At 60.7% G+C, this 48,793-nt stretch carries 42 protein-coding genes and 1 pseudogene; 22 read left to right on the top strand and 21 right to left on the bottom strand.

Going from position 1 to position 48,793, the window contains the following annotated elements; all coding sequences use genetic code 11:
• Together PAN31108_RS26550 and PAN31108_RS24410 are read right to left on the bottom strand one after the other, a co-directional pair.
• A partial coding sequence (locus tag PAN31108_RS26550) for a hypothetical protein (RefSeq protein ID WP_217426358.1) occupies positions 1-296 on the bottom strand: 296 nt, incomplete at its 3' end.
• Positions 297-708: 412 nt separating this feature from the next.
• A complete protein-coding gene (locus PAN31108_RS24410) occupies positions 709-1,656 on the bottom strand; it encodes a GlxA family transcriptional regulator (RefSeq protein WP_150671349.1) in 948 nt (315 codons plus the stop codon).
• Between the two features lie 333 nt (positions 1,657-1,989).
• On the opposite strand from PAN31108_RS24410, the gene PAN31108_RS24415 reads away from it, so the two are divergent.
• The 4 genes from PAN31108_RS24415 to PAN31108_RS24430 all read left to right on the top strand — a co-directional run bounded on the left by PAN31108_RS24415 (position 1,990) and on the right by PAN31108_RS24430 (position 5,586).
• The gene (locus tag PAN31108_RS24415; RefSeq protein ID WP_150671350.1) at positions 1,990-2,814 is read left to right on the top strand and encodes an SDR family NAD(P)-dependent oxidoreductase; all 825 of its coding nucleotides are present in this window, start codon (positions 1,990-1,992) and stop codon (positions 2,812-2,814) included.
• 163 nt (positions 2,815-2,977) lie between these two features.
• Positions 2,978-4,381, top strand: coding sequence for a DEAD/DEAH box helicase (locus tag PAN31108_RS24420; protein ID WP_150671351.1), 1,404 nt, complete (start codon positions 2,978-2,980; stop codon positions 4,379-4,381).
• Positions 4,356-4,556 (top strand): dihydroxy-acid dehydratase domain-containing protein, encoded by a 201-nt coding sequence (locus tag PAN31108_RS24425; protein WP_150671352.1) that lies wholly within the window; start codon positions 4,356-4,358, stop codon positions 4,554-4,556. Before PAN31108_RS24420 ends, PAN31108_RS24425 begins: the two co-directional genes overlap by 26 nt.
• A 139-nt stretch (positions 4,557-4,695) precedes the next feature.
• Positions 4,696-5,586, top strand: coding sequence for an NAD(P)-dependent oxidoreductase (locus PAN31108_RS24430; protein WP_150671353.1), 891 nt, complete (start codon positions 4,696-4,698; stop codon positions 5,584-5,586).
• A 109-nt stretch (positions 5,587-5,695) separates the two neighbouring features.
• Here the strand turns inward: PAN31108_RS24430 and PAN31108_RS24435 are convergent, their stop codons facing one another.
• The 3 genes from PAN31108_RS24435 to PAN31108_RS24445 all read right to left on the bottom strand — a co-directional run bounded on the left by PAN31108_RS24435 (position 5,696) and on the right by PAN31108_RS24445 (position 9,586).
• Complete coding sequence (locus PAN31108_RS24435) at positions 5,696-7,309, bottom strand: ABC transporter substrate-binding protein (protein WP_150671354.1); 1,614 nt, start codon at positions 7,307-7,309, stop codon at positions 5,696-5,698.
• A 140-nt stretch (positions 7,310-7,449) separates the two neighbouring features.
• Positions 7,450-8,295, bottom strand: a complete 846-nt coding sequence (locus tag PAN31108_RS24440; RefSeq protein WP_150671355.1) for a 4'-phosphopantetheinyl transferase family protein — start codon at positions 8,293-8,295, stop codon at positions 7,450-7,452.
• A gap of 376 nt (positions 8,296-8,671) precedes the next feature.
• Positions 8,672-9,586 carry an IclR family transcriptional regulator gene (locus PAN31108_RS24445; RefSeq protein ID WP_150671356.1) on the bottom strand — a complete coding sequence of 305 codons (915 nt, stop codon included), beginning with the start codon at positions 9,584-9,586 and terminating at the stop codon, positions 8,672-8,674.
• A 442-nt stretch (positions 9,587-10,028) separates the two neighbouring features.
• On the opposite strand from PAN31108_RS24445, the gene PAN31108_RS24450 reads away from it, so the two are divergent.
• A complete protein-coding gene (locus tag PAN31108_RS24450; RefSeq protein ID WP_246184130.1) occupies positions 10,029-12,398 on the top strand; it encodes a cytochrome P450/oxidoreductase in 2,370 nt (789 codons plus the stop codon).
• A 55-nt stretch (positions 12,399-12,453) separates the two neighbouring features.
• Here the strand turns inward: PAN31108_RS24450 and PAN31108_RS24455 are convergent, their stop codons facing one another.
• Positions 12,454-13,668: a multidrug effflux MFS transporter gene (locus PAN31108_RS24455; RefSeq protein WP_150671357.1), complete on the bottom strand. Its 1,215-nt coding sequence runs from the start codon at positions 13,666-13,668 to the stop codon at positions 12,454-12,456.
• A gap of 206 nt (positions 13,669-13,874) precedes the next feature.
• Positions 13,875-15,230, bottom strand: a complete 1,356-nt coding sequence (locus tag PAN31108_RS24460; RefSeq protein ID WP_150671358.1) for an MFS transporter — start codon at positions 15,228-15,230, stop codon at positions 13,875-13,877.
• A gap of 742 nt (positions 15,231-15,972) precedes the next feature.
• On the opposite strand from PAN31108_RS24460, the gene PAN31108_RS24465 reads away from it, so the two are divergent.
• Complete coding sequence (locus PAN31108_RS24465; protein ID WP_150671359.1) at positions 15,973-16,392, top strand: hypothetical protein; 420 nt, start codon at positions 15,973-15,975, stop codon at positions 16,390-16,392.
• A gap of 254 nt (positions 16,393-16,646) precedes the next feature.
• Here the strand turns inward: PAN31108_RS24465 and PAN31108_RS24470 are convergent, their stop codons facing one another.
• Positions 16,647-16,913: a hypothetical protein gene (locus PAN31108_RS24470; RefSeq protein WP_150671360.1), complete on the bottom strand. Its 267-nt coding sequence runs from the start codon at positions 16,911-16,913 to the stop codon at positions 16,647-16,649.
• A gap of 195 nt (positions 16,914-17,108) precedes the next feature.
• Positions 17,109-18,692 (bottom strand): EAL domain-containing protein, encoded by a 1,584-nt coding sequence (locus PAN31108_RS24475; protein WP_174995134.1) that lies wholly within the window; start codon positions 18,690-18,692, stop codon positions 17,109-17,111.
• Positions 18,693-18,937: 245 nt separating this feature from the next.
• Between PAN31108_RS24475 and PAN31108_RS24480 the strand changes: the two genes are divergently transcribed.
• The gene (locus tag PAN31108_RS24480; protein ID WP_150671362.1) at positions 18,938-19,255 is read left to right on the top strand and encodes a hypothetical protein; all 318 of its coding nucleotides are present in this window, start codon (positions 18,938-18,940) and stop codon (positions 19,253-19,255) included.
• Here PAN31108_RS24480 and PAN31108_RS24485 read toward each other — a convergent pair.
• Positions 19,249-20,187 (bottom strand): LysR family transcriptional regulator, encoded by a 939-nt coding sequence (locus PAN31108_RS24485; RefSeq protein WP_150671363.1) that lies wholly within the window; start codon positions 20,185-20,187, stop codon positions 19,249-19,251. The genes PAN31108_RS24480 and PAN31108_RS24485 overlap by 7 nt on opposite strands.
• Before the next feature lie 208 nt (positions 20,188-20,395).
• Here PAN31108_RS24485 and scpC point away from each other — a divergent pair, with 208 nt between their 5' ends.
• Positions 20,396-21,892: a succinyl-CoA:acetate CoA-transferase ScpC gene (gene scpC / locus PAN31108_RS24490; protein WP_150671364.1), complete on the top strand. Its 1,497-nt coding sequence runs from the start codon at positions 20,396-20,398 to the stop codon at positions 21,890-21,892.
• A gap of 328 nt (positions 21,893-22,220) precedes the next feature.
• On the opposite strand, the gene PAN31108_RS24495 is transcribed toward scpC, so the two are convergent.
• The 5 genes from PAN31108_RS24495 to PAN31108_RS24515 form a co-directional block, all read right to left on the bottom strand.
• Entirely contained in the window at positions 22,221-23,798 is a 1,578-nt protein-coding gene (locus PAN31108_RS24495; RefSeq protein WP_150671365.1) for a methyl-accepting chemotaxis protein, read from the bottom strand.
• 285 nt (positions 23,799-24,083) lie between these two features.
• A complete protein-coding gene (locus PAN31108_RS24500) occupies positions 24,084-24,440 on the bottom strand; it encodes a GFA family protein (protein WP_150671366.1) in 357 nt (118 codons plus the stop codon).
• Positions 24,441-24,716: 276 nt separating this feature from the next.
• Positions 24,717-26,600, bottom strand: a complete 1,884-nt coding sequence (locus tag PAN31108_RS24505) for a methyl-accepting chemotaxis protein (protein ID WP_150671367.1) — start codon at positions 26,598-26,600, stop codon at positions 24,717-24,719.
• A gap of 253 nt (positions 26,601-26,853) precedes the next feature.
• Positions 26,854-27,582 carry a GntR family transcriptional regulator gene (locus PAN31108_RS24510; protein WP_150671368.1) on the bottom strand — a complete coding sequence of 243 codons (729 nt, stop codon included), beginning with the start codon at positions 27,580-27,582 and terminating at the stop codon, positions 26,854-26,856.
• 19 nt (positions 27,583-27,601) lie between these two features.
• A complete protein-coding gene (locus tag PAN31108_RS24515; RefSeq protein ID WP_150671369.1) occupies positions 27,602-28,630 on the bottom strand; it encodes an asparaginase in 1,029 nt (342 codons plus the stop codon).
• Positions 28,631-28,772: 142 nt separating this feature from the next.
• On the opposite strand from PAN31108_RS24515, the gene PAN31108_RS24520 reads away from it, so the two are divergent.
• Positions 28,773-30,128 carry an MFS transporter gene (locus PAN31108_RS24520; protein WP_150671370.1) on the top strand — a complete coding sequence of 452 codons (1,356 nt, stop codon included), beginning with the start codon at positions 28,773-28,775 and terminating at the stop codon, positions 30,126-30,128.
• Between the two features lies 1 nt (position 30,129).
• On the opposite strand, the gene PAN31108_RS24525 is transcribed toward PAN31108_RS24520, so the two are convergent.
• Positions 30,130-31,020 carry a LysR family transcriptional regulator gene (locus tag PAN31108_RS24525; protein WP_150671371.1) on the bottom strand — a complete coding sequence of 297 codons (891 nt, stop codon included), beginning with the start codon at positions 31,018-31,020 and terminating at the stop codon, positions 30,130-30,132.
• Between the two features lie 162 nt (positions 31,021-31,182).
• On the opposite strand from PAN31108_RS24525, the gene PAN31108_RS24530 reads away from it, so the two are divergent.
• Positions 31,183-32,289 carry an agmatine deiminase family protein gene (locus PAN31108_RS24530; RefSeq protein WP_150671372.1) on the top strand — a complete coding sequence of 369 codons (1,107 nt, stop codon included), beginning with the start codon at positions 31,183-31,185 and terminating at the stop codon, positions 32,287-32,289.
• An 11-nt stretch (positions 32,290-32,300) separates the two neighbouring features.
• On the opposite strand, the gene PAN31108_RS24535 is transcribed toward PAN31108_RS24530, so the two are convergent.
• Positions 32,301-32,579 (bottom strand): hypothetical protein, encoded by a 279-nt coding sequence (locus tag PAN31108_RS24535; RefSeq protein WP_150671373.1) that lies wholly within the window; start codon positions 32,577-32,579, stop codon positions 32,301-32,303.
• Between the two features lie 963 nt (positions 32,580-33,542).
• Here PAN31108_RS24535 and PAN31108_RS24540 point away from each other — a divergent pair.
• From PAN31108_RS24540 to PAN31108_RS24565, 6 genes are all read left to right on the top strand, one after another.
• Entirely contained in the window at positions 33,543-35,417 is a 1,875-nt protein-coding gene (locus PAN31108_RS24540) for a hypothetical protein (protein ID WP_150671374.1), read from the top strand.
• Between the two features lie 310 nt (positions 35,418-35,727).
• The gene (locus tag PAN31108_RS24545; RefSeq protein ID WP_150671375.1) at positions 35,728-36,540 is read left to right on the top strand and encodes a hypothetical protein; all 813 of its coding nucleotides are present in this window, start codon (positions 35,728-35,730) and stop codon (positions 36,538-36,540) included.
• Positions 36,541-36,754: 214 nt separating this feature from the next.
• Entirely contained in the window at positions 36,755-37,504 is a 750-nt protein-coding gene (locus PAN31108_RS24550; RefSeq protein WP_150671376.1) for a DUF6602 domain-containing protein, read from the top strand.
• A gap of 89 nt (positions 37,505-37,593) precedes the next feature.
• The gene (locus PAN31108_RS24555) at positions 37,594-38,571 is read left to right on the top strand and encodes a DUF2971 domain-containing protein (RefSeq protein WP_150671377.1); all 978 of its coding nucleotides are present in this window, start codon (positions 37,594-37,596) and stop codon (positions 38,569-38,571) included.
• Between the two features lie 28 nt (positions 38,572-38,599).
• Entirely contained in the window at positions 38,600-38,917 is a 318-nt protein-coding gene (locus PAN31108_RS24560; protein ID WP_150671378.1) for a hypothetical protein, read from the top strand.
• A 1,386-nt stretch (positions 38,918-40,303) separates the two neighbouring features.
• On the top strand, positions 40,304-40,855 hold the full coding sequence (locus PAN31108_RS24565) for a 3'-5' exonuclease family protein (protein WP_150671379.1): 552 nt from the start codon (positions 40,304-40,306) through the stop codon (positions 40,853-40,855).
• 187 nt (positions 40,856-41,042) lie between these two features.
• On the opposite strand, the gene PAN31108_RS24570 is transcribed toward PAN31108_RS24565, so the two are convergent.
• On the bottom strand, positions 41,043-41,375 hold the full coding sequence (locus tag PAN31108_RS24570) for a plasmid mobilization protein (protein WP_246184132.1): 333 nt from the start codon (positions 41,373-41,375) through the stop codon (positions 41,043-41,045).
• A 548-nt stretch (positions 41,376-41,923) separates the two neighbouring features.
• Here PAN31108_RS24570 and PAN31108_RS24575 point away from each other — a divergent pair.
• From PAN31108_RS24575 to PAN31108_RS24600, 5 genes are all read left to right on the top strand, one after another.
• Positions 41,924-42,232, top strand: coding sequence for a hypothetical protein (locus tag PAN31108_RS24575; protein WP_150671380.1), 309 nt, complete (start codon positions 41,924-41,926; stop codon positions 42,230-42,232).
• Between the two features lie 19 nt (positions 42,233-42,251).
• Positions 42,252-42,464: a hypothetical protein gene (locus PAN31108_RS24580; RefSeq protein ID WP_150671381.1), complete on the top strand. Its 213-nt coding sequence runs from the start codon at positions 42,252-42,254 to the stop codon at positions 42,462-42,464.
• 76 nt (positions 42,465-42,540) lie between these two features.
• The gene (locus PAN31108_RS24585; protein ID WP_150671382.1) at positions 42,541-42,744 is read left to right on the top strand and encodes a hypothetical protein; all 204 of its coding nucleotides are present in this window, start codon (positions 42,541-42,543) and stop codon (positions 42,742-42,744) included.
• Positions 42,745-43,006: 262 nt separating this feature from the next.
• The gene (locus tag PAN31108_RS24595) at positions 43,007-43,294 is read left to right on the top strand and encodes a hypothetical protein (RefSeq protein WP_150671384.1); all 288 of its coding nucleotides are present in this window, start codon (positions 43,007-43,009) and stop codon (positions 43,292-43,294) included.
• Between the two features lie 2 nt (positions 43,295-43,296).
• Positions 43,297-44,769: a TrbL/VirB6 family protein gene (locus PAN31108_RS24600; RefSeq protein WP_150671385.1), complete on the top strand. Its 1,473-nt coding sequence runs from the start codon at positions 43,297-43,299 to the stop codon at positions 44,767-44,769.
• Positions 44,770-45,566: 797 nt separating this feature from the next.
• Here the strand turns inward: PAN31108_RS24600 and trfA are convergent.
• Both trfA and PAN31108_RS24615 read right to left on the bottom strand, forming a co-directional pair.
• Positions 45,567-46,421 (bottom strand): plasmid replication initiator TrfA, encoded by an 855-nt coding sequence (trfA, locus tag PAN31108_RS24610; RefSeq protein WP_174995135.1) that lies wholly within the window; start codon positions 46,419-46,421, stop codon positions 45,567-45,569.
• An 11-nt stretch (positions 46,422-46,432) separates the two neighbouring features.
• The gene (locus PAN31108_RS24615) at positions 46,433-46,648 is read right to left on the bottom strand and encodes a DNA-binding protein (RefSeq protein ID WP_306440170.1); all 216 of its coding nucleotides are present in this window, start codon (positions 46,646-46,648) and stop codon (positions 46,433-46,435) included.
• 92 nt (positions 46,649-46,740) lie between these two features.
• On the opposite strand from PAN31108_RS24615, the gene PAN31108_RS24620 reads away from it, so the two are divergent.
• The gene (locus tag PAN31108_RS24620) at positions 46,741-47,778 is read left to right on the top strand and encodes a hypothetical protein (protein ID WP_150671387.1); all 1,038 of its coding nucleotides are present in this window, start codon (positions 46,741-46,743) and stop codon (positions 47,776-47,778) included.
• 30 nt (positions 47,779-47,808) lie between these two features.
• On the opposite strand, the pseudogene PAN31108_RS24625 reads toward PAN31108_RS24620, so the two are convergent.
• Positions 47,809-48,717 (bottom strand): annotated as a pseudogene (locus tag PAN31108_RS24625) (site-specific integrase); the annotation flags it as partial.
• Positions 48,718-48,793 lie beyond the last annotated feature (76 nt).

The raw sequence follows: 48,793 nt of genomic DNA on the forward strand, positions 1-48,793 counted from the left end.
CCACCGCCACCACCGCCGCCACCACCGCCACCACCGCCGCCACCACCGTGGCCGCCGCCGCTGTGGCCACCGCAGCCGCAACCGCCAGCACCACCGATACCGATGCCGCCGCCCGGACCGCTGGGGCCGCCGAACGCGCCCAGACCATTACCGCTGCCGCCGGCACCGCCAAAACCGATACCGCCGCCACCCCCGCGCCCACCCCCACCACCGGCCGCGTACGATGCGTTAATCGAAATGCCGCACAGCATCGCCGCTGCGGCAGCCCCTACCAAAGTCGCCTTGAACCCGTTCATGGTCCCCTCCCCGCGCACACACTCACTTCGGAACACGCCGCACTCCGCCAGAAAGTGCAGCGTTACGACGAGCGCGCATCAGCGGAAAACGCGGGCAATAGGAGACCCGCCCGTGCATCGAGGCACAGGCATCCTTTGCCAACTGCCTGCGGAGAATCCGGGTTGGCGCTTCGCCATACACGATTCACATACGCGAATTCCGTGCCAGACGACCTAAATCATTGATTTAGAAAGAATTAATAGCTCAATTTGCGAGACATCGGGAGGCGCACCGCCGAAAACGTATCGTTCATGAAACGCTTACAAAGGCGATGGCCGACGAACGGCGACTCAGCGTTACGAGCGAGATCCTCGTGAGCCGCGTCCGAAAGACGCATGACATGGGGATGCGGCGTGTCCCGCCGGCAGAGGGTCAGGCACGCATGCGCTCGCGCGCCTCGCGCAGCAATGCCTGCGGCGGCTTGCCGAGTGTGCGCACGAACGCGCGGCGCATGCGTTCGTCGTCACCGAACCCTGTCACGTTCGCGACGCGTGAGATCGACGACTCTCCGGCTTCGAGCAACGCCTGCGCGGCCTCAAGGCGCAATTTCTCGATGGCCTTCGCCGGCGTGAGTCCCGTCTGGGAGGTGAACTCCCGGCTGAAGTGGCGCGCGCTCCAATGCACCTGCGCGGCGAGTTGCTCGACCGACAGCGGTTCGCGCAAGTGCTCGCGGGCGTAAGCCAGCGCCGCGCGCACCCGATCCGACGTGGGTTCCAGCGTCGAGAGCGTGGAGAACTGCGACTGCCCGCCCGTACGCCGGTAGTGCACCACGAGCATACGCGACGTTTCACGGGCGATTTCGCTGCCGTAATCGGCCTCCACCAACGCGAGCGCCAGATCGATGCCCGCCGTCATGCCGGCCGACGTCCATACCCCTGCGTCGTTGACGTAAATACGGTCGTCCTCGACAACCACGTCCGGATGCTGCTGCTGCAACGCTGCGGCCTGCCCCCAGTGCGTGGTCGCGCGCCGGCCATCGAGCAAACCGGCGTCGGCGAGCACGAAGGCGCCCGAGCAGATGCTGCCGATGCGTCGCACCGTGGGTGCGAGGCGTTTTAGCGCGTCGACGAGTTCCGGCTCCGTCGGCACGACATACGTCGCGCCCGCCACCAGCACCGTGTCGTAGTGATGTCGCCCGATGACTTCCGTCGCGACCGAAATACCGGCCGAGTCCTTTACCAGACCGCCGTCGACGGAGACGATCTGCACTTCGTAAAGCGGCTCGTCGCGCCCGAAATTCGAGATCTCGAACACCGATATGGCCGCCAGCGAAATCATCTGGAACCCGGGATACACCACCAACGCGATACGTTTTGTCATGACTGAAAAGGTGGATGCCTGGCGCGGAAAGATCGCCGTTCGATGCCGAGTGGCTGGCACGCGCGTCGGCATACGAGCCATCGCCCACGCACGACCAGAACGCCACGCGACGGACGACCGATGCGTCGATTGTAGTCGGCGCTCCGCACAGGTGTCGGACAAATTTGTCTTAAAAAGAGGTTTTCCAGTCATTTGAGACAGTTCACGCGCGTACCAAACTGAAGGGCATCGACGAGGCGACATGGCATCGCCGTCGTCTCACCGTCTGACGACGCCACCGGCGTCCAAAGACCCAACGCCCCGAAGACCTCTCGAACAGGAACTGGAATTACCATGAGCCATACCACTCAAGCGACCCCGGGCACCGCCCTGATCACCGGCGCGTCGTCGGGCATCGGCGCCATTTACGCCGACCGTCTCGCCCGCCGTGGACACGATTTGATCCTCGTCGCTCGCAACACGGCGCGTCTGAAAGATGTCGCCCAGCGCATCCACGCCGAGACCGGTCGTCACGTCGACATTCTGAGCGCCGACCTCTCGACCCGCGAAGGCCAGGCCATCGTCGAAGCGCGGTTGCGTGAGGACGCCACCATCGACACGCTCGTCAACAATGCCGGCTTCGGCGCCGTCGCCCCGTTGCTGCACGCGAACGTCGAGCAAATGACCGACATGATCGAAGTCAACATCACCGCGCTCGCCCGCCTGACATACGCTGCCGTACCGGGCTTCGTGTCGCGCGCACGCGGCACCGTGATCAACATCGCCTCCATCGTCGCCATCGCCCCCGAGTTGCTCAACGACGTGTACGGCGGCTCGAAGGCCTTCGTGCTCGCGTTCTCGCAATCGTTGCAGCACCAACTCGCCGACACGGGCGTGCGCGTGCAGGCCGTGCTCCCGGGCGCGACCGTCACCGAGTTCTGGGATGTGGCAGGCAAGTCGCACAGCGAGTTGCCGCAGGAATGGCTGATGACGTCGGCCGATCTGGTCGACGCGGCGCTGTCCGGACTCGATCAGGGGGAAGCCGTCACCATCCCGCCGCTGCAAGACGGCGACGAGTGGACCGCGTACGACGCCGCGCGTCGACGGATGTCGGGCGGTCTGAGCCACAGCGCGCCGGGCAAGCGTTACACCGGACAATCCGCGGCGAACGCTGCCTGACGGAGTGGCGATTCGCCGGGGCCTGGCAGGTCGAGACATTCATGCGTGAGGCGATCGGCACACTAACCGCTGGAACTCAACCGCTGGATAACGGTTAGCTAACCGTTAGCTAACTGTTAGTTAGCCGCTAGAATTGCGGTTTTCGCCCGAAAGCTACCCGTCCATGTCTTTTGCCTCGCTCGGCCTGATCGATCCGTTACTGCGGAACTTGCAGGATCTCAATTACCAGACGCCCACCCCCGTGCAGGCCAAGGCAATTCCTGCGGTACTCAGCGGCAAGGACGTCATGGCCGAAGCGCAAACCGGCACCGGCAAAACGGCGGGATTCGCCCTCCCGCTGTTGCAGCGGCTGGTGCAGCACGGCCCGGCCGTGTCCAGCAATCGTGCGCGCGTGCTGGTGCTCGTGCCCACGCGTGAGTTGGCCGAGCAGGTACTGCAAAGTTTTATCGCGTACGGCAAAGGCCTCGACCTGCGATTTCTCGCGGCCTACGGCGGCGTGAGTCTCAATCCGCAGATGATGAAGTTGCGCAAGGGGGTGGATGTTCTCGTTGCCACGCCGGGCCGGCTGCTGGACCTCAACCGCCAGAATGCCGTGCAGTTCGATCAGGTGCAGACGCTGGTGCTGGACGAAGCCGACCGCATGCTGGACCTCGGCTTCGCGCGCGAACTCAATGCCGTCTTCGCTGCCCTGCCGGCCAAACGTCAGACCCTGTTGTTCTCCGCCACATTCACCGACGACATTCGCGCCATGACGCAAAGCGTTCTGCGCAGTCCGGTCAATGTCAGCGTCAGCGCGCCCAATGCCACTGCCAGCCGGATCAAGCAATGGGTGGTGCCCGTGGACAAGCGCAACAAGCCCGACCTGTTCATGCACCTCGTGGCCGAGAACCAATGGACACATGCGCTGGTTTTCGCCAAAACGCGCAACGGCGTCGATTACCTTGCGGCGGTACTGGAAGCGGCGGGTTATTCGGTGGACACCATCCATGGCGACAAACCGCAACCGGCGCGCCTGCGCGCGCTGGAGCGCTTCAAGACGGGCGAGGTCCACATGCTCGTGGCGACCGACGTGGCCGCTCGGGGCCTGGATATCGACGATCTGCCGCTCGTGATCAACGTCGATCTGCCGATCGTGGCGCAAGACTACGTGCACCGTATCGGCCGCACCGGGCGCGCAGGCGCGAGCGGTGTGGCGGTGTCCCTCGTATGTGCCGACGAAGCGCCGCAACTCGCCGCGATCGAAGCGCTGATCCGGCAAACGTTGCCCCGCGAGGAAACGCCGGGCTTCGAGGCCGAGCATCGTGTGCCGGAAACCAGCGCGACCGGTCAGGTGATCAAGAAGCCCAAAAAACCCAAGAAGCCTAAATTCCCGCAGGCGACGCAGGGGCAGAAAACGCAGACGCCGCAGAGTGTGCAGAGCGTGCAGAAGGCGCGCAACCCGCCGGCAGGCAAACCGGCGCCGGGCTCGCGCAAGTCCACCGGCAAGTCCGCCGGCAAATCCACCGTCAGATCCACCGGCAAGCCCGCCGGCGGTCGCGTCAGTGCTGGCAGCAAGCGCAAACCCTGATCCGCCGCAGACGCGCCGCGTCGGCATCGACATCGGTCGGCGAGGTCGGACCGAGGCCGCTGCCGGCGGGCCGATTCGCAGGCTTCGGGACGGGGATACCCTCCACATCGACGCAATCAAGGGTAAGCTCGACGTCGAACTCTCCGACCGAGCCCTCGCCGCGCGAGCCGTGTGAGCCGCCGACGCCACACCATGCTCGCGTGGCCGCCTGGGCGGGGCACTGAAAAAGAACGAAGCGCTCGCGCATTCGGGGCCGTGCCATGGCGCTGCGAGGCGTCGATCGGGGAGACGCCAACCCACGAGGACTCGATTTGATGACTACCCCACGCGTAGGCTTTTGCGGCATCGGCCGCATGGGCGAACCGATGACGCGGCGACTGCTGGCCGCCGGTCACGACGTCGCCGTCTGGAACCGTTCCACCGCCAAACTCGCCGCCCTGCTCGATGCCGGCGCCATCGCCTGCGTGACGCCGCAGGCGCTGGGCGAATGCGTCGATATCGCGTTGCTGTGTCTGGGCGACGGCAAAGCTGTCGAGGACGTCGTGTTCGGTGAGCACGGACTCGTGCATGCCGCCACACCGCCGCGATTCATCGTCGACCATTCCACGCTCTCCCCCGCCCTGACACGCCATCTGGCCGGGCGCTGGACGCAAGCCACCGGCAGCGTCTGGATCGACGCCCCCGTATCCGGCGGCACGGGCGGCGCCGAAGCGGGCACGCTGGCGATCATGGCCGGCGGCCCGGCAAACGCCATCGAGACCGTCACCCCGGTGCTGCGCGCCTTCTCGTCGCGCGTCACGCGCATGGGCGACATCGGCGCGGGCCAGACCACGAAACTCGCCAATCAGGCCATCGTCGCGACGACGCTCGCCGGTCTGGCCGAGGCCTTCGTGCTGGCCAAGCGCAGCGGCATCGACACGGCGGCCGTGCCCTCGGCGCTGCAAGGCGGCTGGGCCGATTCCGTGCTGATGCAAACGCTGTGGCCGCGCATGGTCGCGCCGCCCGACTTCGCCACCGGCACCGTGCGCGTGATCCTCAAGGATCTCGACGCCATCGCCGAACTGGCGCACACCAGCGCGACGGTGCAGCGCGTGCTGCCCGAGGTACGCCGTCTGCTCAAGGATGCCGTCGACCGTGGCATGGCGGATCTGGATCTGTCGCAGGTGTTCCGGATCGGGGAAGCCGAGAGCGCGCCGCACGCCTGACGTCACCCAAGCCCGCCAGGCGGCCCGCACAACAAAAAAGCCATGCCCATCCGGGCATGGCTTTCTTTCGGTCGGTCGCCGTCAACGTCAACGGCGCGTCGGCGCCTACTTACTTGACCTTCACGGCCGAGTAGTCCTGACGGCCGAACGGACTCACGCGGTAGCCCGACACGTCCGCCCGCGTGATCACCGAGACGACCGGGTGCGCGAGCGGAATCCACAGCGCGTCGTCCTTGATCGTCTTTTGCGCCGCCTGATACTTGGCGGTGCGCGTGGCGATGTCGGGGGTACGCTTGCCTTCGCTGATCAGCTTGTCGAGATTGGCGTCGCAGAAGCGGGCGAAGTTCGTGCCCGAGTTGACGGCCGCGCAGCTGAACTGCGGCGTGAGGAAGTTGTCGGGATCGCCGTTGTCGCCCGACCAGCCCATGAACAGCAGGTCGTGCTCGCCCGCCTTGCCGCGACGGATCAGCTCGCCCCACTCCACCGTCTTGATCTGCGCCTTCACGCCGATCTTTGCCAGATCGCTTTGCAGCATCTCGGCACCCACGCGCGGATTCGGGTTGAGCAGACTGCCGGACGGACGCGTCCAGATCGTCGTCTCGAAGCCTTGCGGGAATCCGGCGTCGGCGAGCAGCTTCTTCGCCTTCTCGATGTCGTGCGGATAGTCCGCCACGGTCTTCGCATAGCTCCACGTGTTCGGCGGGTAGACGTTGACGGCCGGCGTGGCCGTGCCTTCGAACACTTGCTTGACGTAGCTCGGCCTGTCGAACGCAAGGTTCAGCGCCTGACGCACACGCACGTCGTTAAACGGCTTGTGCTGCGTGTTGATGGCGACGAACGCCGTCATGAACGCCGGTGTGTCGACCACTTTGAGCGCCTTGTCGCTGCGCGCGGCCTGCACGTCGAGCGGCTTGGGCGACAGTGCGATCTGGCATTCGCCGACCTTGACCTTCTGCGCACGCACGGCGGCATCCGGCACGATGGTGAAGATGAGACGCTCGGACGCCGGCGCGCCACCGAAGTACGCTTTGTTGGCCTCGAAGCGCACTACGCTGTCCTTCTGATAGCTGCGGAAGACGAACGGACCGGTGCCGATCGGACGCGCGTTGAGTTCGTCGGTCTTGTTCGCGGCAACGAGCTTGTCGGCATACTCGGCAGAGTAGATCGACGCGAAGCCCATCGACAGCATCGACAGGAAGACGGCGTCCGGCTCGGCGAGCGTGAAGCGCACGGTGTTGTCGTCGACCTTCTGTACCGACTTGATCAGCTTGCCCAGCGAGAGCGATTGCGCATGCGGGAAACCCGACGGCGTGAGCTTGTGCCACGGCGCGTTGTCGTTGAGCATGCGATCGAACGTGAAGACCACGTCGTCCGCATTGAATGCGCGCGTGGGCTTGAAAAGCTCGTTGCTGTGGAAGCTGACGTTCTGGCGCAGTGTGAATGTGTAGGTCAGACCGTCGGGACTGACTTCCCACTTCGTTGCCAGACTCGGCACGACCTTGGCTTGCGCGGCATCGAAGTCGACCAGACGGTTGAACACCGGGTCGGCTGACGCGTTGGTCGTGGTCAGCGAGTTATAACGCACGACATCGAACCCCTCGGGGCTGGCTTCCGTGCAGACAGTGAGCGGTTTGGCATGTGCTGCGAGCGGGACCAGCGGCAGGGCGAGCGCAGTGAGAACAATGGCGAGTGTAGGGCGCGATGCGAGCGATCGACGGCGCATAAGCGTCTTCTCCAGGAAGTCGATGACGGGTGACGAAATGACAAATCATGCAGCCGGCCAGAATAGCGCAAATTCAGGCCCCCTGCCCTTGCGCCGCAGCATATGCATATATGCGCCGTTACAAATACAAAAAGCGAACGTCAGTTCTGCCAACCGAATGCCCGCATCCGATGCACGATGCTGTCGCGTGCGGCCACCACCGTCAGACGGGAACTGACGGACATGTCGTAGAGATAGCGCGTGCGTCCGGCGTAAGGCACGCTCACGTAAGGATGTGCAAGCAACGGAATATCCGCCCCACGGGCCAACGCCTCGCCCTCGCCGGCCAGACGGGCAAGACATGCGCGATGCGCGGCGTCGCGCGCCACGGCAAACGGGTCGAGCGCAACCGGAGACGCCCCCGGGGCGCCGGCGGGCGAGATCCCCGAGACGCCTTCGTCGGTCCCCGGGAGGGACGGCGCATGCGCGGCCAACGCCACCGGGCACTGCCCCATCGCCACGAACAACCACAGCCCCGCGTGCGCCATGTCGATCCAGACCTTGCCGTGCGGGCCGTCGCACTCCAGCGACGACACGCCCGGTGTCGCCGGCGGCACCGGCGCCTGCGCGGGCGTGCAACGGAACCAGCGGCCGAAGATCCAGCGAAGGGCGATGCGCTCCGAGAGGAAGCGATGACGCATCTGCGTGCGCGGCAGACGTCGCGCGAGCGCGTGCTCGGTGCCTGACAGCCATGTCGCGCCATCGTCCGGCCCGCCCGCTGCCGAGCCCGTCGCCCCGAACGGACGACCGGCGAGCAAAAACCGCCACAGCCACAGCTCGTCGGCACCGCATTGCGGCGACGAGGCTCCGCGAGTCCGCGCCGTGTCGGCGGTTCGCCCTTCGCCCCCTAGCGCCTCGATATCGCTGCTCGCCAGCGCACGCTTTTGCGCGCCACCCGTGAGCTTCCGGTCGCCCTGTCCGAATTGCCCGAGCGGCACGTAAGTCATGGAAGGTGTCGGAATCGATGCGACGCGCGGTGTCGAATCGACCGTTCGTTTCAACATCAACAATTACGACCTCCACAGACAGGATCGGCGATGACGCGGCGCCCATACCTCAAGACGATGGGCCATCGACCATCCTTCATTTGTTAATGAGAATCATTATCAAATGATAGCACAAGCGTCTACGCTAAAGGAGTGACAAATGCGTGGGAATCCGCTCGTTTTGGTGGGTTTCGAGGGGGGAACCTGCCCAAGAACGTTGGCCACGCACGTGACTAACGCCCTTGGGTGAGCCGAACGAACGGCGAGGGAGTGTTGCAGACCGGGAAATATCGACGGATATTGCCCGGCATTGCCAGCGTCGCCGGGTATCGACGCGTCAGGCGCTCGCAGGGAGTGGCGGACGGTAGCCCAGCGCGTGACTTGCTGCCAGCGCCTCCCGACGCACGGCCTGACCGATGGGGCTGTCCATGCGGGCATCGAAACCGCCCGTCGCCCCGAGCGCCGTAATCACGCCGACGAGACGGCCGTCGTAATTGAAGACCGGGGCCGCAATTGCACTGATGCCGGTCAGATTGGTGTCGCGCACGCTCGCCCCCTGGGCGTCGCGCACCGACGCCCGCAGCGTGCCGATGGGGTCGTGCGCATCGAGTTGCGCACGATGCTCGGGCGTGGCCTGCGCCCACTCGCTCTCGGCCATCGCCAGCACTTGCGGGTCGTCGAGCAGGCCGAGGAAAACTCGGCCGGCGGCGGACCAAAGCACCGACATCACCGAGCCGATCCGCACGTTGATCGTGACCGGCAGCCCCGGCTCTTCGAATCGCACGATGGTCGGGCCCTTGTTCCCCATCACGGCGATGAAACAGGTGACGTCGAACGCCTCGCGCAAACGAACGAGCGCAGGCTCGGCCGCACGCACCGGGTCGGCCTGCCGCATGGCGGCCACGCCGATGAGCATCGCTTCGAGCCCGAGGAAATATTGCTGCGAGTCGGCGTCCTGCGCGACGAGTCCCTCTTCGACGAGGCTCATCAGATAGCGGTGGACTTTGGCGGGACTCTGCTGCACGTGCAGGGCGAGCGCCGTCAGACTCGCGCGACCGCCCAGACGGGCCAGCCCCTTAAGCACGACCATGCCGGTCTCGGCCGATTGCACGCGCTGTCGGCGGCCCCGCTCACGAGGCGCGTCGGTAGCGTTCTGGACGGCGGCGGGAGAGTCCTCCGTGCCGCTCGTCGTACGGGAAAGCGCAGCCGCGCTTCGCGGGAGGCCTGCTGTAAGTCGTTTGCTTGTCGTCATCGGCGAGATTTTAAGATGCAAATCCGCGTTGCCTCGTGTCAACCAGTCTAGAGGTTAACCCCAGTCTACGCATTTACGCTATGCGTATTATATTTACGCCCAATGAACACAGAGACGATGAAAGCGTGACGGGGATGCCCCCGGCGCGCGGCGGATCACGTCGGAATGAGGCGACGTCCCGGCCGGCTTTGGGCGCAAGCGCCAGCGATCGTCTGACGCACGCTGCCCTGATGGCGACGCTCCTCTACACTGGATCCATGGTGAGCGTCGCGCATGTCCGGCACGACACGGGCGACGCATGAAAATGCCTGAACGCGCCAACACGAGCCGGGAAGCACCTGAGCGGTCCGGCACGGGCAGGAACGCGCAGGAACGCGCAGGAACGGCCTGGAACAGCCTGGAACAGGCTGGAATGATATAGAGAGTCTCAGAGAGCGAGCGGATGAGCCAGACGATTTCCCCCACCCCGAATGCCACCCCCGGCGTGCCTGCCGGCGCGGGCGGATGCCCCTTTCATCAGACGTCGGCACACACGGCGCCGAACGGTTGCCCGGTGAGCGCGCGCGCCGCCGAGTTCGATCCGTTCGAGGACGGCTATCAGCAAGACCCGCCGGAGTATGTGCGCTGGGCGCGCGAGCAGGAGCCGGTGTTTTACAGCCCGAAGCTCGGCTACTGGGTGGTGACGCGCTACGACGACATCAAGGCGATCTTCCGCGACAACATCACCTTCAGCCCGTCGATTGCGCTCGAGAAGATCACGCCGACCGGCCCCGAGGCCAACGCCGTACTCGCGTCCTACGGCTTCGCGCTCAATCGCACGCTCGTCAACGAAGACGAGCCGGCCCACATGCCGCGCCGCCGCGTGCTGATGGAGCCGTTCACGCCGGAGCATCTCCGGCATCACGAACCGCTGGTGCGCAAGCTCGCGCGTGAGTACGTCGACCGCTTCATCGACGACGGCCGCGCCGATCTCGTCGACCAGATGCTGTGGGAAGTCCCGCTCACGGTGGCGCTGCACTTCCTCGGCGTGCCCGAAGAGGACATGGACAAGCTGCGCGAGTATTCGATTGCGCATACCGTCAATACCTGGGGACGTCCGAAACCCGAAGAGCAGGTTGCGGTGGCGCACGCCGTGGGCAACTTCTGGCAGCTCGCGGGCAAGATTCTCGATAAAATGCGCCAGAACCCGGACGGCCCGGGCTGGATGCAATACGGCATTCGCAAGCAGAAGACGCACCCGGAAGTCGTCACGGATTCGTATCTGCATTCGATGATGATGGCGGGCATCGTGGCCGCGCACGAGACCACGGCCAACGCCACGGTAAACGCCATGAAACTGCTGCTCTCGCATCCGGATGTGTGGCGCGAGATTTGCGAAGACCCCTCATTGATTCCGAACGCGGTGGAAGAATGCCTGCGTCACAACGGCTCGGTCGCGGCGTGGCGACGTCTCGCGACGAAGGACGTCAACATCGGCGGCATCGAAATCGCCGCCGGGTCGAAGCTGCTGATCGTCACGTCGTCAGCAAACCACGATGAAGCGCACTTCGCCGACGCCGATCTGTTCGACATTCGCCGTGAAAACGCCAGCGACCAGTTGACGTTCGGCTACGGTTCGCATCAGTGCATGGGCAAGAATCTCGCCCGCATGGAGATGCAGATCTTCCTTGAAGAATTTACGCGCCGCCTGCCGCAGATGAAGCTCGCGCAGCAGACGTTCACTTATGTGCCGAATACGTCGTTCCGTGGCCCCGAGCACGTCTTCGTCGAATGGGATCCGGCGCACAACCCCGAGCGACGTGATCCGACGGTGCTGACGCGCCGGTCGCCGGTGCGTATCGGCGAGCCGTCCGGACACAGCGTAACGCGTCCGGTCGTGGTCGAGGCCGTCACGCCCGTGGCCGAGGGCATCGTCAAACTGCGCCTCGTCGCCCCCGACGGCCGCGCCATGCCGCGCTGGGCGCCGGGCTCGCACATCGACATCGAGTGCGGCCAGACTGGGCTGTCGCGCCAATATTCGCTGTGCGGCGATCCCGCGGACGCCGGCGCGCTGGAGATCGCGGTGCTGCACGAGCCGGCAGGCCGTGGCGGTTCGAATTGGGTGCACACGCAGGTGAGCGTTGGCGACCGGTTGCGCATTCGGGGCCCGCGCAATCACTTCCGTCTCGATGAGTCGACGCCACGCGCGATTTTCGTCGCGGGCGGCATCGGCGTGACGCCGATCGCTGCGATGGCGCGCCGCGCCAAGGCGCTGGGCATCGATTACGCGATCCATTACAGCGGCCGCAGCCGTCGCACGATGGCGCTGATCGACGAACTTCAGGCCTTGCACGGCGAGCGCCTGCATCTGTGGGTCAAGGACGAGGGGCAGCGCGCCGACTACGCGAGCCTGCTCTCGACACCGCAAGCGGGCACGCAAGTCTATGCCTGTGGTCCGGTGCGCATGCTCGACGCACTGGCGCAGTGCAGCGCGCACTGGCCGGAGGACACGCTGCGTGTCGAACACTTCCAGTCGCAACTCGGCACGCTCGATCCGCAGAAGGAGCATGCGTTCGACGTCGTGCTGAAGGACTCCGGCATGACGGTCACGGTGCCGGCGGATCAGACGCTGCTCACCGCGCTGCGCGCCGCGAATATCGACGTGCAGAGCGATTGCGAGGAAGGACTTTGCGGCTCGTGCGAAGTGCAGGTGCTGGAGGGTGAGGTGGATCACCGCGACGTGGTGCTCACACGCACCGAGCGCGATGCCAACACAAAGATGATGTCCTGCTGCTCGCGCGCCTGTGGCAAGAAGTTGGTGCTGGCGCTGTAAGGCCAGGACCCGTTGCACGGCAAGACGAAGGGGCGCTGCGGCGCCCCTTTCGTTTTCAGTGAGCGCCTTGCGGCTTGCGCAACATCGTCGTCATGGCGATCAGCGCCAGCACGGCGAAACCCCACATGACGGTGACAAGCGGTCGTGGCGAGCCGTCGTTGAGCAGGCCGAGCAGACCGCCTGCGGCAAATCCCGCGCCGTACTGCACGCTGCCGACGAGCGCCGCCGCCGCGCCCGCTCGTGTCGGGTGATTCGCCAGCGCGCCCGCCACTGAGTTTGCCGTGATGATGCCGCGCAACGACATGAACAAGAACAGCATCACGACCATCAACGGCAGCAGCACGAGGCCGGACCAGACCGTCGCGCACAGCAGCGTCGTGACGATCGCGCATCCGATGATGCCGATCCGCATCAACCGATAGGGACCGAGTTGCCCCACGCGGCGCGAATTGAGCACCGTCATCGCCGCCATACCCACGATATTGATGCCGAACAGCACGCCGAAGACCTGCGGCGAGACGTGGAAAAACTCCATGTACACGAGCGGCGTGCCGGTAATGTAAGTGAACGACGCACCGAAGACCGCGCCGCCCGCCACCATGTAGCCGATGAAATGCGGGTCGCGCAGCAAATACCAGTACGACATCAGCACGGCGCGCGGCCCACCGGCCTGGCGGCCGTTCACAGCCCCGGTCTCCGGCAACCGCCACAGCGCCAGCAACGCCCCGACACCAAAGACCGCGAGAATGCCGAAGATCGCACGCCATGTGGTGAAGCGCAGTATCTGAGCGCCCACCAGCGGTGCGACGATGGGCGCTACGCTCATCACGAGCAGCATGATCGAAAACGCGCGCGCGCTGTTGCGCGGCCCATAGACGTCGCGCACGATGGCCTGGGCGATCACCGGCATCGCGCATCCGCCCAGCGCCTGCACGAAACGCCACATCATCATGTGATCGATGCTGTCCGCAAACGCGCAGCCGATGCTGCCGAAGATGTACAGCGCGATGCCGGCGGCCATTGGCTTGCGGCGTCCGAAGCGGTCGGCAAGCGGCCCCCAGAAGAGTTGGCCGAAGGCGAAGCCGAGAAAGAAGTAGGAGAGCGTGAGTTGCGTGGCCGCCGCGCCGGCGCCCAGTTCGTGACGTATCGTCGGCAACCCGGGCAGATACATATCCGTGGAAGCGGGCGCGATCATCATGAACAGACCGAGAATGCCCAGCAGGACGTGTTCGGAGGGCAGCACGGGAGAGCGTTCGGACGTCGAGGTCATTTATTGTTCTGATGATTGATGCGAATCCTGTCGCGCCGCGAGAGACTCCGCGAAAACGACGACGCCCGCCATGATAACGCCGGCGGGCGCCGCACTTTCATACTCGATGGTTATCGGACACCTAACCGCTGCTTATGGCGCGCGATGTGGCGCCGCGCGCGAACGACTTCCCGCCGGTCACACCATCCCGCACCACCATGGCCGGCTCAACCGGCCGTCGCTGCACGGAGATGGCCACCGTCGCCGCGCTGCGTGCGGGCGATGGCGAGCACGCCGATCAGCGAAACACACGCCGGGACGGCTGCCGCGAGGAACAGCGACGACGACGACCATTGCAGATGCATCAGCGCCCCGCCGAGCACCGGCCCCAGCACCGAACCGATACGGCCGATGCCGAGACTCCAGCCGATGCCTGTCGAGCGCAAGGACGTCGGGTAGTACGTTGCCGCCAGCGCGTTGAGCGCCGGCTGACCGCCGATGATCGAGAAGCCCGCGAAGAAGATCGCGATGAACACCGCGACCATCGACACCATCACCACCGGATTGCCGATGGCCGCGGTTGCGGCAATGGCGATCAGGAACGTGACGGCCAGCACACTCGTGAAGCCCACGCGGTCGATCACGCGCCCCAGCAGCAATGTGCCGATCACGCCGCCCGCCCACAGCGCGGTGCCGGCCATCACCGCCACTTGCGTGGAATAGCCGGCATCGCGGATCACCGTCGGCAGCCAGTTCGACAGGAAGTACATGTCGAGCAGGTTGGCGAAGTTGACGACCCAGAGCAGCATCGTCACGCGCGCGCGGCCGTCCTTGAAAAGTTCGATGAACGGCACGCCCCCGGCTTTTTGCTCGTCGAGCACGAAGCGGGCGTCAGCGGGCACGTTCGCGCCGGGCGCGACGCGCAACAGTTGCTTGCGAATGCGCGCGCTGTCGCGCTTCCCGAACATCAGGAACTGAATCGATTCGGGCAGCGAGATCCACATCAACACGCCGAGCACCAGCGGAATTGCACCACCGATGTAGAACACCGCGCGCCAACCGAGGCTCGGAATGATCGCGGCCGTAATGAGCCCGCCGACCACGCCGCCCAGCGTGAAGCCGCACGACACGATCATCATGAGCGAGACGCGAATGCGGCGCGGGCTGTACTCCCCCGCAAGCGCCATCGCGTTGGGCATGATGCAGCCGAGTCCCAGACCGGCGGCAAAACGCCAGACGACCAGTTCGGTAATGGTGTTGGCGAATCCGGTGACGATCATGCACACCGAGAAAAACAAGGTCGCGCCGATCAGCACCGGACGACGCCCCAATTTGTCGGCGAGCGCCGAGAACGTGAGCGAGCCGACGAGCATGCCGAACAACCCCGCGCCGAACACCGGCGAAAGCGTCTCCTTGGCAATGCCCCACTCACGAATGACCACCGGGGCCACATAGCCCATGGCCTGCACGTCGAAACCGTCAACCACCAGACACATCGCGCACAACACGATCACCCACCACTGGTAGGCGCCCAGACGACTCTCGTCGATCAATGCGCCGACATTCACTTCTGCTGCTTTCATGCTGTCTCCAAACGTTCTCGCAACTTCGTGGTATTGCGTCCCGGTCGAGGCGCCGGTTTGTCGACCTGACTGACGCTCGCCTCGCGGGCTCCGCGCCGCCCCGTTCAGGCAGCGGGGCATCTCATGCGCAGAATCCACGGGCACACCGCATCGCCCGCCCGCACGAGAAATTACGCTTTGCGGAATTTTATATCTCCCAACGTAAATCAATGCCTAGCGTTAACACTGAGTCGAGCGGCGAATTCCCGTGGGGCGCCAATGGCAGACATCCGGGAAAATGCCCGATCGCGAGGCAAGTCCGCACGCCTTGGTAAACGGCATCGATAACGGCATCGGTAACGGCATCGGTAACGGCATCGATAACGGCATAGATGTTTGTGGTTTTTCTCCATACTGACGATGGGAAAATGCCTACCCAACATGCCGAAAGCCTATGTTGGGCGGGGAAATGGGCGAATCGCCTCAGAAAAAGCGGCGAATTGTCGCAGATGTTGTTTTTCTACAGGTTTTTTTGCCAGAGGTTTACCCGTCTAGGGATTTCCCTGATATAGTTGCACCTGTCTCCTCCACCTCCTCCTGGTGGATTTCACGGCCAGCAACGCGCTGGCCGTTTTTTTTGCCCGTCGATAACGGGATGGCCGCGATCCATCGGGGGTGCCGGGATGGGTAGGTTAACGGAACGTAATGCAATGGCGCGTGAGGCCATGCAGCGCACGCGGATTCCTGCGCTACACTCGTCGCCATGAAAATCGCGCCGCTTGCCATTCTTGTTTGCGTTTTGCCGCTTGCCGGCTGCTATGTCGTGCAATACCCCGGAGGCGCGCTAACGCTCTCTCCCACCCCGACGGCACCGCAAGCCCTGCGCGCTGCGCCGGGGTCCATCGGCAGCGCCGACGTCACGACGGCGCCGGTCCCTACGCCGAGCATCGTGACCGCACCGGTAGAGCCGACGCCGCCGCCGTCTTATCCGGACGGCTCTCCGGTGCCGCCGGATTTTCAACCCGGCGATGGCTCACCGGTTCCGCCGGACTACCGGCCGCCGGCGCAACCGGCACGCGCGCAGCCCTACCCGCTCTACCCGACTTACCCCACCTATCCGAACGGATCCCCCGTGCCGCCCGATTACGTCCCCCCGCCGTCGTCGCGACGGGTCGCCGGGTGACAGGCTTGATGAGCGCGCGCGCACACGCGCACGTACACGCGCGATTGGCATTGAACTCGGGGGGTGGCGGGGGAACCGGTGCGACGCGCGCCTTAAAGAATGCCTTAAACGCCTTAAGGAACGCCTTAAAGAACGCATTGACGAACGCCTTGGCGACCAAGACGTGTCAGCATGTCACCGTGTCAGCAACGCGCCGATCGGTGTGAGACGCGAGAACGGCGGCGAATGACCCCGCACGCGGTGCGGGCGTGATCTCAGTGGGAGGTCTTGCGTTCGTTCGCCACGCGATCTTCGATGCGGCACTCGATCCGCTTGCGAATCTGCGCGGCCGCATCGGACGCACAATCCGCGTCGATGCTGGAAAACTCGCAGCGTCCGATATAGCTGCCTTCGCAATAGGCGTCGACGGCACCGTCGAAGCGTTTGTCGGCACGCGGCGTAATGGCGCCCGCCAGTTCGAATGGACGCCCCGGCGGCGTACGACTGACATATTGCCAGTTGAATTTGAACGAATCTGTCATGAGTCCCCTTCTTTCAAACGGCAGCTACGGACTGGTTCATCGATGCTGCTTTTTGTGGAAATCGTAACATGTTCAGGAATATCGACTCCCGGTCGAAAAAAAAGCGGCTCGCCAAAGTAGCGAGCCGGACAGTCCGTGGAGGTCGGGGGCACATCAGGACCACGGTGATTTCACTGTAGTCCCGAATCGGTGTCGTTATTCTCGGTAATTTGCCTGATACGTGTGCACCGCGACGCCGGGCTCCGGCATCAGATCATCGGCGGCGACCGCTTTGCCGAACAGCCAGCCCTGCCCGATCACATCGGGGTGAATCGACAGCATGTAATCGGCTTGCTCCTGCGTCTCCAGGCCTTCCACGATGACGTCCAAGCCCAGCAGTGTCGCCATCTTGCAGATCTGATCGACGATCGCGCTGCCCACGGTGTCTTTGCCGATCGCCTGCGTAAACATGCGGTCGATCTTCAGCGCGTCGACGTTCAGCGTCGACAGATAGGCCAGATTGGAAAAGCCGGTGCCGAAATCGTCGATGTGAATCTGGTAGCCGTCGACACGCAACCGATCCAGCGCCTCGCGCAGCTTCGCCATGCTATCGGTAGAGCGCTCGGTCACTTCAAGCGCGATTTGCGCGCGCGGCACCCGCAGCGACGCCGCCAAATGATTCAAGTACGCATGGAACGTCAGGTCGACGACATCCGTCGCCGCGAGATTGATGCTGATGTGGAATTCGGGGTCGGCAAGCGCACGTCCATGCATTTCGATCAGCGCCCGGCGCGCCACCTGACGCGTAATCAGGCCGATCACCCCCTGCCGCTCGGCAATCGGAATGAACATGTCCGGCGAAATCGGATGGCCATCGCTGTCGTTCAGGCGCGCGAGCGCCTCCACGCCGACCATCTTGCCGTCGCGCAGCCGCACCAGCGGCTGATAAACAAGGTGGATGCCCCCGGATTCGGCGGCTTTTTGCGCCAGCCAGTCGATGGACATGCGATAGCGACGTCGCGAGCGCCACGACACCCCGAGTGCAGCGCCCGCCACCGCGCCGACGGCAAGCGCCAGCCACAATCCCCATGGATTGGCCATCAGTCGCGACGACGTATAGACCGCCGACACGCACACATCCACACTGCTCGAACACAACGAAAATTGACGGATTGTCCCGATATCTAGCCAGCGAGAGGTCTTGCCCAGCTTGATTCGCTGCTGGTCCTCGAACTTCCCTGCGCGCCAGAACTGAAACCGCATGTCGCCCGTCGACGCCACCGAGGCGAATCCCGGCGCCGGGCTGCCGAGCCGCACCGGTAACACCGACGGACTGAACACCACCACATCGCCCATGCCGATGGCGTTGACCTGCACGCCCGGCGTCACGATGCCCGTGAGCGTGTGCCAGAGTTTCATGCCCGTTCGCGTCTCGTGGTCGGGCGGCGGCAACTCCGGCGTCGGGGCGAATCGACCGGCCACGGCGGAACACAGCAGCCGCGAGCTGTGAACGCGGGCGATATCGTGAAAATACGGGCTGCGCATGGCGACGCGACGCAGCGCGAGTATGTCGGCGTCGGTACAGGGCAGCGCGCCGCTGTACATGGCGTCCTGCAACGCGTTGCGGCTCGAGAGCGAGGCATCGCCCATGAAGCCCATGATGTCCTGTACATAAGCGCGCAGACGAAAATCGTCGGCGCGAGTCTGCAAGACCTGACCAATCAACAGCATGACCAGCATACCCGCCACGGCACCGATAAGCACCGGCAACCAGCGGGTCAGCCTTCTGAGCGTTTGCATGGAAAGTGGCGTCCACGGTAGTGCCCCGTGGCGGGGCTTGCTCGCAGTGTAGCGCACCGCCCGCCCGATACATCGGATTCCCAGACAATTGCCTGCCACGACCACGCCGTTACGACCCGTATTTTCCCCTTGGGGGACGGTAGGACACCGTTGAGACATCCGTGGCACATCAGTAGGACGAAAGGGGGTCGGGACTCGGTTACTTTGCCGACTTCCGCACTCCCGATACGACACCGCCCCCCGCCATGACACTCAAATTTCGCAATCCGGCGAGCGGTGACGTCATCGAGATCTCGCATTTGTCCTGCATCGCGGCCTTCTTTCTCGGCCCGCTCTACCTGCTGGCGAACGGGTTCCCCCGGCATGCGCTGCTATGGACGCTGCTCGCCATCGGCCCCGCGCTGCTCTGGAAGGAGTCGTTTCTGGCGCTCTCGCTGCCAGCGACATGTCTGCTCTACGCGGTGATGATCCATCCGTTGCTCACGGGCAGATTACGCGCGAACGGCTGGGAGCCGACCGACGACGACGCCTTGCCCAGCCCGCGCCAGCGCGGTTATCACTGAGTCGCATCGACGGGATTGTCCGCAGAGCGCGGTGAATCCAGCGCATTCCCCGGCATCATCGCAATGAAACGATCGAGCGCCGCCGACCCATGGTCGGCGCGATAGGCGAGACTGATGGGTGCGAGCGGCACGTCCCCCCCGGCGGCGTCGATCGGCCAGAAGCCCATGCCCGGCGTGCGGATCTGACTCACCGACGCCGGCACCAGCGACACGCCGAAACCCGCAGCCACCATCGGCACGATAGACGTGATCTGGGGCGCCTCCTGCCCCAACGTCGGACGGAAACCCGCCGCCTCGCAGGCCGCGATCGTCCGGTCGTACAGCGCGGGGCTGATGTCGCGCGGCAGCAAAATAAACGCGTCCTGCGCGAGCGCGGCGAGCGGCACGCGCTCGCGCGCGCACATCGGATGTCCGAGCGGCAGCACCACGACCATCGGCTCGTCGGCCACCAGCGCACTCACGATTCCGTCCGGAACCTCGAACGGCGTGCGGATGAACGCGGCGTCGACAGCGTCTTGCGTCAAAGCGCTCAGCAGACTCGCGGTATTGCTCTGCTGCGGATGCAGTTGCACGTCGGGATAGCGCGCCCGGAAATCACGAATCCAGGCCGGAATGCGGGGTTCGAAGTAGGTCGCCCCGGCGAAGCCGATGCGGATGTGCCCCGCCTCACCGCGTGAAATCTGCTGCATGCGGCGCTTGGTCCGGGCCACACGCTCCAGAATCTGCTGCGCCTCCGGCAAGAACGCCTCCCCCAGTTCCGTCAGCACGACATCGCGAGGCAGGCGCACGAACAACGGCCCGCCCAACTCCGCTTCCAACTGACGGATCTGCAGGCTGAGCGGGGGTTGCTGAATCCCGACACGCGCCGCCGCCCGCGTGAAATGACGCTCCTGCGCGACAGCAATGAAATATTGCAGATGCCGCAATTCCATAACCGCTCCCCGGTCAGCCCGGCGCCACCGGACTTTGCCAAATCAATACATAAAAAGTATGGAAACAACGCGTTCAATATATTGGAAATGTGACCGAGGGGTCAATACACTTCGGATCAAGCGCAGACCGGCTCACCCATCGCGGCCGCGCCGGGAATCCCAGCGATTCAAAAAATAGATCGAGAGAAGAGACACGAGGAGCCTCACGATGTTTGAAGACCGCATTCGCCTGGCGTCGCTACGCGACCGGGTGATGAGCGCCGACGACGCAGCCAAGCTCGTCGGCGACGGCATGGTGGTCGGCATGAGCGGATTTACCCGCGCCGGCGACGCCAAGGACATGCCGATCGCCCTGGCCAGACGGGCAAAAAACCATCCCATGAAGATCACGCTGATCACGGGCGCATCGCTGGGGCACGACTCCGACAAGACGCTCACGGAAGCGGGGCTGCTCGCCAAGCGTCTGCCGTTTCAGGTCGACACCACACTGCGCAGCGCGATCAATCGCGGCGACGTGATGTTCGTCGATCAGCATCTCTCCGAGGCCGTCGAATTCCTGCGCGCCGGGCAGTTCGGCGCGCTCGACGTCGCCGTGATCGAAGCCGTCGCCATCACGGAAGACGGCGGGCTCGTGCCGAGCTCGTCGGTCGGCAACTCGGCAAGCTTCGCGATCCTCGCGCAAAAGGTCATCGTCGAGATCAACCTCGCGCAGCCGCTCGCGTTCGAGGGCATGCACGACATCTGGATTCCGGGTCAGCGACCGCACCGCACGCCACTGCCTATCGTCGACGTACGCGATCGCGTCGGCACGAACGTGGTGAAGATCGCGCCCGAGAAAATCGCGGCCATCGTCATCACCGACACGCCGGACAGCGCCTCCAACGCCTTGCCGCCCGACGCCGACACGCAGCGCATTGCCGGCCATCTGATCGAATTCTTCCAGCACGAAGTCTCGCGCGGCCGCCTGCCGCGCACGCTGCCCGCGATCCAGTCGGGCATCGGCACCATTGCCAACGCGGTGCTCACCGGCTTCATCGACTCGCCCTTCGTAGACCTGACGATGTACTCGGAAGTGCTTCAGGACTCGACCTTCGATCTGATGGACGCCGGCAAGATGGTGTTCGCTTCGGGTTCCTCGATCACGGTGTCGCAAGCCGTGCAGGACCGCGTGTTCAAGCATCTGGAGCGCTATCGCGACAAGCTCGTGCTGCGTCCGCAGGAAGTCAGCAACCATCCGGAAGTCATCCGGCGCCTGGGGTTGATCGCGCTGAACACCGCGCTCGAAGTGGACATCTACGGCAACGTGAATTCGACGCACGTCGGCGGCACGCACATGATGAACGGCATCGGCGGCTCCGGCGACTTCGCCCGCAACGCGCGCATGGCCATTTTCGCGACGAAATCCATCGCCAAGGACGGCAAGATTTCGAGCATCGTGCCGATGGTGCCGCATGTCGATCACAACGAGCACGACGTCGACATCATCGTGACGGAACAGGGCCTGGCCGATCTGCGCACGCTCGCGCCACGCGAACGTGTGAATCTGGTGATCGACAACTGCGCACATCCGAGCTATCGCGATGTGCTGCGCGAGTACTATCGCGACGCCCTGCGTTACGGGGGGCAAACGCCGCACGCGCTGGAGCGCGCTTTCGATCTGCACGTCAATCTGCGCGAGCGCGGCGCGATGCTGGCAGGCAATTAGGTCGGGCGACAGCGAGCGGTCACGGTCGGTTGCGGCAGCCGGCCGGCGCCGCTAAATCCGCTGAAGCCGCCAGAGCCGCCACCGACATCGGCGCCGGCCGCCATTGCCGGGGGGCAGGCGACCGGACGCCGCTTGGCCGGCATCGGTGGAGTTCACAAGACTCGCCGATGCCGAGAAGAACGTGAGACGCATGCGGTCTCATGGGCCGGACGCTGGTGAGAGCGTTCCGGCATTCACGGCTCGCCGGCATACGCGGGCGAGCCGTTTTTTACATCAGGCACACATCAGGCACACCACGGCCCGATCACGTCGTCAGACCATCAGGCCATCAACCGTTGCCCCTGATGGGCCCCCCTTCGATCCTGAAGATCGACACCAATTCGCGCAGGCCGCTCGATTGCGCCGCCATCGACTGTGCCGCCGCCGACGCCTCCTCCACCAACGCCGCGTTCTGCTGCGTGACGGTATCCATCTGCATCACCGCCTGATTGACCTGTTCGATGCCCGTGCGTTGCTCGGTCGACGCCGCAGCGATTTCCGCCATCAGATCGGTCACACGTTTGATGGCATGCACCACTTCGTCCATGGTGCCGCCGGCCTCCGCCACGAGCTTGGCGCCATCGCTCACCTGCCGCGTCGAGGCGTCGATCAACTCCTTGATCTCCTTCGCCGCGTTGGCGCTGCGCTGCGCGAGCGTTCGCACTTCACCGGCAACAACGGCGAAGCCGCGCCCCTGCTCGCCTGCGCGCGCCGCTTCGACAGCGGCGTTGAGCGCCAGAATGTTGGTCTGGAAAGCAATGCCCTCGATCACGCTCGTGATATCGGCCACCCGCGCAGAGCCGTCCGAGATCTCGCGCATCGTCTCGACCACCTGGCGCACCACTTCACCGCCACGCAGGGCGATTTGCGACGCGTTCGACGCCAGCACGTTGCCCTGCTCCGCGTTATCCGCGTTTTGCTTGACGGTGGTCGTGAGCTCTTCCATGCTCGCCGCCGTCTCCTCGAGCGACGCCGCCTGCTGCTCCGTGCGCGACGACAGATCGGTGTTGCCCGCCGCGATCTGCGCCGAGCCCGTCGCAATACTTTCGCTGGTGTTGCGCACCTGTCCCACGACCTGCGCGAGCTTGGTGTTCATGTCGCGAAGCGAGCCGAGCAATTGGGCGAGTTCGTCCTGCCCATGCACCTCGATACGCGAGCTGAGATCGCCGCGCGCCACCGTCCGCGCAATGTCCACGCACCAGCCGATGGGCACGGTGATCGAGCGCGTGATGAGCCATGCGATGACGCTCGCCACGACCAGCGCCACCAAAATCAGCACGAGCGTCGCGACGAATGCGGTGTGATAGTTGCTGGTGGCCGCCTCCGACGCACGCGTCGCCCCGGCACGGTTGACTTCCACGTGCGCCCGGAGCTTCGCGGAGAGCGCAGAGAACGGTTTGGTCCCCTCGGCCATGGCAACGGAACGTGCCAGCACCTTCGCGTCGCTATCGCCCTTCTCCAGATCGGCGACGCGGTTGTCGATGGCGAGGTAGCGGGTCCAGGCTTCGCGCACCGCCTCGTAGGCGACACGGTCTTCGTCTGACGCGATCATGTCCTTATAAGCGTCGAGCGTCGTGTTCATGGTGTCGATCGCCGCCTGACGCTTGGCCGTTTCGTCCGCACGCGTCGTCTCGTCGGTCGAGAGCAACAGCGCGAGCGTGGCGCGCCGCGTGGCGTTCGCGGCCGCCTGTGCCGTGCCCAGCATCTGCACGCTGGGCAGCCAGTTATCGGCGAGATCGCGCGTACCGCCATAGATGCGCGAGGCCTGCAAAACAGCCATGCCACCCACGATGCACAACAGAATCAACGTGATGGCGAACCCGACACTCAGCCGTGTGCCGATTTTGAGACTACTCAAGACCTTCATGCCCGCTCCATATGCGATAAAACGATAACAATCGCATGCCATAACGGGCGACCATTCAAAAAACTTGAGCCAATAATACCCTGATTCTCACAGAATGACTTTCACGTTATTTCAATAAGCCGAAATTTAATCGCAAACCGATTATTCTCGGATGCCGGTTTTATTTGTTAAACCCCCTCAATAATATCCATTAAAATATATTAAATTATCTATAAATTAAAATACAAAGCGGGTCACGGACGCACCGTGATGCGCTGTCCGCACGCCGAAAGCCTTCCCCTTAGGCTACCGGCTGGCGCCGTCGAACGCCGCCGGATGGACCGCCTCGAGATCGATGTCGTCGATACAGCGAACATTGACTGCCGCCATCGTCGAGCCGTCGGGCATCTGCCCGAACGCAAACGCTTCAACCCCACAATTCGGGCAGAACTGGTGCCGAATTTTGTGTTTATTAAAAAGATATTCCCGCGCGCTTCCCTCACCCGCCGTTTGCGAGAAATTCGCGATGGGTGTAAATGCAAGAATCAATCCACGCTTCTTGCAAATAGAACAATTGCACGTAATTGTTTTGGACAAATCAATATCTGCGGTAAAGCGTAAATCACCGCAATGACATCCACCGGAGTATTGCCGATTCGCCATGACGTTTCTCCTACGAGTGAGGGAAGGTCCGGCGGCGAGAATTCGTATCGTGCGCGATCTCGACCACGCGCCGCGATTTCCGCATTCAGAGGGGACGGGAAACCGGGAAAGCGCCGCCGGCGTGCGGTCTATTGTGCGCCAGAATCCTGCTCATACTGCGAATCCGGAGAGCACGAGGCACATAGAGAACACGGAGAATCCGGCACGGGGGCAGCGACCAGCAGGAATGCCGGTCGCTTCGGGGGAGGGAGAGAAGGATGCGGCGCGAGAAGACGCTCAGGCGGCGAGCGCCGGTTCGTTGCGTTGTGGCGGGCGGCCACCGCGCTGCGAATGCACGACCGTCACGCCATGCCGGCCAGGTTCGCGCAGTTGGAACAGCGCCACCGTGTCGGCCAGATTGCGTGCCTGCTCGCTGAGCATGGCGGAAGCAGCGGCCGACTCTTCCACCAACGCCGCATTCTGCTGCGTGGACTGGTCCATCTCGGCCACACTGCGATCGATCTGGCTGATGCCGGTGCTCTGCTCCGTCATGGCCGTGTGAATCTCACCGATCAGGCGGCGCACGCGCGCAATGCCGTCGACGATTTCCCCCATCGTGTCGCCCGCGGCCTGCACACGCTGCGTGCCGCTATTGACGTTTTGCACCGACGCTTCGATAAGCGTCTTGATTTCCTGCGCGGCCGCAGCGCTGCGCTGCGCCAGCGTGCGCACTTCTCCGGCGACTACGGCAAAGCCGCGGCCCTGCTCGCCGGCGCGTGCCGCTTCGACGGCGGCGTTGAGTGCAAGAATGTTGGTCTGGAACGCGATGCCGTCGATCACGCCGATGATTTCGGTAATGCGCTCCGAGGACTGCGCAATCTCGCTCATCGTGGTGACGGCGCCGGTCACGACATCGCCACCACGCGCAGCGGCTTCGCTCGCGTCGTTGGCCAGACGCGTGGCCTGCTCGGCGGCCTCGGCCGTCTGCCTCACGCTCGCCGTCAGTTCCGTGAGCGCCGCCGAGGTTTCCTGCAACGTGCCGGCAGACGCTTCGGTGCGTTGAGACAGATCGCGGTTGCCCATCTCGATTTCGCTCGTGGCGGACGTCATGCCGTGCACCCCCGAGCGCACGTCGAGCATCACGGTGCTGATCTTGTCGACGAATGCATTGAACGACTTCGAGATCTGCGCGACTTCGTCATGACCGACGACATCGAGGCGACGCGTCAGGTCGCCGCCGCCCGAGCCGATGGTGTCCATGGCGTCGCGCACTTGCGACAGGCGGCGGAATGCCTTCGACGCGAAGAAGCTCGCGATACCGATGGCGCACAACGTCAGCACGATCAGCGAGATGACCGTGCCGCTCAGCACGCGCGAGAGCCCCGCCGTGGCTTCCGCTTTGTCGAGTGCGACGACGAACAGCCAGTCGGTGCCCGGCACCGGCTGCGCCTTGATCAGTTTGGCGGCGCCGCCGAGTTCGACTTCCGTCGGCTCGCTCGCGTGCACCATCTGGCCCAGCGCGTCGGGTGTGAGCGCGGTGGCGAGATCGCTCGACTGCTTGAGCATGAGCTTCTCGTCCGGGTGCGCGATCACGAGACCGTCGCGCGAGACCACGAACGCGAGGCTCGACGGCGTGGGGTGCACCGCCTTGACGACATCCTGCACGGCGTCGAGCGGCACGGCACCGCTCACGGCGCCCAGCGTCTGACCGTCACGCAGAATCGGCGCGGCGAACGACACGTACAGCTTGCCCGACGCGATATCGGCATACGGTTTGACGACGGTCAATTTGCCGGCGGCCGTCGCCCCCTTGTACCAGGGGCGTGCGGTCGGGTCGTAGTCGGGCGGCGTGGGGCCGCTGGAGAAGTAAGACTTGTCGCTCCAGCCAATGCTGGAGATCGGGAAACCGTTGGTCGCGCCGAGCAACTTCGTGAGGGCGACGCCTTGCTCGCCCTTTTCGACGGCGGCGGCAGTGCCTACGACCGACTGCCCCTTGGCAGCGGCCCAGCGCTCCACGGCCAGCGTGTTGCCGCGCGCCACGGCGTCGAGCGTGTCGGAAATGGTGGACATCATGCTGTTGCGCACGATGACGTAAGTGGTAATGCCGGAGAGGATCAGTGCGCCAATGACGGTGGCACACGCGATCAGAATGATGCGTGTTCTAAGGGAAGAGACTGTCATGCTGTCGAGGCAGGCCTGCGGCTAGGGGGATCGAAAGACAGGAGACCGGCACCCAGGCTACCGGCTCCACGAGGTGGGAGATTCCACCTAAGACGTTACGGCAGGCGTTGAGAAAACTTTAGGTGTTAACCCGAAAATCAGGCCGACAGTTACCCCGAAAAAGCATCGCAAGCGGGCAAAAAACACACCCGACGCTATCGTTACGGATAGCGAAGCATTGGGGATACGAAGAGAAAACGGCACATCGCGAACGTCAGTCGTTTGCCGCCGCTTCGGCTTCGCTTTGCTCGATGGCCTGAACGATGATGCGCAGCGTCGCGTCGAGATGCGACTGCGTATGCTTGCGTGCGGCGGCAACATCACGGGCGCGGTACTCGTCGAGCATCGTCTGGTGCTCCTGATTGCTCACGTCGACATGCACGGGCCGCATATAGAGCGACAACGCAATGTAGGGACCGGACGCGTCGCGCAAGGTCTTGATCAGATGCGCGAGACGGGAGTCGTCCTGCGACGCCCACAACGCCGCGTGAAACGCCTGATTCAGTTCGGTCCATTTGACGACGTCCGTCGTCGCGAGCATCTCGTCGTGCAACGCCTGCGCGTGGGCAATGTCCGCTTCGCGCATCGTCGCCATCGCCTGCTCGGCCATCATCGGCTCCAGCGTCATGCGCAGGCGATAGATCTCATTGACGTCGTCGATCGTGAGACCGCGCACGACCGCGCCGCGATGCACGTCGAAAAACACCAGCCCTTCGGAGACCAGCGTGCGCAAGGCTTCGCGCACAGGCGTCGTCGACATCTCGAGACGGCGCGCAAGATCGTCCTGACGCAGCCGGTCCCCCGCCTTCAGGCGGCCTTGCAGAATCTCCGTGCGCAGGGTCTCGATGGCGTATTGATACGCGGTGAGCCGGCGGCGGCCCGACGTGGCGGACGAGCCCGGGGCGCTCGATAGCGTGCCAGATGCGGAGGACGTGCTTTTCAAAGGCGTGTCGTGTGAAGATTTATTGACGCGTGAGTTTACTCCAATTCGCCAACGCGTCTGCGATGTCTGCGGCGACGGTGCCCGAGGCCAGAAGCGCGCTCACGAGCAGTCGCGACTTGAGCGCAGACAACCAGCCGGACAAGTGAGCGCCCCGTCGCGCGAGATCGATTTCCGAGCCCACGTAACCGTACGTCTGCGACGCCGTCGAGCCGCTTCCTGCACGGCTCGCGATCACGACCGGCACCTGCGACGCCAGCGAACCGATCCGCTCCGCGAAGCCGAACGACACGTGTCCCGCGCCCTGCGCCGCGATCACGAGCGCCTCGTAACCGCCCTTCACCGCCATCTCCGCGAGTTCCCCGTCGTCCCCGAGGACCGCCGTCACCAATGCGACCTTCGGCCACGCGCGCACCGGCCGGGGTAACGGCTGCGCACGCGTCGTTCGTCCGTGGAAATACGTGGGACGCCCTTCGACGAGGCGCGCCGCGACACCGCCGTCGAGCGATTCGAACGCCTGCACGGCCAACGCGTCGCGCTTGCTGACCCAGCGCGCGTAATGCACCGTGTCGTTCATCACGACCAGCACGCCGCGCCCGGCGCTGTCCGGATGGCACGCCGTGCGCACGGCGGCGAGCAGATTGGCCGGACCGTCGGCACCTGCCGCCTGCGGCGCGCGCATCGCCCCGGTCACGATGAGCGGCGCCGGCGACTTCCAGAACAGATCCAGCAGGAACGCCGTTTCTTCCAGCGTATCGGTGCCCTGCGTCAGCACGACCCCGCTCGCCCCGTCGTCGATCTGCTGCTCCGCCCACGTCAGCGCGGCCATCAGGTCGTCATAACCCAGCGACGCGCTCGGCAACTGACGCAACGATGCCGTACGGATCGTCGCAACGTCGGAGAGTCCCGGCACGGCGCGGGCGAGTTGCGTGGCGTCGAGGGTCGGAACGACGCCGCCCGCCGCGTCGGAGGGCGTCATGCTGATCGTGCCGCCGAGCGAAGCGACGGCAACCGTAGGACGCGTGGTAGGCGAGTGATGAGAATTTGTCATGACGGAAGGATTCGGGGAAGTGGAGGCGTATTTAATTTCGGTTGATATGCATTGTGCATTATATATAATCGACAACCGTTTGCGAAGGGCACCGCGCGCTTCGCGACACTCCCCCAGAGAGAAACCCTTGTCAGGAGACGTCATGCAACCAACCACTGTGGGCCATCCGGCCACCGGGGCGACCCGATACCGATTCGCCATGTTCGCGCTGATCGTGGTGATCGCCCTCGTGAACTACATCGACCGGGGCGCGATTTCGTACTCTGCCGCGCAGATTACATCGGAATACGGCTTCGACCGGGCGGGATGGGGCGCCGTCCTGGGCTATTTCGGCTATGGCTACATGTTCGGCGCGCTCTTCGGCGGCGCGCTGGCTGACCGCCTCGGTGCGAAGAAGGTGTGGGTGATCGCCGGCGTTGCCTGGTCCGCATTCGCCATCGCCATGATCTGGGCGGGCGATCTCGGGGTGGCGGTCTTCGGTGGCTCGGCGCTCACGGGTTTCGCCACGATTCGCGTGCTGTTCGGCTTCGCCGAGGGACCGGCCTACTCCATCATCAACAAGACGATGTCGGCATGGGCCTCGCCGTCGGAGCGCGGTTTCGCGGTCTCGATCGGGCTGCTGAGCACGCCGCTGGGCGCGCTGCTCACGGCGCCGGTAGCGGTGGGTTTGCTGATGCTCACCGATAGCTGGCGCACGATGTATGTCGTGCTCGGCGTGGCCGGTTTCGTGCTGATTGCCCTGTTCGCGCGCGTCTACACGAATCGCCCGGAGGACAACCCGCGCGTGAATGCGGCGGAGGTCGCGCAGATTCAGGCGGGACGCGCGCCGCAGCACGCGTCGTCGGCCGCTGCCGCCCGCGAAATGCCGTGGTGGAGCTTCTTCAGGAGCAAGACGCTGGTATTCAACTCGATCGGATATTTCGCCTTCGTCTACGTCAACTTCATGCTGCTGACGTGGACCCCGAAGTATCTTGCCGACGAGTTCCATTTCACGCTGTCGTCGATGTGGTACATCGGCATGATTCCGTGGACGGGGGCATGCGTGACGGTGCTGCTCGGCGGACGCATCTCCGACTGGCTGTACCGCAAGACCGGCAAGCTCGTGATCGCGCGCAGCTGGTTTGCCGCAGCGTCGCTCACTTGCACGACGCTGTGCTTCCTGTTGGTATCGCAAGCGCAGAGCGTGTGGGCCGTGATTGCGCTGATGACGCTGGGCAACGCGCTCAATGCGCTGCCAAACTCGGTGTACTGGGCAGTTGTGATCGACACGGCGCCGACACGTGTGGGCACGTTCAGCGGCTTGATGCACTTCATCGCAAACATCGCTTCGGTGCTTGCCCCGACGCTGGCAGGCATTCTGTCGGCGAAGTATGGCTACTCGTCGATGTTCGTCGCCACAGCGGTCGCCACGGCGATCGGGGTATTTGCGATGTTGCAGGTGAAACCCGGCGTGGGACCGAAACCCGGACGCTCGACAGGCGCCACCGTCTCGGCTTGATTCAATCGCGACCGGCCGTCTCGATCAACCAGTCGAAGACCGCTGTCACCACCGGCGAGCGCGGCTCGCCGGCCACGCGCGAGACCCACCACGTGCGGCCTTCGATGCGGGGATAGCCGCTCAGTATGCTCAGGCGCGCCTGCCGCAGACACTCGTCGGCAACCAGGCGTGAGACACAGGCGATCCCCCGGCCTCGCAGCGCAGCGTCGAGCAACAGCCGCGCGTCATCGTAGATCGCCTGTTTGCGAAACGGCGCGAGTTGATGACGAAAGAGCGCCGCCGTGTCGTCGAGGGTGAAACTCTCTTCCAGGCAGAGGAGCGCCGCCATTTCCGGGTGCTTCACCAGCGGAACATCGGCCAGTCGCCTCGCGAGCCCCGCCTCCGCCACGATCACCCATTCGTCCTTCAGCCACGGCACCTCGTTCAATGCCGTCTGCCGAAGCGGCCGATCGCTGATCGCGATATCGATGTCCATCTCGTCGATGAAGCGCGCCGATTCGTCCGTCGACAACATTGGGCAAAGCGCCGGCACGCGCGCCAGCAGATCGTCGAGACGCGGACTCAACCAGCCGTGCAACACTTGCGCCGGCCCGGCGACGACCACCAGCCCGGGATCCAGATACGTCGCGATGCGGCCCAACCCGCTGCGTAACGTATCGACCGAGCGTTGCACGCTACGCTGCAACACCTCGCCCGCCACCGTCAGTTCGACACCCCGGCCCACACGCCGGAACAACGGCTGACCGACTTCCGCCTCCAACTGCTGCACCTGATGGCTGATGGCCGACTGGCTGACATGCAATTCGTCGGCCGCTCTCGAGAAATTCCCGTGCCGTGCGGCAGCCTCGAACCCCATGAGCAATTTGAGCGACGGTATTCGCTGCCGAGTCATTGCGCCTCCGAAGATATGAGAAAATTTGATCAATAGTAACAAAACATCTCGTTTTTCTTTATCGATGCCGTACCTCAAACTGCGTGAACTGCCAGACTCGCAGACGCACACGCGGTCACTCGACGGCGTCACCGTGCGCAACATCATCAAGAGAATTGGGAAATGCCGACAAGGCGAGGCTTTATGAAGACGGGACTGACCGTATCCGGGGCAACGATGCTCGCGGGCGCGTGGGGCGGTGGGTTGATGCGCGCGGCGTTCGCCGGCGGCGTGTCCGAATGGCGCATGCCGGACGAGAGCGATCGTCATGCCGCGACGTGGATGGCGTTCGGGCCGAGCGAAGCCGTGTGGGGACGTCGTCTCCAGCGCGCGGCGCAGGAAGGACTCGCCCGCATCGCGCAGGCGATCGGCAGCTTCGAACCCGTCAACATGCTGGTTCGCGAGGACGATTACGAGGTGGCGCACCGCATGTGCGGCAACAAGGTCAATCTGATCGTCCGCCCCATCGACGATCTATGGATGCGCGACACAGGCCCTGTCTTCGTTCGCGGCTCCCGGGGCGAGATGGCCGGCATCGATTTCAACTTCAACGGTTGGGGTGGCAAGCAGACTTGCGACGACGATGCCGAAGTCGCCGCGTTCGTCACCGCGAAAGCCGACGTTCGCCGATTGACGACGCGTCTGGTACTCGAAGGCGGCGGCATTGAAGTCGACGGCGACGGCACCGCCATCATCACGCAGAGTTGCGTGCTGAACCGCAATCGCAATCCGGGCTGGAGCAAAACGGCTTGCGAAACCGAGTTGATGCGCTTGCTTGGGCTGCGCAAAATTCTTTGGTTGCCCGGGATCGCCGGCAAGGATATTACCGACGGGCACACCGATTTTTATGCACGCTTCGCGCGTCCCGGCGTGGTGATCGCGCATCTGGATAACGACACATCGTCTTACGATCATGCCGTGACGAAACGCCATCTCGATGTTCTGCGTCAGTCCACTGACGCCGCCGGCCGCAAGCTGCAAGTGGTCGTCCTGCCCGGCCCGGACAGCGTACGGAACACTTATGCGTCGGACGGATTCGCTGCCGGATACGTCAACTTCTACGTGTGCAATGGCGCCGTCATCGCACCGCAGTTCGGCGATAGCGCGACGGACAGGCGCTCGCGGGACACATTGCGCGACCTGTTTCCGAAACGCGAGATCGTCCAACTCGATATCGACGGCATTGCCGGCGGCGGGATTCATTGCACGACGCAGCAGCAACCGGCCTGATACGCAAAGCGTTATTCCGCCATCGCTCGAAGGCATTCGTTCCGGCTTTGCGGACCGCTCAAGCCGTTCACGAGCAGCGGGACTTTACGCGACATGTTCAGCACGACGATCTTTCCAGTGCTGGCCGCCGCCGCGCGAACCGTCTCTCCGACGGCAATTCGCGCAGCGCCTTTTTCCTGCCCCGGCTGCCGGAACATCTCGAACACCGCATAACTTCCCGATGCAAAGTGCACAACGAACCGCCCGCGCGATTCGTCGACAGCATCGATCACCCCCTCTTCCACTTCCATTGCCGTGTGCTCCGTTCGTGCGGGTCTTCGTGTTGGTATTCGTATTCGTTCGGACAACAAAAAAGGGCCAGCAGACCGTGATCTGCTGGCCCTATTCCTGGTAGGCCGTGCTGGGTTCGAACCAGCGACCAAGGGATTATGAGTTTGCGATTAACACTGTCTGCGTGGAGACAGTTGGGGCATATCAGCGAAGGAGAAAAATGAAAAATCAAATGTTTTCAACAACTTACATGAACACAAAAAAATTTAGAGGTGTCTAGCGAAACTTACAGCTGTACCGCACGTGTACCGCCCCCTCCTGAGCCAACACCGACTTCGGGAACGAGCAGACAAAACTGGGCTGACGACTATCGCGAACTTATGGTGCTCTGTCAGTTGTCACTTCGTGCATCCGACCACATAACGGAAGAGCTGCTGATCCAAATTCGCATGGCTGCACTAATACTAGCTCTGGCTGGATTCGTTCTTGGCGTTTTCGCGGCGGGCATCTGGCTTCAGGCAAGTCGCGTCCACGTTAGCCCCCCTCTGGGAAGATCAAGAACCGCGATACCCGGTGATACCGCAGGCCGAATGGATCGTCAGATTATTGCAGGCATCGACGGAACCAGCACTTTTGAACAGGTGAGCAGCAATGTTGCCCCCAATCGCAGTGCCGCTGACCACAGGCTCTTGCGTTGCAGGCCCACTCACATAGGAAAAGGTGTCGGCAATCGCCCCTCAAATAGCCGGGGAAGCATACAGAGACCACCGACGGCGAGTTTGCGCCGACTTTCCCTAGTTCTAATTAGCCAGCACCGCACAAAAAAACAGCCCGCACAAGGCGGGCTGTCGAATAGACGGGGCGGCGGATACTGCGGAACGACGTCCAGGCCAGCAAACCCTAACCCCTTTTTTCTATCGATGGAGCATCACTCATCCATCTGAGTAGTTAGAATACCCGTTTCCCCATACTTTTGCAACCCGATGCGCATTGACTCGAAGATTACGCCCGAACATGGGCTTGAGGTCCGGCAGCAGTTCTTTTGCGAGTGCTGGTTCAATCTGGTGCATGCGACATCCATAGACGCGTTTCGTGTCCGAGCGATGAATCCCGAGAATGTCGTGCGCGAATTGCTGAAGATGATCAACTTCGAGCATGCCACCGAAACCGATCTCGGTAGAGTTGCGGCTGAAGCGGCTGACATCTTGTCAGAGTCCGTCGTGCTACGTGGCCCCGAGTTTTCCCCCAGCTACCCACATCTGCTAGCGCTGTTGGTAAACGCGAAGCCTAAGGAAGTCGACAAGATGGGAGAGGGCGAGCTAAGTAAAGCTTGGGGACAAGCGCTTTCGAAGCATAAATCTCTCGTCGACGCATTCGCGCGTGAACTTGAATCAGCCATGCGTACGAATTTCGTGCCAGCAAGTACCGCGTGGCTGATGCGCGAAATCACTTTGGCGGATCCTCCCGGGCCCCTGACGCCACTCGCATCTACATTCACACAAATCGCAAGCGTGCTCGATACGCTGCTGAGTACCCTCATCAATCGCGGATGGAGTATCGAGTCTCTCTTTAGCTTCTATCGCATGGTCCTTCTCCCTCCGCTAAGGGACGGGGATGACAAGCCGATGTATCGCTTCGATGACGCTTTTGGTGCAGTTTGTGAACGCCTTGCCGCAGAGCCGAAGCCCTACCGGGTCACCTTCGCGATCTTCAATGTGACCAAACCTGATCAATTCCCTGAGCTCGTAGGAGACATCGAATTCAAATCGCTCCCACCAGTAGTCGGGGAGAAATCTAGCAACTATGTCAAACGGTACGCGCAACCCGGCGGCGGCCGCCTATTTGCCACCATGACCGTTTCCGCCGAAGACGGGCGCATCGCGGGTTCGATCGCCAGCGATCGCATCGGGCAGGTTCTCGACGTGGTCCGATATGACTACGAGCGAAAGAACATCCAACTGGCACAGAGTTTCCTCCTAGAAAAGGGGGATAAGCACATGAATCTCGCGTTACCAGGAACGGTGCCTAACCCAGACTCGTCCTTGAGTGCAGATCAGTTGGACCATTTTATGAAGCGCCTTCAGGATCTCGTAAACAGTGGAACACTCTCGAGCGACGCAAAGGACCGAATCTATTCAGCATTTCGTCTGTATCGAATTGGTGCCGACACACTGAATTTCGAGAACAAACTCGTGAACTGGTGGACGGCGGTAGAATTTCTTGTCAAAGGCGCGAGCAACGGTAGTGCGGGAATTGGGGCCGGCGTTGAGCATTCACTGGCGCCCACGGTGACGCTCTCCTATCTCCCGAAACATCTCGCGGCTCTGCGCGGAGTCCTCGTAGACCTGAAGATTGAACTACGTGACGATGCTGATGAGCCGATCGAGCTGAAGAGTCTTGGTCTGGCCAAGTTCCACGAGTTGCTGCAGGAGCAACGTCACCGCGACAGCATCAAAGACCACTGTGCGTCTCGTCCATTCATCTGGCATTGTGTCGAGCGATTCTTCGCCAACTCGGCTGATCAGAAACAATTTGGCAAAGTACTCAAGAACCACGAGAGACGCGTTCGCTGGCACGTGCAACGCATCTATAGGGCGCGATGCGACATCGTTCACAGCGCCCAACGAATGGTGGACGCCACCTTACTCTGTGCAAATCTCGAGTTTTACCTGAAGACTGTCCTATCGACCTTCCTTGAGGCCCTACATCGACACCCGACGCTGAGAAGTCCTCGAGAGTTCTTCGACCGCCAACAGCATGCCTACCATAGCGTCTCAACCGAATTGGCCCAAGGCAAAGCTACGGCACTCCTCACGCTGCTCGCAAATAAGGATGAGGTTGGCGCGACAACCGCCTAGCCAGAAGATACGTGACTCGTACGACAACCATTTCCGTAGAAATCTACCAGCAGGTGGCTAGCGATTTCTTCAAGTCCCTCCTACGCTAAAGGGTCGAATTGACGACGTAAGGCCATTCCTGACAACAAGTCCCGTATATGTCGCCATTGGGGCCGCACTTCTGGCCAATATCGTTGCGAGAGAGAAGCTGTGCGCAGCACAAGGCATAGATTCGCAAAGAGTTCTGTCCTGCATCGAGTCGAGACTTGCCCGTGTCAGACTAGGTGACTTGCGTTAGAAAAAACACCGGTGACGCCAGCAGAAGGAAAACATGTCCACAGAGAAAATCGAGCGTAACGGGAGGGACCTCGTAAAGACTGTGGTGCCAGCCTATGACGAGGTTGTCGAACGAAACGAAATCACACTGCTTATGACTCCTGGAGACCTCGCAGTTGTGAACGGCGACCTCGCGTTGACAAGGCGCGGCGATCTTATGATGACCAGCCCCGACTACCACGCCTTTTTCAGGTTAGTTAACTGGTGGCGCTTCAACGTCCCGGTCCTTTCAGCCATGTTCGACTTCGTGTTTCCCGTGGTCGATGGCGCTTTGCGACTTGACCACGAGCTCGAAGCGCAATTCAAGGTGACCGGGGCGAAGTCCCCACATCCGGTCACGAGTTTCGACTATGAGGCTCATCACCGCATAAGTGATGAGAGAGGTGCGGTTGAGGTGGCCCGAGGCGTGTATGCCGGAGCGATAGTCGTTGCGGTGTCCAATACGCTCCAGTCTTTCCGAACGGATATCGGAGGCAATCAGTGCGAATGGGACGCAGCTTCGCCACGCTTTGAAGGGTGCTCCTTCGGACAGGTAATTGTCGCCTCGGCTAACAACGTGCGACACGCTGACGAATGGCAGATCACTAGGCCCCCTACAGCAAGACAGTTGCAATCCATGCACGTGCTCGCCGCCGTATTGAACGAACCGCTTAATCCCATTGATGGGTCGCGGCATAGATTCGGAAGGGAGGTTAGCCCGGAAACGTTACAAGCAATCTGTGGCAGCAAGATCGAGCGCCTTGAAGAGAGCTTCTTCGCCTTTGCAAAGGATCTTTTAGCCCGTCGGGAACTGCGCGGCGCGACCTAAGAAAAAATCGACGCACGAGCGTCCTTCGTCGTTCCCGGCAAGCGGAACCGTTGCGCCTAGCGCCATGCTCCAATATACGGACGCGGAGGAAGCGCCATGCGGGCCCGGTCGCCAAGGTCGGAACAGATCGAGGTGAACACCACATTCGTGAGGCTACCCCAACTGCCACCGGACGCCCCATTTCGGGTGAGCAGATTCTATTCCTGTAGGAAAAGTGGATTTTTTTATTGTGGCTGCGATGAATAGCAAAGAACTTTTCAGGAAAAAACTCGAAGACATCCACACAAACCTTATGATTCGCTACAACGAAACAGCGGGGTTTTCGGCGCCTATCATCGGCATCGAGCGTGAGGTGGTTACTAAGGAATTACTCCAGCGAGTGATTCCCGGTAGTTACAGAGTCGGATCAGGCACTATCCTCGACGCGGCGGGGAATGAAACCGGTCAGGTTGATGCGGTGATTGAAAGATCGTTCTCACTGAGCTTCCCCATTGGCTCCGAGACCAACCGCCTTTACGTAGCCGATTCAGTATGTGCCGCATTCGAGATCAAGTCGGACCTTTACCGTCAGGGCAAGGATGCGAAGAAAAAGATCGAACAGATCCGCAGGTTGCATCGATTCGATCTGGAAACCAGCGACAGGATCGTTCGGGGTGATGCTTTGCTTATCCCTGGGTTCATTATTGGATTCAAGGGGCACTCGACGGCGAAGGCAATCGAAGACAACTACATCGACCCACGCAATCGTTACGCTCCAAGCGGAGTGCTGTCTATCGAGGGAGAGTTGTTCTACGGCTATGCACCGGGAGGTGATTGGCACGTGGCCAAAGGGAAAGCAGCCTGCATTCTGGGGTTTCTCAACTGCATGGCACAGACATTGAGGTTCATGGCGTCAGCCAGAGCAGATCTAACCCGCTACGAGCGGTTAGTGAACCAAGACAACGAGAACGATGACAACGGCTGAAGACACAGAGAGGTCGGAAAATTAAAAGATTTGGCGCGTTTTTTTCTTGTGAAACTGAATTTTTTGCAGTCAGATAAAGGTCGATTTCTATGCTGAACTCTTCGTCGATGCAGAACTTAATCAGTGCGTTGCACAAGCCCTTGTACTCCGATATCGATGTGCGCAAGCATTTACCCCAGAAACGCCCGCTGCTCGCTCACTACACTTCTGTCGATAATCTGCGCAACATAGTGGTTGGCGAGGAATTGTGGCTATCCAATCCGCTCAGCATGAATGACTATGAAGAGTTGTACTTCGGATTGCACCATGGCCTTCAAGCCATCCGCGCGCACAAGGATCTGACACAGGCATGTGAAGCTCTGGGCTGCTACAACGAGTTCACCAGCGCGCTTGACGCATGCAGCCATCGCTTTGACAGCGAGCACGCTCTCGACACATATGTTGCTTGCTTCTCCGAACACGATCCAATCCGGGATGCAGACGGCCGCTTGTCTATGTGGCGCGGATACGGTGGAAATGGCAGCGGTGCCGCAATCGTCATCGACACAGCCCAATTGAACATGACCGAACTATCCCCGTTTCTGATTGCTCCGGTGGAATACCTGAGCACGGAGGCGCGTCTAGCGTGGATCAACCTGCGGCTCGACTTGTTCACAACTACCCTGCAACAGTTGCAGATCAACAAAAATAACGCGGGCCTGGCCGCTGCTATGCTTTTTCAAAGGCTGCTTCAGGCTTCTCTATTTTCCAAGCACCACGGCTTCGCAGAAGAACAGGAGTGGAGAGTAGTCTATTTTCCCGACAGGGACCGCGAGAGCATTTTAAAGAGCATGTTTAGCTATTGGATTGGCCCCGGCGGTGTACAACCAAAGCTTAAGTTTCGGCTCGTCCCCTTGACTGGAATCACAGCCCCGGATTTCGGGCTCGAGAGGCTCGTACACAGCATCATCCTGGGGCCGATCCATAACGCACTGTCTCGCCGCGCGACGCTGCGGATGCTTGAGCTGGAGCGCCCATCCCTGGCCAACCGCTTGCGTGTTTCATCCACGCCATTTCGACCAACCTAGCCAACGAGAGCGGAATACAAGGAAACTCATGAAGACCTACCCGATTCGAGTTGCCCGTAGTAGCTACCGTGGGGCAGATCCAAAGAAGCGAGAGAAGGCCGCCGATTACAATCGGGATGCCGCGTTGCTCGAATCCCGCACAAACGAGCTTCTCCTGAAGCAAAAGGAGCCTGTGCGGTCGTATCTTTGGATGGAGCTGTCCATCGCCGCAGGACTCTCATACGACAGAGTTGCAGAGCTGGGATATTCCATTGACTGTGGAAGTGGGGGCTTTACTGCTTGGAGGCACAACATGACATACGCGGAGGCTATGAATGCGAGCAAGTCAGAAAACGTCGATGACTAGGGAAAACACGCCCAATCGAGCTAGCGTTACAGACAAGCTGTATAGAGCTCCCAGCACGCACTAAACGATCAGGGCGAAATCAAACAATCGAACAGTCGAATGACGATGTACAGGAAACCCTACGCGCTTTGTACCCTTGTGATGTTGTCCGCCTGGTCGACGTTTGTGCAATCTGCCGCACCGGCCGACCAGTCACCCCGAGACCACGTCACATTCCGCTTCGGTCGAGGCGACAACATAATACTTGCGAATACAATCGACCTTACAGAAGACCGTTATATGCCGCCCCCGCAGTTTGACTTTCGCACCCTCTCGGGAATGCGAGGTTATGTGTCCGCATGCGACGGCAGGACCGGTGCCGTCACGCCGGCGCAGATATTTTTTGGCCGCAGAATCAGCTTGGTGCGGGAGGCTGCGCCATCGGGACAAATCGGTTTAGCCGTTAGCGCTTCCGACACCACGTTTGAGGGCTTCGAGAAGGTGCTTGGACATGATTGCGAATACCAACGCCCCATCGTCGACGGGCCCAACCTTCCGTTGACGCATGTACGCATTTCAAGAGGGCAAACAATTTCGCTGCCTACGAGCGATCCGAACGTTACACTGGAACTCACATATCAACCCGGACAGTGACCTCCGAGTTATCGAGTTCCGTTGGAGCCAGCATGAAAACCGGTTGCGCTGCTCTACGGCGAAGGGTCAACAAATGACTGCCATTGCACATCGACTATTCCCTCGTGAAACCGCACGAAAGGCCAAGACTGCCACCGATCTGGTGTTCATGTTTGCGTTGGGCTGCATCTCAGGTGTAATCGGTTTGGTCATGATGGCGACCGGTTTTTAGCCGAGCACTATCGTGTCGACGGTGGACATACGCATTCAAGCTAACGTCTGTTGCCAGATCTGGCGGCAACCTCGCATACGAGCGTGCAATCCGCCCTCAGCGAGGCTTGTGTGCCTGCTGCTGGTTAAGGCAGCAAGCAGCTGCCTGCCAACAGGAAGCGGTGTGGGACGACAGGCGCGCGGACGTTTTGGGGCGGGTCACACAAGACGTATTCGCCCTGTGGCCACAATCCCTCCACACGTGATGCCGCACCTCGGCGATGCAGGTCATTCGGCGAATACAATAATAAGCTCCCGGTTGGGATTCCTCATGCAGACAGATTGGAGAAAACGTGAGCATCTACGACGATGAAACCGATCGGCTTGTGAATGAACTGTTGAGACCGACACTCCACGCGAGAAGGATCCCGTCCCTGACTCTCTTTAACCCGTGTACACGAATGCACCAGCTCTAACGGCTTGGCCACGGTGGTCTGGTTAGGTTTCGCAACCTCGGCCGGTCAACCTTCGTAACACCAAGCTCAGTCAAAAGGCATATCGGCCATGAAGGTTGATGACAAGGTAATCCCCGTGCCTCCAGCTACGCTCGCACGAGCGATCAAGGAGGGGAGAAAACAGGGGCGATTTTCCCCGCGGAGCCCGTGGAAAACGCGCTATTTCCTCGACACAGAGTTCACGGATTTCACTGACAGTCGGCTCATCAGCATCGCAGTTGTGAGCGAAGATGGCCAGGAATTCTATGGGGAAGTGTCTGACTTTGAGCGGTCAATTTGCAGCGACTTCGTGCGCGCCATCGTGCTGCCACAACTCGGCCAATTTCCCGGCCGATCAATGCCGCTTTCACAATTGCGCGACGAGCTGAAGACATGGCTGCTGGCAGTGCCAACCAAGCCCAAGCCAGTACTGTGCTATGACTCGCATTGCGACTACACGCTTATCACAAACCTACTTGGTGGCCCACTGCCACGCGGCTGGAAGCACGAGAACGTGTCTTTGAAGATTGATGCCGAACGCTTCGGGCATTACATCGCCGCGTATGGCGGAGAACATCACGCGCTGCACGACGCTCGGGCGAACGCCTTCGCGTTCAGATAGGGCATTAGCCAGACACGTCCTGAATCGCCGCCGCACCACTCTTTTCTCTGAAGACCGCAAACGCTCCCACTAGCGCCGATGGCTGTATGCCAACTATCGTTGGCGAACTGCAGCTGCTACGTGAGCCGTTGTGGGAGTCATTTCTTGACGCCACGTTGCCAACAGTTGCTGACTGAGCCAACCCCGCCTATCGAGCCTCGGAGATCCTCAGGATCGCCTGCCGAGCTTCCAGTATCACCGGCAGCAAGTCCGCCTCGGGCGGCGCAATGCAGTGCTTGACCATAGCGGCGTGTAACGCCCGCACCTCTCGAGTGATCGCACTTAGCGCCAACACTGCTTCAGTTTGCTCGTCCACATCGGCTTTGCGACCAAGAGCTGCGCGACGCGCAAACTCAGAGACGTCCATCTGCCGCACTGCAGCGGATCTTTTTATCTTCAATTCCTCGTCCGGGGTCACTCGCATCACGATCCGCTTGGAGCGCTTCTCAGCCTCGTCTTTGAACGTAAACAGTTTGCCCATTTGCATCCTCCAGGTCATGGACCGCATTTTAGTTGGGTGTTGGGGTCTCGGGGCAACGCCCTGAGTGACTGCGACGGGCGCGAAGCGACCTAGCGGTCAAGGATCAGTTGCGTGCCGTGAGGCACACAACTGGCATCCTGCCCTGTTTCATGGGAAGCAAGACGCTGCAAAACGCTGCAGATCTGTGGTGAATTTGCTACGAATCTGCGGGGTATGTGTAGCGAGTCGGCAGTGAACGTGAACCGCATTTGAGGTGATTTTTCCGCACATTTTCGGTGACCCCCCATCAATTTAGCATCCCACTTTCAGCATATTTCTTCGAAACACGTAGCTTTTATTAGAATCAACAAAAATTCATTGAATTTCGCATCAATCAATTTCAAGTTCCACATATTCCCCCCACAAAAAACTTTCCCATCAATATTCACACAAAAATATGTAACAAATTGTGAATGAAGTGTTAATAGTCACCAAACGCAGATTGACACATACCAACGACACAAAAAAAATAACCACAATTACTTATCAAAAGCAAAAGGATATATCCAATGACCCGAAAAGGCCCCATAAAAAGAATCAGCGGCGAGAATTTCTCCATTGCAGAGGAAATATTAAAGGCAGCTACTTTTCTTATGTTGCCAGAAAAAACCCGAGCAAGATTTATCGAAGAACAAATGAAGACGATACAACATCTTCGCAACGAAGGATGCTCTTGGGCACAGATTAAAAATGTACTCGCAGGGATAGGCATAGATCTCAGCGAATCAACGCTAAGGTCATATTACTCACGCATCACAAGGGAACAGGAAATTCGGGAGGGAAAGCGCAATGGCGCGAAAAAGAACCGTCAGCATTGACGTCATCGAACAAGCAAAAATGGAATTAGCCAACCTACCCCAAAAATCCGTGCGAGAAAAAAGCATCGATGCTGCACTGGAAGAAATGAAGCCCCAAATTCAATTACTTTTCAAGAAAGGTTACTCACAAGCCGATGTATGCGAACAACTATTACGACTTGGAATTCAAATCAAGGAATATCAGTTGAGATCAATATTTTCAAAAAAACGTACCAGTCCAAAAGACCGGTAGACCTAGAAATGCGCAGCGCCTGGCCACTGACATGACCAGGCGCTGCTAACCAAACCGATCTTACTAGGAGATCCGAATGGCTAATCGAATTGTACCCGCGGAATTTTCTCGCACCTCCTACCAGTTGCCTGCCGAGGCCCGGAGCGATATTTTGTCGCAGACTGAAACAGACATAAATCGGGCGTCGGCCCTCGCCCGCTCCATGTCGAGCATCGAGAGGCAACGTCAGCAATTCATCGCAATGTACGGTGATGCCTTTGGATTGGATGTGGATAGCTGAATCGCAATCTTTTGCAGCAAAAGACAAAACGGAGGGAATTGTATGGAAATCACGACTAAGAAGCCTCTGAATCACATACAGATGGCACTGGCCGCGGGACTTGCAATTGCGGTCGGAGCATTGCCGGTCTACCTGGCTGTTTGGAAGAGCAATGTTCTGCCTTGCCTGCTGCTATTAGTCATAGCGCAGACGTATCTCGTACTGCGACGCCAATGCGGAAAGTGACGTCTACGACTTAGAACACCACAAAAGAGGTCGGTAAATGAAGAACATTGTCGCAACGCTTCTTTTCGTCACAGCTACCTTGTCCGGCTGCGAAGAAGCAACGCACAAGCCTATCGCAGGCACCTATGCCGATAAAGACGGCTCCATGCTTGTGTTCGAACGCGGCAAGGTAAAAGTGCCTGGCATTGCCCACCGAGAAGCAGTTTTCACTGTGAGCGGCAACATCCTGAAGTTCAAGTTTTCTGATGGATATCCGGTTGAGGCTACGGTTAGCGGTGATAGCTTCACGACAAACTACGGCTACGTGTATAAAAAGGTGCATTGAACATGAAGACTCTGGTGAAGGCGTTGCCCTCGGTGCTTCTGTTGATCGCGGCACAATGTGCCCTAGCTCAAAATGCGCCTGGTCTCACTGCGCTTGATGTGTCCGGGACCATTCGACAGGCAATACTTCCGTCGTTTGGCAAACTAAGCACACAGGCGATTTCTTGGCTCGTCGCGTTTGCAACGCTTCAGTTCTTCATCACGAACTACAAGCTCTTGTTTGGAGATGGCGATCTGCAAACTGCGGTAGGAAAATTGGTCGGCGCGGTGGCTTGGGTGGGTTTTTGCCTTTACGTCATTGACAATGGGCCGCGCTTCATCTTGGGCGTTGGTGATCAGATGTTCGGGCTAGTTGGCGACATGCCCACGCCGGGTTCCATCATGCAGAATACATTCGGTCTAGCAGCAATTGCTGCGGCACTCGCCGTCGGTGTTGGTGCAATTCCGCTAGTCGGTGGCACGGCAGGAAATATCGTCGTTATCGTCATGCTTGTTGTTCTCGTAGTAGGACTGTACTTCGCTCTGAAAATATTCATGCTTCAGCTCGAACTCGGCCTTATCGCCATGTTGAGCCCCCTGAGCTTCTCGTTACTGGGGTTAAACACTCTTCGAGATCAGGGGATTGCGCCGTTCAAATCGCTACTTTCTCTCGTGTATCGGATCATCTTGGTTGGCGTGATTCTGGCTGCATTCAGTGGCGTTAGCGATTTCCTGTCGTCATCCCTCAAATCAATCTCAGTGCAGCAGATCGTCACGGATGGGCTGGCGAATGCCATCGGTCCAATTGTGCAAGGCATCGGCGCGTACGCGATGTTGGCGTTCCTGTTGTTTAAAAGCGATGCGCTCGCCAGCTCACTTGCCTCCGGAACAGCGTCATTGAGTCCTAGCGATTTCACTGCCGCAGCGGCGGCGGGGGCTGCAGCAGGAGCTGCTGCTGCGACGGGTGGGGCTGCTGCAGTTTCCTCTGCGGGCAAGGCCCCCAAGTCGATGGCTAAGTTCGTGGACAAGCTCTTGGGTGGCGGTGGTTCGATCCAAAACGTTTCCCCTACGGGGCGTGCTGGCGAGGCGCCGGTATTCACACCACCGACCGCCCCCTCCCTGTCTGTCGGAGCTCATGCCTCGAACGATATGCCGCTCACCTCACCGCCGAGTCAGCCGGAATCCAGTGCTGCTGGAGGGCTAGAAAAAAGCAATGTCGCTTCGGGTCGGTACGGAACCGATCCCGGAGATGTCAGCCCAAAGGAATCTGTTCGAGCCGATGCTCCCAAAACTTCTGGGTCTGCGGCTGGCGCGGCAATTGGCGGGCAGCAAGAGCAACTCGGATCAACAAAGCTGGAAGACAAGTTAGAAAAGCTCGTCGACCATCTCGGCCAATCCAACAAACCGAGTGCTGGCCAGCATCTGCGAGAGCTAGACCAGCGTCTAGCGCACGACAAGGCAACGACGGGAGTCTCCATCAGTTCTCATCACGACTGAGCAGGCATAGCGCGATACCTTGTAGCGGATCCCCATAACAACTCACCTATCGGTGTCTGATTCATGGACGATCCGCTGCGAGCGTCCAATTACTGCCCTACCAAGAGCCCTCGTATGCGCGAATATCGTCTCCGAATCGTGCGAGAAATCGCCACGTGTGCCTGCGACCGCTGCCGACGACAGTTGTCCGCCGAGCAACCAGGTGAGTGGCAAGAACGCATATCCCTTGACCATTGCTGCGGCTTCGACTCTGTGTTCGGGGACGGAAACACGGTGAGTCTCGACCTGTGCCAACATTGCTTGCGAGAGGTGTTGGGGCAGTGGCTACGCATTTCACCGCCGGACGATTCTTGAAATACCGATCCCCCGGCAATCGCTGACGCATGCCGAGCGACGAATTCAACTCGATTGAATCCGAAGAACCTCTGCAGCCAACGAAAGTCCATTGGCGCTCGCAGTGGGGGACCGTGAAGCCCCCCTCGCAACCGGAGAGGTGCCTTAGCTGGCAATGGATTATCCACAGGGCAGTAACGGTTATAGTAGGTTAGATATAGGTTAACGTAAAAAATTACGCGAAAAATCAATATAAATCAATGTCTTACGAAGCAACCCCGGAACACCGTGCCGTGAAAGCGGAATGCCATGCCGTGAAGGTGGAATCTGGTGCCGTATTCCGCGGAACGCCATGCCGTGTAGTTGGCGACGTTATCCACATCAATCAGCGTCTGATCCGTTACAGCAAGCCTTAGGCAAATTGTTGGTTGAGGACCAGGGAAGACGGAATGCTATGCCGTGGTCTACCCAACCGGACTGTATCGCGTCCATTGGACCATCGCTCCCTCCCTGTAGAACTGATGATCGATGAGGATCTTCAGTCGCTCCAATTCACAAAGTGCTTCACTCAACGCCTCACGGAATTTTCGCGTAGGAGACGCATAGCCGCACAGCCTCTTCAGGCTCTCGACGGAAACGCGATGAGGAATGCTCGGGGCGTGGGTGGAGGCATAGCACTGAAGCCACTTGGACAAATCCACACGATGCTCGATCAACTTTCGCTTAGCCACATCAACAAAGGCATATTCGTTGTTTGAAAAGAGCACCCTCACCCTGGCCCCTATGGTGAACTCCCACATCCCTGTTTGATTGTCCTGCGTCCACTCGGCGATCAGGGACAGGTTGGCCGTGTACCTCTTCGTCTTGATATGCAGCGTACCCGTGGTTAGGCGTTTGAACGATCCATCTAACCATGCATACGCAGACTTACCGAAAGACCCGTTCTTCCCCGGCGCCCAACCAAGATCGCGCAAAAATTGGGCCCGGTCGCATTTGACTGAATGATTGAGGTCCACACCTTGCGCGTAGCGGAGAGCCAACATAAACACGTCTTGATCCCCCATGTCGAACTGCTTGCCGCTGAATCTCACCTCAAAACCTTCGGGCGAAGGCAACAACGCATCGTCATGCATTTTCCGCAGCCCGCGCGGAATAGGAGCAAATAGCGGCGTGCGCGCTATGTAGTTGGGAATCGCACTGGCGTCCTCCTCAGGAAAAAGAGGCAACTGCCCTCCGGCTTTCGTCACCGCATCAACACGCGCTTGCACTCGCTCCGCTCTTGGCCGGAGCTTCTCAATCAATGAGTCGAGCGTCGACATATGGCCCGACCTCATTCGCCACCAAGAAATCTCGCTATATCTGACGTACGGAAATAAACACGCTTTCCAACCTTCAGTTTTGCCGCGTTGATCCTGGCGGACCAATCCGACTCCACATAAAGCCCCTGACGAAGGCCGTCTGCCGAACGGTCCAAGATCTTTGCCAAATGAGCCAAACTGAGCAGTGGACCGTACTGACTCATCAGAACCTCTTCAATCTTCAACATACGTTGGACTCCGTTAAATTTCGAATCGAGAGATTGAAGAATCGCGCTTTGATGCGTAGTATTCAGCCCATTAGGTTCCCAATTTGGTTGACATGACCGCTGTTGCCCCTATTAGAGCTTGGGACGAATGCGACCCGCAGCTCCGAGACGCTATCGGCTCGCTTTCTACGGCCTGGGGATCGTATTCGGCGCAGTCACGCAGGTATCCGATTTTCAAGTTGCTTCGTGAATTGATTGATCCTGCTTGGGCGAACTTGTGCAGTCGATACGAGGCGCTAAACGCCCAGACGTTGAATATTGCGTGGATGCGGCATCGGCTCAAGGCGATGACGCTGGCCGAGCAAACGCGTTTCTCGGGTCTTGGGGGAACTACCTCGTTGAGCATCATCGCCCAGTGTTGCGGGCTAACGGCGCTTGATCAGTTCCTTCAGGAAGTTGCTCGCGAGGCAATGAAGAAATCGGCAGACGGGAAACTAGGCCGTCTCGAGCAATCGCTCGACAGCCTCCGGGAAGTCGCCATACGTTGCAGAGGCAAAACAACCAAGCGGAGATCACTCGGGAAGTTCGGCAGAGTGGACCTACTGCATGGCATGAGCACATGCCGAAGCTGCGCCCAGCCAACTGAGCTAGCGGCGCATCTCACAGAAGCACATGGAGCCCCACCCGAGGGCTCTAGGCTCAGCTCGATCTACTGCGAGACCCATAGCCCCCAAAAGGCAGGATCAAGCGCGACCAGGGCGAAGTACAAACAAGCGAAGAGAACTCAGAAAAGTTTCGAGACCGAACTAAAGCGACTAGAACACCAATATTGGGGGCATGCTGCCACTATGCGCGCGGAACATCCCTCCCCGATCATTGATGAGTTTTTCCATCGGCTATCGGCATTGAAACGACTCAGTATTGACGATGAAGGTGGCACCTTGGCCACCGAGACTGAGGTACGCCTTCGCAGCGAGGCCCGAAAGCTCGTAGATCGACGAATGTCTGATCGAAAGAAAGAGATAGTGGTGCTACTGGCCAACGGCAAAAATCAACCCGAAATTGCAGTGGCGCTGGGACTAGGAAGCCGGCAGGCCATTTCGAAGGCACTGCAAACAATCCACCTCGACTATCGATTTGACATCAACTAGGCATCACCGCTCGCAGTGGCCATGTGATCGCTACGCCTTCAGTTTGTCGAGCTTGGCCACCAAATCCTCTGCCCGTAGGTGCGTATACCGCTTGAGCATTTGCATTGACTTGTGGCCACTGATTGCTGCCACCTCCTGGTCACTCAATCCAGCTTCCACCAAACGACTTACTGCTTCGTGACGCAGGTCGTGGAAGCGAAAGTCTGAACAGCCAGCCGCTCGCTTGATATCGAGCCAAACCTTGTTGAAATTGTAGGGGCGACGCACCTCGTCTCTCCCCGGTTCCCCGAAGAAGATCAAATCTGTACCAACTGGGCGAACGGGATTGGCGAGTGCCTGCTCAAACAAATTCGTCGCCTCAACAGTGAGCGGCACAGTACGCGGCATTGTGTTCTTGGTCTCTATCAGGCGCACCACACGCTTGACCATATCGACTTGTGAGCGACGCAGCGTAACAATTTCGGACGAGCGCATCCCCGTTTCAACTGCTATGCGGACAATCCAACGCAGCATCGGGTTTGAGTGGGCATCCACTGCAGCAAACAGTCGAACCTCCTCCCCCGGATCAAGACGACGGGTTCGGCCAGGACCTGGAGCCGGGCGCCTGACATTCAAAACTGGGTTGTAGGTTAACCCCAAGCCCCACTCTTTCACGGCAACAGTGAAGAGATGCCCCAGAAGTGCCAACTCAAGGCGAACGGTGTTGGGAGCTCGAGGAACAGGCTTCCCCAAAGCATCTTTCCGATCTTCTCCAGATAGCCGCTTGTCACGGTATTGAGCAACGAGCTCCGCGCTGATTGCCGCTAACGAATACTTGCCAAAGTACGCAGTCAGAGGGGCCGCACGCTTGTGCTCCCCAGTCTGAGTCATCGGGCGTTTTGTCGACGTCACTTCGGCGAGATATCTCTGGATTGCCTTCTCGAACGTCAATCGCTCAGATGTATTGACCTAGCAAAACCTGCACAGGTTAAGCGGCTAAAGCGAATGCCTCGGCCGGGGTCTTCATCTTTAGCGC

Source organism: Pandoraea anhela (assembly GCF_902459655.1).
Taxonomy (GTDB): Bacteria; Pseudomonadota; Gammaproteobacteria; order Burkholderiales; family Burkholderiaceae; genus Pandoraea; species Pandoraea anhela.

Bases quoted from the DNA above. Each gene is read 5' to 3' on its own strand.
- PAN31108_RS24575 (WP_150671380.1), top strand. From the start codon at position 41,924: ATGACCCGAAAAGGCCCCATAAAAAGAATCAGCGGCGAGAATTTCTCC.
- trfA (WP_174995135.1), bottom strand. From the start codon at position 46,421: ATGTCGACGCTCGACTCATTGATTGAGAAGCTCCGGCCAAGAGCGGAG.
- PAN31108_RS24480 (WP_150671362.1), top strand. From the start codon at position 18,938: ATGACACTCAAATTTCGCAATCCGGCGAGCGGTGACGTCATCGAGATC.
- PAN31108_RS24430 (WP_150671353.1), top strand. From the start codon at position 4,696: ATGACTACCCCACGCGTAGGCTTTTGCGGCATCGGCCGCATGGGCGAA.
- PAN31108_RS24440 (WP_150671355.1), bottom strand. From the start codon at position 8,295: ATGACTTACGTGCCGCTCGGGCAATTCGGACAGGGCGACCGGAAGCTC.
- PAN31108_RS24505 (WP_150671367.1), bottom strand. From the start codon at position 26,600: ATGACAGTCTCTTCCCTTAGAACACGCATCATTCTGATCGCGTGTGCC.
- PAN31108_RS24620 (WP_150671387.1), top strand. From the start codon at position 46,741: ATGACCGCTGTTGCCCCTATTAGAGCTTGGGACGAATGCGACCCGCAG.
- PAN31108_RS24410 (WP_150671349.1), bottom strand. From the start codon at position 1,656: ATGACAAAACGTATCGCGTTGGTGGTGTATCCCGGGTTCCAGATGATT.
- PAN31108_RS24600 (WP_150671385.1), top strand. From the start codon at position 43,297: ATGAAGACTCTGGTGAAGGCGTTGCCCTCGGTGCTTCTGTTGATCGCG.
- PAN31108_RS24555 (WP_150671377.1), top strand. From the start codon at position 37,594: ATGCTGAACTCTTCGTCGATGCAGAACTTAATCAGTGCGTTGCACAAG.
- PAN31108_RS24565 (WP_150671379.1), top strand. From the start codon at position 40,304: ATGAAGGTTGATGACAAGGTAATCCCCGTGCCTCCAGCTACGCTCGCA.
- PAN31108_RS24530 (WP_150671372.1), top strand. From the start codon at position 31,183: ATGCCGACAAGGCGAGGCTTTATGAAGACGGGACTGACCGTATCCGGG.
- PAN31108_RS24475 (WP_174995134.1), bottom strand. From the start codon at position 18,692: ATGCAAACGCTCAGAAGGCTGACCCGCTGGTTGCCGGTGCTTATCGGT.
- PAN31108_RS24485 (WP_150671363.1), bottom strand. From the start codon at position 20,187: ATGGAATTGCGGCATCTGCAATATTTCATTGCTGTCGCGCAGGAGCGT.
- PAN31108_RS24445 (WP_150671356.1), bottom strand. From the start codon at position 9,586: ATGACGACAAGCAAACGACTTACAGCAGGCCTCCCGCGAAGCGCGGCT.
- PAN31108_RS24460 (WP_150671358.1), bottom strand. From the start codon at position 15,230: ATGAAAGCAGCAGAAGTGAATGTCGGCGCATTGATCGACGAGAGTCGT.
- PAN31108_RS24435 (WP_150671354.1), bottom strand. From the start codon at position 7,309: ATGCGCCGTCGATCGCTCGCATCGCGCCCTACACTCGCCATTGTTCTC.
- PAN31108_RS24455 (WP_150671357.1), bottom strand. From the start codon at position 13,668: ATGACCTCGACGTCCGAACGCTCTCCCGTGCTGCCCTCCGAACACGTC.
- PAN31108_RS24500 (WP_150671366.1), bottom strand. From the start codon at position 24,440: ATGGCGAATCGGCAATACTCCGGTGGATGTCATTGCGGTGATTTACGC.
- PAN31108_RS24520 (WP_150671370.1), top strand. From the start codon at position 28,773: ATGCAACCAACCACTGTGGGCCATCCGGCCACCGGGGCGACCCGATAC.
- PAN31108_RS24470 (WP_150671360.1), bottom strand. From the start codon at position 16,913: ATGACAGATTCGTTCAAATTCAACTGGCAATATGTCAGTCGTACGCCG.
- scpC (WP_150671364.1), top strand. From the start codon at position 20,396: ATGTTTGAAGACCGCATTCGCCTGGCGTCGCTACGCGACCGGGTGATG.
- PAN31108_RS24560 (WP_150671378.1), top strand. From the start codon at position 38,600: ATGAAGACCTACCCGATTCGAGTTGCCCGTAGTAGCTACCGTGGGGCA.
- PAN31108_RS24515 (WP_150671369.1), bottom strand. From the start codon at position 28,630: ATGACAAATTCTCATCACTCGCCTACCACGCGTCCTACGGTTGCCGTC.
- PAN31108_RS24465 (WP_150671359.1), top strand. From the start codon at position 15,973: ATGAAAATCGCGCCGCTTGCCATTCTTGTTTGCGTTTTGCCGCTTGCC.
- PAN31108_RS24580 (WP_150671381.1), top strand. From the start codon at position 42,252: ATGGAATTAGCCAACCTACCCCAAAAATCCGTGCGAGAAAAAAGCATC.
- PAN31108_RS24545 (WP_150671375.1), top strand. From the start codon at position 35,728: ATGTCCACAGAGAAAATCGAGCGTAACGGGAGGGACCTCGTAAAGACT.
- PAN31108_RS24450 (WP_246184130.1), top strand. From the start codon at position 10,029: ATGAGCCAGACGATTTCCCCCACCCCGAATGCCACCCCCGGCGTGCCT.
- PAN31108_RS24420 (WP_150671351.1), top strand. From the start codon at position 2,978: ATGTCTTTTGCCTCGCTCGGCCTGATCGATCCGTTACTGCGGAACTTG.
- PAN31108_RS24415 (WP_150671350.1), top strand. From the start codon at position 1,990: ATGAGCCATACCACTCAAGCGACCCCGGGCACCGCCCTGATCACCGGC.
- PAN31108_RS24585 (WP_150671382.1), top strand. From the start codon at position 42,541: ATGGCTAATCGAATTGTACCCGCGGAATTTTCTCGCACCTCCTACCAG.
- PAN31108_RS24495 (WP_150671365.1), bottom strand. From the start codon at position 23,798: ATGAAGGTCTTGAGTAGTCTCAAAATCGGCACACGGCTGAGTGTCGGG.
- PAN31108_RS24595 (WP_150671384.1), top strand. From the start codon at position 43,007: ATGAAGAACATTGTCGCAACGCTTCTTTTCGTCACAGCTACCTTGTCC.
- PAN31108_RS24535 (WP_150671373.1), bottom strand. From the start codon at position 32,579: ATGGAAGTGGAAGAGGGGGTGATCGATGCTGTCGACGAATCGCGCGGG.
- PAN31108_RS24615 (WP_306440170.1), bottom strand. From the start codon at position 46,648: ATGTTGAAGATTGAAGAGGTTCTGATGAGTCAGTACGGTCCACTGCTC.
- PAN31108_RS24525 (WP_150671371.1), bottom strand. From the start codon at position 31,020: ATGACTCGGCAGCGAATACCGTCGCTCAAATTGCTCATGGGGTTCGAG.
- PAN31108_RS24570 (WP_246184132.1), bottom strand. From the start codon at position 41,375: ATGGGCAAACTGTTTACGTTCAAAGACGAGGCTGAGAAGCGCTCCAAG.
- PAN31108_RS24540 (WP_150671374.1), top strand. From the start codon at position 33,543: ATGCGCATTGACTCGAAGATTACGCCCGAACATGGGCTTGAGGTCCGG.